The following is a 57,671-nucleotide window of genomic DNA, read 5'->3' as shown; positions in this document are numbered from 1 at the left end:
TGATGTTTATATAAGTGAAACCGCCGCCTGGGCCGACATCATACTGCCCGAGTGCACTTACCTGGAACGGGATGAAGAGGTGGCCGACAAGTCCGGCAAGAACCCGGCCTACTACCTGCGTCAGCAAGTGGTGGATGTGATTGGCGATGCCAAGCCTTCCTGGCAAATTTTCCGTGAACTGGGCATAGAGATGGGCCTGGAGCAGTACTATCCCTGGGAAAACATGGAAACCCTGCAATTCCTGCAGGTGAATAAAGACGCCAAGCTGCTGCAGCACATCAAGGACAAGGGCTTTGTCAGCTACGGCAAGCCGCTGATGCTGCGCGAACCCAAGATGGTGGCCGATTTTGTCGCCGCCTACCCCAACGCCAGAACCGTGGATGAAGACGGTACTTACGGCAGCGCGCTCAAGTTCAAGACCCCCAGCGGCAAGATTGAACTGACCTCCGCCAAGGTGGAAGACATGGCGCCTGGACGCGGCACTATCGCCTATCGCGAAGTGACCCTGAAACAGCCGGACGAGCTCTACTTTATTCAGGGCAAAGTGGCGGTGCATACCAATGGCGCGACCCACAATGTGCCTATGCTGGCCAACCTGATGTCCGACAACGCCGTCTGGATCCACCCGGACACCGCCGCCAAGCATGGCATTGAGAATGGGGATGCCATTCGCCTCACTTCCAGTGTCGGCAGTGAAGAGGGCCATGCGCTGGTGACCAAGGGCATACGTCCCGACACTGTTTTCGCCTACATGGGCTTTGGCTCCAAGAACAAGGAGCTGGCACGGGCGACCGGCAAGGGCGTGCACTGCGGCAACCTGCTGCCCAACGTGACTGCACCTGTGTGCGGTATGAACGTACACACCACAGGTGTGAAGCTGGAAAAGGCATAAGGGGAGGCGAAGATGACTAAAAGATATGTGATGGTGCACGACGAGAATAAGTGCATCGGCTGTCAGGCCTGTAACGTCGCCTGCCGCAGCGAAAACGGTGTACCTGAGAGCGTAACTCGCCTGCAGGTACGGGTAGAAGGTCCATTCGGGGATGCGCCGCATCTGCACTTCAAGTATCACAGGGTGTCCTGTCAGCAGTGTGAAGATGCCCCTTGCGTCAAGGTCTGCCCTACCGGAGCGGCCTATGTGGGCGAGGATGGCATAGTCTCCATCAAGGCGGAAAAGTGTGTCGGTTGTATGTACTGTGTGGCTGCTTGCCCCTACAAAGTGCGCTTTATGAACCCGGAAACCAAGGTGGCCGACAAGTGCAACTTCTGTAAGGACACCCGACTGGCGCGCGGCGAACAACCCGCTTGTGTGACTGTGTGTCCCACAGACGCCCTGGTGTTCGGTGATGCCAACGAGGCCGGCAGCGAGGTGGCGACTCTGCTCAACACCCGCGTGACTTATCAGGACAAGACCCATCTGGGAACCAAACCCAGAATCTACCGTATTCCTGTCAAGAGAGGGGGGATCCAATCATGAACAATACTTGGGGCGATATGACGCAATACGACCCTGTCACCTGGCACTGGGTCATAGCCGTTTACCTCTTCTTGGCGGGGTTGTCGGCAGGCAGTCTGCTGATTGGGATCGGGCTGCGTTGGGTGCAAAACAAGACAGAGGGTGACAGCGGCATTCTCAAGGCAGCAGCCTTGATAGCGCCAGTGGCTATCTGTCTGGGGATGTTGTGTCTGGTGTTTGACCTGACCAAGCCATTCCACTTCTGGCTGATTCTGATCAACTATAACCTGACCTCTGTCATGTCCATCGGGGTGTTGGCGCTGTTGGTTTACATTCCGCTGACCTTTGCCTATGCGCTGGTCGTGCTGAAAGATGATCTCGGCAACTGGGGCCTGGGTTTCCTCAAGGGGATTGCAGAATCACTGACTGGCCTGCGCAAGACCATGGAAGTGCTGCTGTTCGTGCTGGCGATTGTCGTGGGTGCCTATACCGGCTTCCTGATCTCTGCCATGAACGCCTACCCCATGCTGAACACTGCCGTCTTACCGGCACTGTTCCTGGTGTCCGGCTTGTCGGCCGGTGCGGCAGCCAACGCGGTAGTAGCACTGTTGCTGTTCAAGACAGACAAGCACTGCTCACAGCTGGGACGGATGCACGGTTTGGAATTGCCGGTAATGGCGGCAGAAATCCTGTTCCTGTTTATGCTGTTCTGCGCGCTCTACTTCAAGGGTGGCGCTGCTGCCGCCGCGCTGGCATCACTGACAAGCGGCGTCTGGGCCAGCGTGTTCTGGATTGGGGTTGTGGGTATAGGTTTTGGTATCCCGCTGCTTTCCATGCTGTTGCTGCCGGCGAGTACCCGTCACAGCAAGGGAGCCATGCTGGCGGTAGCCTGCTGCAGCCTGACCGGCGTGCTGGCACTTAGACACTTTATTCTCTATGCAGGTCAGAGCTATCTTGGTTAACAAGCACTTCTGAACCTGTTTGAGCCTCAGCCCGTATCATTTGGTACGGGCTTTTTTGTGTTTGATGCCATAGTTTCATCGAGATTTGGACTATCTTTAACCCATATAACTAACGTCTTGCGTCTGGTTACAGATAAAAGCAAGAGGGTGATGAGATGAAACTGAGTCTTTTGACACTGCTTACCACGGGACTTGCCAGCACATTGGCACTGGCTGGGCAGGATGTTTATGAGGCCCGCGCCGATGCCATGGGCGGCGTTGCCGTGGCGGCCGGTAATCGTGAGGCGGCGGCCTTTTCCAATCCGGCACTGCTGGCTTTGCCTTCGCGCCGCAGCAATGACTTCAGTTTACTCATTCCAACCATAGGCGCCGATGGCGCCGATAAAGATCAGATGATCGATAAGTTTGATGCCCTGCAGGATAACTATGACGCCCTGGTTAATGCCATAGACGCCGCCGACACAGCGGCTATCGATGACTACCGAAAGCGCCTCAGTGGTGACTTGAAATCGCTGCAGGGCAATAGCGCTTACGTCAGTGCCGGTATCAATATGGCTTTGGTCATGCCCTCGGATGGTTTTAATTATGCCTTTGTATTCAAGAGTTATCTCGATGCCTTGGGAATAGCCGAAATCGCCGCCGCGGATATTGATGCCCTGGACAATTTGGACCCCAATAATCCGCCGGAAATCCAAGATTTGACCTCCCAAGGGCGAGTCGTGGCCGGGGCGGTTTCCGAGCTCGGGGTTGCCGTGAGCTATTCGCTATCTATCGTCAATATGCCGGTGACAGTGGGAGTTACCCCCAAGCTGCAACGGTTGGACAGTTTTAACTATGCCGTCAGCGCCAACAACTTCGATGCCGATGACTTCAACGATGATGATTATCGAAGCGATGACACAGGCTTTAACCTGGATATCGGTCTGGCATTCCAGCCATTGGATGGTTTGGTTATCGGTGTCAGTGGTCGCAACCTCATCAAGCGGGACTTAAGCAGCATAGAGGCCGGCGGCGTGCAGCTTACCTATCAGGTGAAACCTATGGTTACCGCAGGGGTGGCCTATGACTGGGCGGCCTTTTCGCTCAGCAGCGACTTGGATCTTACCGACAACGACAAGTTTGCCGAGCTTGAGGGCAGCCGCTATTGGCGTTTAGGCGGTGAATACCGGCCTGCTGACTGGGTTGCTTTACGGCTCGGTTATCGCCAGGATCTCAATGATCACACCGCCGATCTTTATTCACTCGGGACAGGGTTCGCCATAGGCAACAGTTTCCGGCTGGATCTCACCGGCATGTTTGGCAGCGATGACGCCATAGGCGGCGTACTGCAAACCAGCTATCACTTCTAAAATTAACCGTTGATGAGCGCCAGGCTTGATTTGATGGTCAGCAACAGGGCGCTCAACGCGCACAGCGCCAGCGTCAGGACTCGGGTCTTCTCTTTATCCACCCGGCCCACCAAGCGGCCAGCCACCAGAAAACCGAGAAATACCGAAGGCAGCAGCAACAGCGAAAGCCATAGGTGCCTCAGGGTCAAGAGGCCAAAACAGCCGAGAATAATCAAGGCTATCAATGAGCTGAAGATGAAGAAGGCCGACAGCGCTGCGCGGAACTGACTGGCATCCTTACCCGCCAGCAGCAGGGCCATCGGCGGTCCGCCTATGGCGGCCACGGTACCGAAGATCCCGGAAAATATCCCGGCGATAAACAGGCTGAGGCGGTTGATCTTGATGCTGTACTTTCTAAGGCTGAGGAATACGGCTACGGCCACAATCAGGGCTATGGTCAAGCCCAGAATAGGCTGCGGCGCCAGCAACAGCAGGGTGGCGCCAATCAGGCCGCCGGGGAGCCTCCCCAACAAGGCATATTGCAGGCCGTTGAATTCCAGGTGGCCACGCTCGCGTACCAGTGTCAGCAGGGCGATGGAAAACCCCATGGCGATAACAGGGGCAGGAACCAGTTCCGGATCGACGATATACAGCAAAGGTGTGGCTACCACGGCCAAGCCAAAGCCTATCAACGACTGGGTCAGGGCGCCGGTAAATATGATCAGGGACGCCAGTAGCAGGGTGACGGGATCTATCAGTGACAACATTCGCAAGCCCCAAAAAAAGACAAGGATCGCACCGCGATCCTTGTTCAACTATAAGGTAATTCTGAGGGACAACACACTTACTCCATGTCTTCCCATTCTATGCCCATGGCATCCATCATGCGCTTGGCCTCTTCCGGGATGCTGTCGGGTTTGTCTTTGGACAAATCCCCATCGTTGGGCAGTGGCTGGCCGGTATAGGCATGCAGGAAGGCTTCGCACAGCAGTTCGCTGTTTGTGGCGTGCCGCAGGTTGTTTACCTGGCGTCGGGTGCGCTCATCGGTCAATACTTTCAGCACCTTCAACGGAATAGAGACAGTGATTTTTTTCACTTGCTCGTTCTTCTTGCCGTGTTCGGCATAAGGGCTGATGTATTCGCCATTCCATTCAGTCATTGATTCACCTGTGATCTCACTAATTCGCAGCAGATTTTAAACCCTTACAGGATACAGTCAAATGATTGCCTGCAAAATCTGTGCAATATGAACAGAAATCCATACATTTGGACGTCCAAACGTCTTGATGCCTATTGACGGCTGGATGGTCATTGGTTAGATTTAGACGTCCAGACATCTTTATGGTGTCGAACCTCAGCATTCAGGAGTCGATTATGACAGAGCGGCGATTAGCAACCACAGCGGTCCGGCAGGGCATCGAATCAGACAGCCAGCACGGGGCCGTGGTGCCACCCATCTATCTGTCGACCAACTATGCCTTTGATGGTCACACTCAGCCAAGAGCCTTTGATTACAGCCGCTCGGGTAATCCTACCCGCTCCATTCTGGGGGATGCCTTGGGGGAGCTGGAACAGGGCTGCAGTGCGGCAATCACAGCGACCGGTATGGCGGCCATTACTCTGGTGGTCAACCTGCTGGGGCCGGATGACCTCTTGTTGGTGCCCCATGACTGTTATGGCGGTAGCTATAGGCTGTTCACCAATCTGGCTGCCAAGGGCCAGTTTCGCTTGCAGGTTTTGGATCAAACCGACCCGCAAGCACTCGCCGCTGCCATGGCGCAAAAGCCGCGCATGGTGTGGCTCGAGACTCCGTCCAATCCGCTGCTGCGGGTAGTGGATATTGCCGCTATTGCCGAGGCGGCCCACCAGCAGGGCGCATTGGTGGTGGTCGACAACACTTTTTTATCGCCGGCGCTGCAACAGCCTTTACTGTTGGGGGCCGACATAGTGGTGCACTCGACCACTAAATACATCAATGGCCACAGCGATGTGGTGGGCGGCGCCGTGATTGCCAAAGATCCTGAACTGGCAGAGCAGCTGCACTGGTGGTCCAACACGCTTGGGCTGAGCGGTGGCGCCTTCGACAGCTACCTGACCCTGCGTGGCCTGCGTACTCTGGCGCTGAGGATCCGCGAGCATCAGGCCAATGCCGAGCGCATAGTGGCGCTACTGAGCCAGAGTCCCGTGGTAGACAAAGTTTACTATCCGGGGCTTAAGAGCCACCCAGGTCATGAAATTGCCGCCAGGCAGCAGAGTGGCTTTGGCGCTATGCTGAGTTTTGAACTCAAGGGTGATGAGGCGCAGGTGGTTGCCTTCCTTGGCGCGCTCAGGTTGTTTTCCGTGGCCGAGAGCCTGGGAGGGGTTGAGAGCCTGGTGGCCGTGCCCGCCACCATGACCCACAGAGCCATGGCGTGTGATGCTCGCGCCGAAGCCGGCATTAAAGACACGCTTATCCGCTTGTCTGTGGGCATAGAAGATGGCCGGGATCTGCTGGATGATATCGCCGCCGGATTGGCTGCAGCCGCAAACTGTTGAATTGAAGGAGCTTGAGATGGCACGTTGTCACCTACATAAGTTTGGCGGTTCCAGTCTCGCCGATGCCGATTGCTACCGACGGGTCGCCCATATTTTGCTGACCCATGGTCATGCAGATGATCTTGTAGTGGTTTCCGCCGCCGGCAAGAGTACCAATTTTCTCTATAAACTGCTGAACCTGAAGGAATCCGGCGCTCTGTGGCAGGAAGAGCTGCAGGTGCTTGTCGGTTATCAGCAGAATCTGATTGAACAGCTGCTGGGCAATGAACAGGCGCGTCAACTGCGGGAGCGTCTGTCTACAGATAAGGCGCAACTGGCCAGTTTGTTGTCCTTGCCTGAACTCAGCGAATACCAATGCAATCAGGTGGTGGGTTTCGGTGAACGCTGGTCGGCCAGACTGATGGCGGCGCTACTGCGGGAGTCCGGTGTCGCCGCTTCCCATGTGGATGCCCGCAGTTTGTTGATTGCCGATGAGGGCGCAGTCCCCAGGATTCGCCTCGATGAGTCCCGTGAAAGGGTGCAGCGGCTGCTGGCCGAGCATCCCGATGAGCGCCTGGTGATCACCGGCTTTATCTGCGCCAATAGCCAAGGCGAAACTCTGTTGCTCGGTCGCAACGGCTCCGACTTCAGTGCCACCCTGATAGCCAGCCTGGCCGATATCGACAGGGTGACTATCTGGACAGATGTTGAAGGGGTGTTCAATGCCGATCCCAACAAGATTGCCGATGCTAGGCTACTGAGCAGTATGTCGCTGGCTGAGGCCGACCGCCTGGCGCGGCTCGGCTCCCCGGTACTGCATTGCCGTACCCTGCAGCCGCTGTTTGATACCGAGGTTAGCCTGGCGGTGCGTTCGAGCTACGCCTCGCATACCGACTTTACCCTTATAGCCCCCAAGAGTGATGCTGCAAGCGCCCCTGTGGTGACCAATCTCAATCAGGTGTCCCTCTTGAGCCTGGAGTTCAATGGCACCCAGGCTCAGACGCTTGATGCGCTCAATGAGGCGGGTTTGACCCCGCTGGCCTGCTGGTCTCAGGGGCAACACAAACTTGAGCTGGCCTATACTCCCGAATTATCCCGCCAAGTCTGGCAGCTACTGGAAGCGCAGACATCCGAGCTCAAAATTCAAAGCATTACCGAGGACAGAGAGCTTGGGCTGGTGGCCCTGGTAAGCAGTGGCGCCGGCAGTTATCGCCGCAGCTTTGCCCGCTTGCTGAGCCGTGAAGCGCGGCCTCTGTATCAGGACCAACTCAGCCTGGTCACCCTGGTGCCCAAATCGCAGGTGAACCTGCTGACCCAGAAGGTGCACAGGCGCTGCGCCGGCCCCCGCAAACGCATAGGCGTTATTCTGCTGGGGGTGGGTAACATAGGCGAAGCCTGGGTGGAGTTGTTCGGCCGAGCCCGCGACGGCCTCAAACGTGAGCTGGAGGCCAGTGTTGAACTCCTGGGCTTGGCGAGTTCGAGCCGTGCCTGGATCTGCAATGAAGGGATCTTTGGAGATGACTGGCAGGCAAGGTTTGAAGCCGAAGCCACCCCTTGGCAGTATGAACATCTGTTCGAACAGCTTGCGTTGCTGCAAGCCGATGAACTGGTGGCGCTGGATATCAGTGCCAGCGCCGGACTGACACTACAGTATCCTGAGTTTTTTGCCCGTGGCATTCATATGGTCAGTGCCAACAAGTTGGCCGGCTCCGGGCCATTGCCTTTCTACCGCGAGCTGAAACAGCAGTTGGGTAACCGCCGACTGTTCTGGCGTTACAACGCCAGTTGCGGCGCCGGGCTGCCGGTGCAGCACGCGCTCAATGATTTGCACAACAGCGGCGACAGGGTAGAGGCTGTCGGCGGTATCTTCTCCGGCACGCTCTGCTGGCTGTTTGAGCATTTCGATGGCATCAAACCTTTCTCCGAGCTGGTGTTGCAGGCCAAAGAGCTGGGGATCACTGAGCCGGATCCCAGGGACGATCTTTCCGGGCGTGACATGCAGCGCAAGCTGTTGATTTTGGCCCGTGAAATAGGTCTGGAACTGGAGCTTGAAGATATTCGCTTAAGCTCTCTGGTGCCTGAGGCGCTGGCCGACATTCCGCTGGATGAGTTTTTGCAGCGGATCCCCGAATTGGATACCGCTCTCGCGCAGCAGTTTGCTGCCGCGGCCGAGCAAAACAAGGTGCTGCGCTATGTGGCTTCATTGGAGCAGCAAGATGGCCAGGTTAACGCCGAAGTCTCTCTGCAATGGGTAGAGCGTCAACATCCATACGCCAACCTGACCCCGGGAGATAATGTGTTTGTCATCCGCTCGGCCTTCTACCAGGGTAATCCGCTGATCATTCGCGGCCCAGGTGCCGGCAGGGAAGTGACTGCCGCGGCAGTACAGTCGGATCTGGTGCAGATCTGTCGCGATCTGCTGCAGGAGTAGGGTTGGCATTAGCGTCATATTTGAAGCCGGTTGCCTCTTGGCTAGGAAAAGCCTGTGTGAGAGGCCGTTCTCGGACGTGCTGTCCTTCATGGTATTCGGGCTTCCAGCCTATCCGTACCGCGGGTGACGGGCTTGCGGTTTAGCAGGAAGCTGAGATCAAGTTTATTGGTGAGCTTTGGCTTAAAGCCATGCTAGCCGCTGTGCCAGCGGCCTAAAGTCGTGGAGCTTCGCCCCACACCCGAGGAAAGGGGGCTGTATCGACTCGCCCCCTTTCCAAACCCCCAGCGACCCGCGACGCAGCGGAAAACCCCTTGTGCTTATGATGCCAATTCGCTATCGCGCCAGACGCTCAGAGTCACATCCATGTGACTCTTACCCAGCTCAACATCCTGTCTCGCGCTCGTGAGCTCGTCGCTAAGCGACACTCGCCCCTGATTCGACTGAGCTGCGTCAGCATCTGCCGGACAGGAGTCCCAATGCCGTGAAGGGCAGGACGCCCGTGAACGGCCATGCCTCGCTACGCGATGGTCATCAACGCCCTGCGGCCGCTTCGAGCGGGATTCGGTGTAATTCTGTGAAAATGGAGTAGCTTGAAATATTTGAGCGATTTGCAGACATACGCCTATTTTCCAGGCACTGGCGGAACTGTGACCGTCGAAAACAGGGACGTTTTCGTCGAGGCTACAAGGACGTATTCACGCCGTGTCACAGGATCGACTGTGCATAAGCCTGCGGCAGGCAATGAGTAACATCCGTCGCCGGAAGCTCGGCCAATACTAACTTAGATACTCTTAGCTGGAAGCTATGATAGCCGCTGTGCCAGCGGCCTAAAGTCGTGGAGCTTCGCCCCACACCCGACCAAGCGGGGATCAACAGCAATCCCCTCTTGGATCTCCCTTGCCGCCCCACACGGTGTCGAAAGCCCCTCGGCCTAATGGCGCAAATAACTAGCGCTTCAGACGCTCAGAGTCACATCCATGTGACTCTTATCCAGCTCAACATCCTGTCTCGCGCTCGTGAGCTCGTCGCTAGGCGACACTCGCCCCTGATTCGACTGTCGCTGCTTCGGCATCCATGCCTCAGCCACGTTATTTGCGCCAACGGCTTTCGGCGACACCGAGGGGGAATAGGTGCAACTCTGTTAGTCCTGAGCAGCTTGAAATATATGAGCGATTTGCAGACATACGCCTATTTTCCAGGCACAGGATCACTTGTGCGAGAGCTCTCCCCAGGTGTAAAGCCGAGGCTTTGCAGAAACACTCATTAGTGGCTTTCATACTGATTAAGATAAATACACCTTTGAAGCCATCTTTGGGCTTGACTTCAATGACAGTTTCTCTAGTATGTGGACATATAGACGTCCAAACGTCCAGATAGACAGTTGAGGGAATTTTCAATGGCTTTTCATCACGCACAACATGCGCACTCGCTGAACCAGAGCTTGTCCGAGCTCAACGGCGACATCAATGTTTCTTTCGAGTTCTTTCCGCCCTCAACGCCTGAGATGGAAACCTTGCTGTGGAACTCAATTCAGCGCCTGGAGCCACTGAATCCCAAGTTTGTTTCTGTCACCTATGGTGCCAACTCAGGAGTGCGGGATCGCACTCACAGCGTGATCGAGAGGATCCAGCAGGAAACCGAGCTGGTGGCGGCGCCGCACCTGACGCTGGTGGATGCCAGTGATGAAGAGTTACTGGAGTTGGCGCGTCATTACTGGAACAGCGGTATTCGTAACATAGTGGCGCTTCGAGGCGATCTGCCGGAAGGCAGCCCCAAGCCGACACGTTTTGCCTCAGATTTGGTGCGTTTGCTGCGCTCGGTCGCCGACTTTGATATTTCGGTGGCTGCCTATCCTGAGGTGCACCCGGATGCGGCCAATGCCCAGGCTGACCTTATCAACCTGAAGCGCAAGATTGAGGCCGGTGCCAGCCGTGCCATCACCCAGTTTTTCTTCGATGTGGAGTCTTATCTCAGGTTCCGCGACCGTTGTGTGGCCGCCGGCATTGATGTGGAAATTGTTCCCGGGATATTGCCTGTGGGCAACTTCAACCAGCTCAAGCGTTTCGCCGCCATGACCAATGTGTCTTTGCCGGGATGGCTGCACCGCCAGTTTGAAGGTTTGGATAACGATCCCGGCACCCGGGCGTTGGTGGGCGCCAACGTGGCCATCGACATGGTCAAGGTGCTTTCCCGTGAAGGGGTGAAAGATTTCCACTTCTATACCCTGAACCGCGCCGAGCTCACCTATGCCATCTGCCATACACTGGGAGTGCGTCCAGGCAAGTAATGGCCTCTCAGTGAACCTTTGATAAAAGGAAGCCCACCAATCGGTGGGCTTGTCTTTAGTGAGTTAAACCTTGAATTGGCTGACCAACTGCTTGAGGCGTACTGACAGCTGCGCCAGCTCTTCACCGGCGACGGCTATCTGGGCGGCGCTTTCACTGCCCTGAGCCACGCCATCATTGATATTGTTGAGATTGCGATTGATCTCTGCCGAGACGGCGCACTGCTCATTGGCGGCGCTGGCTATCTGGATATTCATCTGGGTGATGGCGGAAACCGCGGCGCGGATCTCATTGAGAGCCGCATCGGCGTTTTGCACTTCGGCAACACACTTATCCATGGTTTGATTACTGCTTTGCATCACACCGACGGCTGATTGCGCCCCTTGTTGCAGGGTTTCAATCATCTGCTGAATTTCGGTTGTCGATGCCTGAGTGCGGCTCGCCAGGGTGCGTACTTCATCGGCTACCACGGCAAAGCCCCGCCCCTGCTCGCCGGCCCTGGCTGCTTCAATGGCGGCATTGAGTGCCAGCAGATTGGTCTGATCGGCAATATTGCGGATCACTTCCAACACAGAGTCTATCGCCTGACTGTCCTGCTCGAGCTTGTCGATAGCAGCCGCAGCACCGCGGATCTCTGACTCCAGCCCGGCCATCAGCTCAACCACACTGTTGACCACCTGTTTACCCGAATCTGTGGCGGCATCGGCTTGCTCTGCCGAGTCGGCGGCAACAGTGGCATTTTGGGCGACCTCCTGAACCGTGGCAGCCATCTCGTTCATGGCGGTAGCCACTTGTTCGGTTTCCCTTTGCTGCTGCTCGGCGCTGTGGCGGCTGTCGCTGGTGATGCCGGACATCTCTTCGGCCGAGGTTGCCAGTGAGTCAGTGGCTTGAGTCACCTGCTGAATAGTTTGCTGGATTTTGGCGACAAACAGATTGAATGCCCGCGCCAGATCGGCAATTTCATCCTTGCTGCTCACTTCGATACGCTTGGTCAGGTCGCCTTCCCCTTGAGCGATATCTTCCATGGCGCTGGTAGTTTGCGCGATAGGGCGGGTGATGCTGCGGGCAATAAAGAAGGCGATAACGGCGCCCGCCAACAGCGCTATGGCACCAATGGCCACCAACTTGAGTTTGATATACCAGAGGCTGGCTTCCGAGTGGCTGCGATCCATGGCGATCGCCAGTACGCCAATGGGATTATCGGAAAAGTCAGTCACCTGATGCAGGTAGAGGACATGACTATTGTTATTCAGACTTATCAGAGACTTGTCAGCTTTTCCCTGTTGTACTTTCTGCAGCAGCGCCGTGTCTTTGAAAGCCGCGGTTTCAAAGGTTCCGCCAAAACGGCGGTAACCGCTGCTGTCAGGTGTCAGCAGGGCAATTTCGGCCTGGTAATTCTGTTTGAAGGCATCGAAGAAAGGCTGGCCAAATGACATGCCAAACTCAACCGAACCTGTGTGTTGTCCCTGATAAGTCATTGGCGCCAGGCCACGGATCCCGAGGCCGGCCACACCCTTCTCGAGCCCCATTATCGGCTGCTTGCTGTTATTGGTTTGCACTACGGTTTGGCGAAACCCAGAGAGATCGTCACCGAACTTTTCCGGCTTATGTACCCTGAGGAAGGAGATGGCCGGTGGCAGATGGAACTGAAACTGCTGCACGGCAAAATCCCGCTTCAACGGGACAAACAGTTGTTGGCTGCGGTTGTTGAGTGAATCCCTGTCGCCGAAGGCGAATTCCTGTTGCATTTCCGGGGTATTGGCCACCACTGTGGCCAACGCCTCGGCCAATTTGCCTGAAGAGTCAATTTCAGCAATCGCAGTTTGATACAGCTTATGCAGTTCACGCTGCTCGGCATTGTCAATTTGGCCGGAAAATTCCGACAGTACCAAGGGCATGATAAAGCTCATCATGGCGATAAGCACGGCGCAGATCCCCAGCACGATTCGAGTGCCGATTTTCAAATGTGAGAACAAGTTAGCCTCCAGGCATGGGAGTGATTAAAACGAGGGCGCAGGATCTCAATAGCCTTGTAATAGCCACCGACCTTGCGCTGGGCTCATTGTACCTTCACCGGGTCAAACAAGGTTGGAAAATTATAGTGGCCCTTGTGTTAACTGATTGCGACGTATGACAAATTTTTGTCCCGATCCGTTTACTTACTGAACAGATGTGCGAGGCAGATCGGGTTTATTTTCGATCGGCTATTTACTTAGCAGGCTAAATAAATAAAATACTTAGCCTGCTAATTAATCAGTTAATCAAGATGCACAGATATATAGAACAGCTGACCGAGACTTCTCTGGGAGAGCGCTTGGGGCGTTTACACAGGTTGTGGCGCATGGTCGCCGATAACGAGTTGGCGCCTCTGGGGCTGACCCATCCTCGCTGGACCGCGCTGTGGAAGCTGAGACGCATGGGCGACCACATCAGTCAGAAGCAGCTGGCCGAGTCTCTGGAGATAGAGCTGCCTTCTTTGATGCGTACTCTGGGGCAGTTGGAGCAGCAGGGGTTGATCACCCGCCACAGCTGCGAGCACGACAAAAGGGCTCGCATCGTTTCCATGACGGCCCAAGGAGAGGAAGTTATTCGCTCCATGGAAGCCAGAATCATCCAGGTGAGGGCCAAGCTGCTGGTGGGTATAGATCCGGATGAGCTGGCCCATTTTGAAGCCGTGATCACCAGGATTTGCGATAACGCCCAGCATCAGCTGCAGCAAGAACAAGATAAATGAGAGAGACTTTATGACGCCAGATCAACAATTTGCCAGACTCGTTAAAATTTCCATGGCAGGCTTTGTGCTGGTCTTTGCCTATTTCATGTTGGCGGATCTGGAGATGCCGCTGACGCCGCAGGCGATGGCGACCCGCACTGTGGTCAAGATAGCTCCTCAAGTGAGCGGCCCGGTGCAATCTGTGGCCGTGGCCAACAATCAACATATAGAGGCCGGTCAGTTGCTCTTCGCCATAGATCCGGCCCCCTTTGAGCTCGCGCTTGAGCAAGCCAAATTGGCGCTGGAGCAAGCGATGCAGGATAACGCCGAGCTGGATGCCGCCATAGAGGCTGCCAGAGCCGATGTCAGCGCCAATGAGGCCATGTTGCAACAGAAACAACGTGAGGCCAGGCGCCTGGATGCACTCTATGCCAGCAATGGTGTGTCACGCCAACTCAAGGATCAGGCGGATACTGATGCCAGTTCGGCGCTAGCCAAGTCGGCAGCCTCCAAGGCGCAGTTGGCCAAACTCAAGGTTTCCCGGGGAACAGCCGGGACAGAGAATCTCAAGTTGCGCCAGGCCCGCAGCCGTTTGGCTCAGGCGGAATTGGATCTGAGTTACACCAAGGTGCTGGCAGAGAACGAAGGCATAGTGACCAATCTGCAACTGGCCAGTGGCAGCATGGCCAACAAGGGCCAACCTGTATTGGCCCTGGTGTCGGAACAGCTGGATATCATTGCCGATTTTCGCGAGAAAACCCTCAGGGGAGTCGAACCTGGCACTGAAGCCTGGGTGGCGTTCGATGCCGAGCCAGGCAGACTCTACCCCGCCAGGGTCAGCAGCCGCGATGCCGGTGTCAGCGCCGGACAATTCGACGCCAACGGCATGTTGGCGACGCCGACCGAGTCGGATCGTTGGGTGCGGGATGCCCAGCGTCTGCGTTTGCACTTTGAACTCCTGGGTGAAGAACACCCCATGTTGGCGGCCGGCTCCCGTGCTACGGTACAACTACTGCCGGACAACAGTTTCTACCGTTTCATGGCCAAGCTGCAGATCAAGGCAATCAGCCTGCTGCACTATATCTATTGAGGTGGCCGATGATCCTGCGTCACCACCCCTTGACTCAGAATGAGCTGCGCCAGTGCCTGCGCATAGCCACCGGCGCCAGCCTGGGCTTTCTGATCTGTAAGCTGATGAATTGGAATTACGGGGTGTTTTACACTGTCACCCCCATGTTGTTGCTGGGACTGGTACCTGTGATGAACGGCCATGCGGCGCGTCAGTTGCTGGCTGCTGCGGCCATCTGTGGGATTGAGGTTGGCATCATAGGCGGTTTGCTTGGCAGCCATCCGGCACTGATGACCTTGATTGTCTTCGTACTGTTTCTGTATCGCTTTGCCTGTATGTCCCGTGGCGCTCTGTTTCTGTTTGGTGCCAACGGGGTGATCAGCCTCAGCATCATGCTGCATTTTGCCAGCTATCCGGATACCGATCTTAACGATCTCATCTTCGGTAACTTTTGGGCCAGTGTACTGTCTGTGCTGATAGCTTATTTGATGACAGTGCTGATCCCGGATGTTGAACCTCGCAGCGCTTATGTGCCCGGGCCCAAGCAGCCCCACAGAATGCGCCATGAAGCGCTGATGGGGGCCAGTGTTGCAACCCTGTCGTTTCTGATATTCCAGGCTTTTGATCTGCGCGACTCCATGTCGGCTCAGGCAACTACCTTGCTGTTGCTGTTCCCCATGCATTGGAATGGGGCTCTCGACTACGCCCGCAAACGGGCAATGGGCACTGTACTCGGGGTGGTATACGGGATGGCGGTGCAGCTGTTTCTGTATGATTGGTCCGGTGTGCTTTTGTTGGTCGTACCCATGCTCTGGTTCGGTACCCTGTTGTTTGCCCAAGCCCATGTCAAAGAGGCCAGCGGCTCGGCGGTGGGCTTTGGTGCCATGACCACTTTGGGAATACTGTTCGGCCAATACCTGACTCCGGGGAATGATCTGATCTTCAGTGCCCTGTATCGGGTGAGCAGCATTCTGGTGGCCATAGTCGGTACTTTACTGGCCTGTTACCTGTTACATCATTTTCTCAACAGTTTTGAGGCGACCCGCTTTGGAGAGTAATTGCCTCTAAACGAGAATCGTTATCCAATACATTGTTAGAAAAGGGTTTTTTATAAAACTCAAATCGTAAGCAAATATTTCAAAGGTTGGGATTTATTTGAGCTGCAAACCTTATGGCATCTGGATTGTGCCCGGTTGCCCTGGTTTTTTGATATTTATCGCAAACTTCTCATATATGTGATTTGGATCTATGCTATAGCCCTTACTCATAATGGGGGATAACAGATGAAATCAATCACGCTCGCCGCAGGTGGCCTGCTGCTGTTGGCTCAGTCCATAGGGACAGCCATGGCAGCACAACCGGCTATGCCACCACAGGCCGCGCTTTGTGGCAGTTGCCACGGCCCTCAGGGACAGGGCGTAGAGCCGCTGGGCCCAAGGCTCGCCGGACTTTCCAGCCAATATATTCAACAACAGATCAAGCTGTTCCAGGCGGGGACCCGCCAAAACGCCACTATGATGCCCATGGCAATGACTCTGCAGGGTGATGAGGTTATCGGCCAGGTGGCGGATTACTTCTCTGCCCAGAGCGTCGCCGAGGTCAAACCCAAGCTCAGAGGTGAGCAAGTGGTATTTGCCGATCCGACTGAAAAACTGGTGTATCAGGGCGACTGGACCCGGAACCTACCCGCCTGTGTAACATGCCATGGCCCGTCAGGTCTGGGTGGCGGCACTTTCCCAAGGCTTGCCGGTCAGCAAGCCAGCTACATCAAGACTCAACTGCACGCCTGGCAGGATGGCAGCCGTAAAGGTGATGTCGATGGCATGATGGAGCATGTTGCCAAACAGCTCAATAGCGCCGAAATCGACGCCATCGCCAGTTATTTTGCCAATCTCAAGTAAGGACGCAGCATGAAAAAATCTACTCTGTTTATCATGGGTGCTGTGGCCGCAATGACAGCTCAGGCCCAGGCCGAGAATCTTCCCGATCGCCAGGCGCAATTGCCTTCTTCTCCCAAGGTGGAGGGACAGGAATATCTTATCCCCAGACCGCTGGATACCATTCCGGCCGGTGCCTTTGGTGACAAGGTGCGCAAGGGCTATCAGCTGTTCGTCAATACTCAGCAACTGCGGGATAAATACGTCGGCAATGAGCTGAACTGTGTCAACTGCCACATGGATGCCGGCCGTAAGCCTAATGCTTCTCCTATCTGGGGTGCCTATTTCGCTTATCCTGCTTATCGGAAGAAGAATGATAAGGTCAACAGCTTCGAAGAGCGTATCCAGGGCTGTTTTACCTATTCAATGAACGGCAAGGCGCCAAAGAGCGGCAGCCCTGAGTTGGTGGCCTTGTCTGCCTATGCCTATTGGCTTGGGGTCGGTGGCTTGATGGATCAATACGGCGTCAACGGCGAAGTGCCTGAACTGGCCGATGCCGAGCTTATCAAGGGCGGCAAACGGGAAGACTTCCCTATTCCTGAAGCCATTAAGCAGCAATTGACGGTAGAGCAACGCGCCAATCTGCCGGGCCGGGGTTACCCTTCAATCCCCAAACCTGAGCAGGCCTATGACCCTGCCCGTGGTGAGCAGGTTTATCAGGCCCATTGTCAGGCATGTCATGGTGCCGATGGCCAAGGTCAGGCGATAGCCGGTGTATATGCCTTGCCACCTCTTTGGGGGCCTCAGAGCTTTAACTGGGGCGCCGGAATGCACAGGGTTAACACGGCTGCCTTCTTTATTCACGAGAATATGCCACTGGGCAAGAGTATGCAGCTAACCACTCAGCAAGCCTGGGATGTGGCTGCCTATATCAACTCCCATGAGCGTCCTCAGGATCCCCGCTTCAAAGGAAAGCTCGAGGAAACCCAAGGCAAGTATCACAAGCATGCCGGTTACTATGGTAAAGAAGTAAAGGGTATCTTGCTGGGCAAAGAGGCTTATCCAGTCTTCCCCAAGAAGCAGTAAGCTCAGAGCCTTAATCTATTCAGCGCGCCCATAGGCGCGCTTTTTTATACCTGGCTGCAAGGAGTAGGGATTGCAGCTCTGCTGGCTATAGACCGATGAGAGGACAGGCATTGAATAGCCGAGAGGGCATAGAAAGAAATAGAAAGGCCGGTCTCAGGGGGATGACCGGCCTTGGATACTGATGGGCTCAAACGGAGATGAGCCCAGGCATCATACTCTGCTTAGATGATCAGAGGTTATTTTCCAGGTACTGGCGGATAGCTGTGTCGTTAAAGACACAGGCGTGGTTGCCGCCGAAACCGACTTCGAGTGCGAAAACGCCATCGCCGATACGCATGTTCTTGGCGTCTTCGGCATTGTCGTTGATGTTCTTGATATGCAGGGTCTTGATCTGCGCAACAATCTCTTCCTTGGCGTCCTGGTCGTTGGCGAGTTCTCTGAACGCGGATTTGACACGATCCAGTGCATAGGTGGGCACGTACATGATCTCTTTGGCGCTGTCGAAGCTATCCCAGTCAAAGGTTACGTCCAGGTCGGCATCCAGAATGCTCTTTATGTCCTGCTTGAACTCAACCACATACTGCTCTTCGATAGAGCGCTTCCATTGCTTTTCTTGTAAACCCATTATTTCCTTCTCTATAAGTTGAGGAGAGCGCGTACTGGCCACTCAAGCAACCGATTTACGCCCCCAAATCATATCCCTTGGTTTGTTTCCAAGGAGGTAAACCGGGGCCAGTCTACCTACTTTGTGGCATGGGATCCATAGGGTTATGACCGAAAAATGCTTCCTTAAAAATAAATTAAAAACTCAGCTAATCAATGAGATTGGTTGTTTTGCTCCGATAGTATGCGATTTGTTCGCTATCAGAAACATTCGTTGGCAACACCTCGGCGGTGATGACAAATCCTCGGTGCCATAGGGGCGGTAAGCCGCCTGATAGCGCTATTATCAATAGAGCAACCATTATCAACATTATCGGTTCAGGCATGGATTTGAGAACTTCAGCTTCAGGAACTCGAAGCCGAATGTTCCATTATGGCATCTGGAATAGTGGCAATTTACTGTAACAATATCGGGTGAAATGCTTACCCATTGTCAGGAGGATAAGCATAGAATGAATGCCTGAACGGAGAATTATTTAGCTTGGCAGTTCAGCTTCTGTCTATTGGCAAGGGTTTTTCCCTGGGGCAAGATGAAATAAGCCGTATGCCGTTTTGCTTGAATTTTCAGCATAAGCTTGCCCGATAAAACAGGATTACAGGGATTGTCATGACTCAGACTCACTATATTGCCCGTTGCCATTGTGGCGGGATTCAGTTGGCGCTCACTTTTCCCAAGGGAGTCAACAATGTTCGCCGTTGTGATTGCTCCATGTGTCGCCGCCGCGGCGCGCCGGTAGCCTCTGTGTCCTTGGCCAATCTCAAGCTGGTGAGCGGCGCAGAGCTGCTCAGCTGTTATCAGTTCAATACCCATACCGCCAAACACTATTTCTGTAGTCGCTGCGGTATCTATACTCACCATCAAAGGCGCTCAAACCCACAAGAGTACGGCATTAATCTGGGGTGCATCGACGAGTTGGATCCCTTTGCCTTCAAGGATGCTCCCGTGATGGATGGCATCAATCATCCCGCTGACAGGGAGGCCTTATGACAGATAAGTCTGCCGCCCTGTGCCCCGTCTGCAGGCAAGCCAATCAATGCGCCATGGCGGCAGGTACAGATCCTGCGCTTTGCTGGTGCATGCAGGCTGACTTCAGCTACCTGGAGTTGGCGCTGCGGAATATCCCACGCCATAGCTGTATCTGTAGTCGTTGCCTGCAGGAGTTAAAGCAGGAAAAATCCACTGTTCCAAAAAGTTAGGCATGTTAACCTAGGTCAACTACAATGACCTCAGCGTAATGGGCAAGGAACTGCAAATCAGCGTGAATTCAGTGTATTTGGCGTATTTGGCCAACCTCCTCCTCTTCTCGATTCCTCCGCTGTATCTGGCAACTTTGCCGCCCATGGTGCGCAGGGTAGGTCTATATAGCTACTTGTCCATTATTCTGCTCATTGGTGGGGTATTGGGCGGCGTATACGCCTTTCCCCTGGCCGATGGCCTGACACTTTCCGGTGGCAGCATGGCTTACGGTGCCTTTATGATGACGGCCGTCATGCTATTAATCACCGAACGGCGCGAGTATGTTTTTCACTATCTGCTCAGGTTGCTGATATCGGTCAATCTATTTGTCTTTTGCGGTTTCGAGTTCCTGCTATGGGTGCTGGAAAGCCCGAGTATGGTCAATTTCAACAATCTGAACCCGGATCTGTTTCGGGTTTCGTTGTGGATGATGTTGCTGGGCGGTACCATGATAGCCCTGCAATTTCTGCTGATGATGCAGCTGTTTATCTGGCTCAAGAAATGGCTCAAGACCTTGGCCGCCGTGACCGGAGTCTACACCTTGGTGTTTATTCTGGTGCTTTGTCTCGATGGGGTAGTGTTTCCCTTGATCCTTGTCGGACTGGAGCCTGAGTTAATCGAAAAAATGATCAGTAATCTGCGCGGAAAGCTGGTGCTGGCCATCTCTTTCAGCTTGCCTTTACTGCTGTTTTATTGGCTGTTTCGCAATAATTTGCGCGCCTTTATCCGCACGCCACTCACTATGCGCAAACTCCTGTATGTGAGCCGGGATCAGCTTATCCGCGAGCTCAATGCCAGCCACTCAGAGGCCAGTCGCCTCAAGGAAGACAATGCCCAACTGGCGAAACAGTCGCAGCAGGATCATTTGACAGGCCTGTCCAATCGCCGCCATTTCGATGATAGATTCCAGTATTACTGGCTCCATAGTATGCAGGAAGGGGAGCCTTTCTCACTGGTGATCGGCGATATCGATTTTTTCAAGCGTTACAACGACAGATATGGCCATCAGCAGGGGGATCGTTGCCTGCAGCAGGTTGGTGCGCTGTGGCGGCGCTATCTCTTGTCTCATGGTGCTCTGGTCGCGGCCAGGATAGGCGGTGAGGAGCTGGCGGCGCTGTTTCCGGGTAAGAATGAAGCTCAGGTCAAACACTTGCTACAAGGGTTTATTGAGGCGCTGCTGGCGCTGGGGATAGAGCATAAAGACTCTGAGGCGGCAGCTGTGGTAAGTATGAGCCTGGGAGTTGCCTGCCACTTGCCAAACCAGAATCATGCCCCATCAGAGTTGTTTGCCCAAGCCGATGAGGCCCTTTATCGCGCCAAGACATTGGGGCGTAACCGGGTTGAAGCCGCATCCGGCTGATGTTTTGTTGTTAACCGTGAAGCCGATACAAAAAACCACCCTTGAGGGTGGTTTTTCATTGGCGGATATCAGCCGCGGTCGTCACGACGACGGGGCTTACGATCCGGACGGCGCTCTCCAGAGTGTTTGCGAGGGCGACGAGCCGGGCGCTGTTCACCTTCGAAGCTCTGGCTGCCGGCTTCACGGATATTGATAGGTTTGCCACATACCCGTACTTTCTTCAGGTGTGCCAGTACGTCTTTAGGCATGCCAGCGGGCAGATCGACTGTGGTCAGGGTATCGAACAACTGGATCTGGCCTATGTAACGGCTGTCTATGCTGGCTTCATTGGCGATGGCACCAACGATATTGCCTACACCTACACCGTGTTCACGACCCACATCCAGCACGTAACGGCACATCTGTAGATCCGGGTTGTCCTTCAGGGAATCGGCCTTGCCGAGATCGCCGGGAACCGGACGAGAGTCACGACGGCGCGAACCACGCTCTTCCCGTGAACCACGATCGTCGCGTGAGCCGCTGCGCTCATCACGGCTGTCACGCTGACGCTCTTGGATCGGAGGCAACTGCAGCGGACGCTCTTGCTGTACCTGGTGCAGCAGCGCAGCTGCCAGAATATCTGTGTCCACTTCCAACTGCTGACACAGCTGAGCCACGGCGCCTTTCATAAAGTCCAGCTCTTCGTTGGCTATGATGGCAGCAACCTGTTCGCCCAGGCGTGACAGACGGCGCTCGGCCACAGTCTCGGGGCTTGGAACCTTCATCGGGGAAATACGGCTGTTGGTGGCACGCTCAATGGTGCGCAGCATGCGCATCTCTCTGTGGGTCACAAACAGAATCGCCATCCCGGTACGACCGGCGCGGCCGGTACGACCAATACGGTGTACATAGGCTTCGGTATCGTAAGGGATGTCATAGTTGACCACGTGACCGATACGCTCAACGTCCAAACCACGGGCGGCAACGTCGGTGGCAATCAAAATGTCCAGCTTACCGGACTTGAGTTGATCCACGGCGCGCTCACGGGCCTGTTGATTCATATCACCGTGCAGTGGTGATGAGGCGTAACCGCGGGCTTCCAGCTTTTCGGCCAGTTCCACACAGGAGTTACGGGTACGCACAAAGATGATGATACCTTCGGTGTTTTCCACTTCGAGCACACGTACCAGGGCTTCCAGTTTGTTGTGCTGAGACACCTGTACAAAACGCTGCTCGATGGAGTCAACAGTGGTGTGGCTGGCGGCAATGCTGATGGTGGCAGGGTTGTTCAGGTGCTTGTTGGCAACCCGCTTGATCTGCTCAGGCATGGTGGCAGAGAACAGTGCCAGCTGACGCTCGGCCGGAGTATGATCCAAGATCCACTCGATATCGTCGATAAAGCCCATTTTCAGCATTTCATCGGCTTCATCCAGCACCAGAGCCTTGAGGCTGTCGAGCTTGAGGGTGCCACGGCGCATATGGTCCATGACCCGGCCTGGAGTACCAACAACTACCTGAGGGCCGCGACGCAGCGCCTGCAGCTGTTGGTGCATGCTTTGACCGCCATAGATAGGCAGTACATGGAAACCTTTCATGAATTTGGCATAGCTTGAGAAAGCTTCAGCTACCTGTACCGCCAGTTCGCGGGTTGGTGCCAGCACCAGAATTTGCGGTGCGTTGAGGTTATGATCTGTTGCATTAAGCAGAGGCAGAGCAAAGGCGCCGGTTTTACCCGTACCTGTCTGTGCCTGGCCGAGAATATCCTGGCCCGCCATCAGGGGGGCGATACTCGCAGCTTGAATTGGGGTCGGGTTCTCGTAGCCGAGCTCATCTAGAGCACGCAGCAACGCCTCGGAGAGGCCGAGTTCTCGGAAAGTTTTTTCACTGGATGACATGGGTTGTAGCCTTGTGGACGCGTCTGGATGACGCAGAAAGTTTCACAGACAGAAAATCAACCCCGTGTCGATTTCCCGCACCGAAAACGCCAGATTATAACAGCGAAATCTGCTTCTTTCCACGGCTAAAGGAATTTTTATGGCAAATTTAAAGCAAATAGTAGGCCAACTATCGGTTTTGTAACTGCTTAGTTGGCAGTCGCAGCAACTGTTCCGCCGCCTCGGCCACGGCGCCGATGAAAGGATAATCCAGTCTGTCTGCCGTGTCGTCACGGGTATGGTACTGGGCGTGGGCTGGAACGCCGAAATAGAGCCAGGGGATCCCAGCCTGGTGGAAGGGATAATGATCCGAGGCCCTGAGCCAATCGGTACGCTGCACGCTGCGACCAATAGGGCGCGGATGACTGGGACGAATGCACAGCCCTGTGCCCGCCATCAGTGCGGCGCTGAAGTCATCATAGTGGTGGAAATAGCGGCTGCCTTCGAGGTAGATGGCATAAGGAAGCCCGGGCCTGCCTATCATATCCAGATTGACCGCCAGCGAGATGTGCTCGGCAAAACCGCTCTGTTGCAATGCGCTCACCAAGGCCTTGCTGCCATAGAGTCCCGGCTCTTCGGCGTCACTGGCAATAAACAGCAGGTTGTAGCGACTGGGCGCTTGTTTGACTCTCTGGGCGATGGCCAACAAGGCCGCCACGCCAGAGGCGTTGTCGTCGGCTCCCGGATAAAAGCCCGGGCCGCGATCGCCCAGATGATCATAGTGGGCAATCAGCAGGCGCCACTCAGTGGTCGGCTGGGCAGCCGGCAGCCAGCCCAGCAGGTTGATGCCCCGAGCGTCGGCAAAGCCATCGACATAGTTGAATGAGTGTTGAAAGCCGCTCAGAGTCTCGGCCAGGGGCGGAAATACCGAAGTGGGTGGCTGCAGGCCGATTTGTTCAAAGCGTTCCGTGAGGTACTCACGGCTGAACGACGCCCCTTGGGTGCCGGTGCGCCGACCTTGCAGCCTGGGCGAGGCCAGCACTTCGACATCCTGTTGCAACTGCTTCGTCTCGGCCCAGCTCAGCAGAATCTCACCGCCGCAGCGTTCGGGCGAGCTGCTGCAACCGGCAGCAAGCGCCGGCAATATCAATAGGAGTGCCCACAGCGGGGGAGGGATAGAGAGTCCCCACATCTGCGGGCGGATAAAGAGTGTCATCGGCATCCTGCCTCCGGCAACGGCAATCAACTCAAGCTATGTTGCAGTTTATACCATTCCCCAAGACGGGTTTGCCTGCTTATTTGGCGAGTTGTGCCATGCCGCCCTGATAGCCGGGCGGTGGGGTGTTGCCACCGCGGCTGGCGGAAGGTGTCTCAGTTTCCGCTCGGCCCTTGAGCTTGAACACCTCAATACCCGACACCAAATGACGCTTGGCGCCTATGGTGACCAGAGTCGCCGGGGGCAAGGCACTGGGTTCAACCAGCGCCGTGCGGCCATCGGGCAGGGCAACTGTAGTGCCGTCCGGGCCGGAATGCACTACTTCACCCAAATAGCGTTTGCAGTTACCCACCAAGGGATCAAAAGCCGCCAGCAATAAACCCGCCATACAGATAACCAGGGCTAATAACAGCAGTCTGTTGCCTGTCACAGTCACCTCACAGCATAGGTTTAAGGAAGCGGGCGGTATGGGACTCTGGATGCTCGGCTACCTGCTCCGGGGTGCCGGCCACCAGAATGGTACCGCCACCCGAACCGCCTTCCGGCCCCAGATCCACTATCCAGTCAGCGGTTTTGATCACATCCAGATTGTGTTCAATCACCACTATGGTGTTGCCCTGGGACTTGAGCCTGTGCAGTACATCCAGCAGCAGCTGGATATCGGCAAAGTGCAGCCCTGTGGTGGGTTCATCCAGAATATAGAGGGTCTTGCCGGTATCCCGCTTCGACAGCTCTTTAGCCAGTTTGACCCGCTGAGCCTCGCCGCCGGAAAGGGTAGTGGCGCTCTGGCCCAAACGTATATAAGACAGACCAACATCCATCAGGGTTTGCAGTTTACGGGCAATGGCCGGCACCGCATCGAAGAACACACGGGCTTCCTCGACCGTCATCTGCAGCACTTCGTGAATGTTCTTGCCCTTGTACTTCACTTCCAGCGTTTCACGGTTGTAGCGCTTGCCCTTACAGACATCGCAAGGCACGTACACATCCGGCAGGAAGTGCATCTCTACTTTGATAAGGCCGTCACCCTGACAGGCCTCACAGCGGCCGCCCTTGACGTTGAAGGAGAAACGCCCCGGCTGATAGCCGCGGGTACGGGATTCCTGAGTCGCCGAAAATAGCTCGCGGATCGGGGTAAATATGCCGGTATAGGTGGCCGGGTTGGAGCGCGGCGTGCGGCCTATGGGGCTCTGATCTATATCCACCACCTTGTCGCACAGTTCCATGCCCTCGATACGCTCATAAGGCGCCGGCTCTTCGGCGGTGGCGCCGTTGAGCATGCGATGGGCAATCTTGAAGAAGGTGTCGTTGATCAGGGTGGACTTGCCTGAGCCGGATACCCCGGTGACACAGGTCAGCAGCCCGACAGGGATCTCCAGATCCACCTGCTTGAGGTTGTTGCCGCTGGCACCGAACAGCTTGATCATCTTGCCGGGATCGCAGGGCACCCGACCTCCGGCCACAGTGATCTTTTTCTTGCCGGACATATATTGACCGGTGACAGACTCTTCACAGGCCATGATGGCGTTGATGTCTCCGTCACAGATCACTTCACCGCCATGAACCCCGGCGCCTGGGCCGATATCGATAATATGATCCGCCATGCGGATGGCGTCTTCATCGTGTTCGACCACTATCACAGTGTTGCCCAAGTCCCGCAGGTGAGTGAGGGTGTTGAGCAGGCGCTCGTTGTCGCGCTGATGCAAACCAATCGAAGGCTCATCGAGTACATACATCACCCCGACCAGACCGGCGCCGATTTGGCTGGCCAGGCGGATCCGCTGCGCCTCGCCACCTGAGAGAGTTTCTGCCGAACGAGATAAACTCAGGTAGTTGAGGCCGACATTGACCAAAAAGCCCAGGCGATCGCCCACTTCCTTGAGGATCTTCTCGGCTATCTGTGCCTTTTGCCCTTCAAAGCCCAGGGTGGCGAAGTAGTCGCTGGCCTCGCCAATGGACCAAGTGGTCAACTCCGGCAGATTGATATTGCCGATAAACACGTTGCGGGCCTCTTCGCGCAGGCGTGAGCCGCCACAGCTGGAACAGGCCTGGTTGCTGATATATTTGGCCAGCTCTTCACGCACCGAGTTGGACTCTGTCTCCCGGTAGCGTCTGTCCATGTTGTTGAGGATCCCCTCGAATGGATGGTTGCGAACCACTACATCGCCGCGGTCGTTGATATAACGGAAGGCGACATTCTCTTTGCCTGAGCCATAGAGCACTATCTTCTTCACCTTGGCGGGGAGATCGCCAAAGGGGGTTTCCACATCGAAGCCGTAATGCTCGGCCAGTGAGGTGAGCATCTGGAAATAGTAGAAGTTGCGTCTGTCCCAGCCACGAATGGCGCCGCCGGCCAGCGACAGCTCGTCGTTGGTGATCACCCGATCGGGATCGAAAAACTGCTGTACCCCGAGGCCGTCACAGGTCGGGCAGGCACCCGCGGGGTTGTTGAAGGAAAACAGCCTGGGTTCCAACTCGGCCATGGAGTAACCACAGTGAGGGCAGGCGAAGTTGGCGGAGAACAGCAACTCTTCATTGCTGCCTTCCTCCATGCTGGCCACAGTGGCCACACCACCGGAAAGCTCCAGTGCGGTTTCGAAAGATTCCGCCAGCCGCTGCTGCAGATCTTCGCGTACCTTGAAGCGGTCAACCACCACATCGATATTGTGTTTGACGTGCAGATCCAGTGGCGGCGGGTCGGACAGATCGCACACCTCGCCATCGATCCGGGCGCGAATATAGCCCTGGGCCGCCAGGTTCTCCAGTAATTTGACATGCTCACCCTTGCGGCCCTGCACTACGGGAGCCAACAGCATCAGGCGCTCGCCTTCGGGGCGTTCCAGCACCTTGTCTACCATCTGGCTGACAGTTTGTGCCGCCAGCGGTTGGCCGTGAACCGGGCAACGAGGCTCGCCCACACGGGCAAACAGTAATCTGAGATAGTCGTAGATTTCGGTAATGGTTCCCACGGTAGAACGGGGGTTGTGGGAAGTGGACTTCTGTTCAATCGAGATCGCCGGGCTCAGACCTTCGATATGATCCACATCCGGTTTTTCCATCAGGCTCAAAAATTGGCGGGCATAGGCCGACAGGGATTCCACATAGCGCCGCTGACCTTCGGCGTAGAGGGTATCGAAGGCGAGAGAAGATTTACCCGAACCAGATAAGCCTGTAATAACAATGAGTTTGTCTCGGGGAATGGTCAGATTGATGTTCTTGAGATTGTGGGTTCTGGCACCGCGAATGTCTATCTTGTCCATCAGTCTCTACTTTGGCTAATCACTGGAGAAAAAGAGCACAAGTATCACATATTTTGCGCTGTGCCGATAGCGGCGACGCATTTGTCCTACTGACACCATACTGTCAGTAGCAAGCCCTCAGACGTGGGCAGAGGGCGACTTGGGTTTTTCTCTTTGAGCTGTTCAAAACCTTCGTGGTAACATGCGCTCCCTTAAAAAATTCTTAATCCAGGGCAAAAACTATGGCCAACGGTGGACTTTCCGGCACAGAAAGAAAAGTCGCGTTCTCATTAGCCAGTGTATTTGGGCTGCGCATGATGGGCTTGTTCATGATCATGCCTGTCTTCGCGCTCTATGGACAAGATCTCAAAGGCTTCTCACCTCTGTGGGTGGGTATTGCCATCGGCGCCTATGGTCTGACTCAAGCGATACTGCAGATCCCCATGGGGATACTGTCAGACAGAATTGGCCGCAAGCCGGTGATCCTCGGTGGCCTGTTGGTGTTTGCTCTCGGCAGTGTCCTGGCGGCCATGTCCGACAGTATTTACGGCGTTGTCGCCGGCCGCGCCTTGCAGGGTATGGGGGCCATCGCCGCCGCCGTGCTGGCATTGGCGGCAGATCTCACCCGGGATGAGCAACGCACCAAGGTGATGGCCATCATAGGCATGTGTATAGGTTTCTCCTTTGCCTTGTCGCTGCTGGTAGGGCCTGTGGTGGCGCAGCATCTTGGGCTATCGGGCTTGTTTGCCCTGACTGCTGGCTTGGCGCTGCTGGGTATGCTGATAGTGCAGTTGCTGGTGCCCAACCCTGTGGCTCATGCGCCCAAGGGCGATACCATGGCGGAACCGGGCAAGCTGAAAAATATGCTTAAAGATCCGCAGTTGTTTCGCCTTGATGCCGGTATTTTTATTCTGCATTTGGTGCTGACGGCGGTATTCGTGGCATTGCCGCTGGACTTGGTGGACGCCGGCCTTGCCAAAGAAAAGCACTGGATGTTGTACTTCCCGGCCTTTGTCGGCGCCTTCTTTTTGATGGTGCCGCTGATCATCATCGGCGTGAAGCGCAATAATACCAAGGGCATGTTCCAGTTGGCCCTGCTGATCATGTTGGCTGCCTTGCTGGCGATGGCGCTGTTTTCCCATAGTCTTTGGGTGCTGGCGGTAGCCATAGTGGCCTTCTTTACCGGCTTTAACTACTTGGAAGCCTCGCTGCCCAGCCTGATCGCCAAATTTTGTCCCGTGGGTGCCAAAGGTTCGGCCATGGGGGTGTATTCCACCAGTCAGTTTCTCGGTGCCTTCTGTGGCGGTTTGCTCGGTGGGGGCGCCTATCAAATCATGGGCGCCGCCGGAGTGTTTACCGTGGCGGTCGTGCTGTTAATTATCTGGCTGGCATTGACCCTGGGAATGAAAAATCCAGTGCTGCTCAAGAGTTACACTCTGGAGGCCCAGGTGAATGGCCGCGAGCATGCGCAGAAGATGGCCGCCGAGCTGTCTGCACTGCAAGGGGTTGCCGAAGCCATAGTGGTTTTGGAAGAAAAAGTCGCCTACCTCAAGGTGAACGATCAATTCGATTTAAGACAAGCCAGAGCTGTGTTAGGCTCTGTCAATTAAGCTAAGTATTACGTGAAAATCGCAGGAGATTTCGATGGCCAGTCGTGGTGTTAATAAGGTAATTCTGGTGGGCAATCTGGGACAGGACCCAGAGGTGCGCTACATGCCAAACGGCAACGCCGTAGCGAATATCACAGTGGCCACCAGTGAGTCATGGAAAGACCAGCAGGGCCAACAGCAAGAGCGTACCGAGTGGCACAGGGTTGTCATGTTCGGCAAGCTGGCTGAAATTGCCGGTGAATATCTGCGCAAAGGCTCGCAAGTGTATCTGGAAGGCAAGCTGCAGACCCGCAAGTGGAAAGATCAGAGCGGTCAGGACAAGTACACCACTGAAGTGGTTGTTGATATGGGCGGTACCATGCAGATGCTGGGTGGCCGTAACCAAAACCAAGGCGGTATGAGCCAAGGCGGCAATCAGGGTGGTATGAACCAAGGTGGTATGAACCAAAGCCAAGGTAGTTACGGTGGTGGTCAGGCACAGTCTCAATCTCAATACAATGCGCCACAGCAGTCCGGCGGCTATCAGCCCAAGCCTGCTCAGCAACCACAACAGCCACAACAGCCACAACAGCAGTACAACGCGCCGCAGCAGCAAAGCTATGGTCAGCAGCAGAACTCAGGTTATGCGCCCAAGCCACAGCAGCCCGCGCCGCAACAACAGGCTGCTCCGCAGCAGCGTCCGGCACCACAGCCTCAGCCACAACAGCAGAACTACACGCCGGATCTGGATGACGGCTGGGATGATGATATCCCGTTCTGAGGTATACCGGAGATAGGCTCTTGTGCTTGATACCGCAAAAAGCCACTGCAACCGCAGTGGCTTTTTGCTTGGTGCCTTTCGAGCTATAGTCGCGGCTCTTTTTGTGGTAATCGTTTGAGGCTCGAAAGCGGGCCATTGCTTGTTTGGCTCCGTCTCCTTGGAGGCCTTTAGCAATATTATCGGCGTCATGGACGGTTTACTGAGATGCTTTCCTGATAGGTACAGATGCGCTTTTGGTCTCAAGTCAGTGCCCGCTATGCCTGATTCGCCAATAGCAGCAGGATATTTTTGATAAAAATTGACAATCTTTACATTTGTGAGTGGCTTATCTGTCGTTTAGTGTTTGACGGTTTTTTAGACGGTGGGTCAATTTGACTTGATGACAGTTATTCTGTTTCCCCGGCTGTCCATTGCAGATAGTGTGAAAGTGTTACTGATGTAATACTTTGTTTTATCTGTTATATTCCTGCGTTCTGTTATTTCCCCTTGTGCTTGTTGTCGGCTTTTTTAGCGCAACCCTTTTCTATTTCCCGTCGATTGAGCCTCAGTTAATGGTGCTTTATCCTGCCTTTTTCGCTGTTGGGACAAAATTTACCTATATGTTTGGACAAAATGTCTTTCAGTGTATTTTTTGTTAATTTTGGTTTTATAAACTGATTTTAGTTTATTTATTGACTTTTTGTTCTGCTTGATTCTATTTTTGTGGTTCAATTTGTCATAGCTATTCCTTTGTGATCTCAGTCTCGTGTCATTATTTGTTATCCTGAGTTTCTTTAAGGATAATCTTACACAGAGTGTGGTCTTTGGTTCGACTGCACTTGGCAGGTCGCAGCCAAGGGCTGCGACCCCAATCAAAACTCATAACGACAAGAGTGTGAGGACGCTATGAACAGACGTCAGTTTTTCAAACTGTGCGCTGCCGGGGCGGCAACTTCAGCCATATCTGCGCTGGGGTTGTTGTCCGAGAAGGCTTATGCCGCAGTTCGGGAATTCAAACTACTCAGAGCTAAAGAGACCCGCAACAACTGCCCGTATTGCTCGGTGGGTTGTGGCTTGCTTATGTATAGCCAAGGCAGCGGTGGCAAAAACTCTGAACATGCCATTTTTCATATTGAAGGTGATGCCGATCATCCGGTAAACCGCGGGGCGCTCTGCCCTAAAGGCGCAGGCCTGGTGGACTATGTTAACAGTCCGCACCGTCTGCAGTACCCTGAGTATCGCGCTCCGGGCACCAATGAATGGAAGCGCATCAGCTGGGGCGAAGCTTACAAGCGTATCGCCCGTTTGATGAAAGACGACCGTGATGCCAACCTGATTGAGAAAAACGCCGATGGCGTTACAGTCAACCGTTGGTTGACCACAGGGATGATGACTTCATCCGGTATGGCGAACGAGAGTGGTCTTGCGACTCAGAAGTTTGCTCGTTCTCTCGGCCTAGTCGCCATCGATACCATTGCACGTAACTGACACTCCCCAACGGTAGCAAGTCTTGCTCCAACATTTGGGCGCGGTGCCATGACCAACCATTGGATCGACATCAAGAACTCTAATGTAGTGATAATTATGGGCGGTAATGCTGCAGAAGCGCACCCTGTCGGTTTCGGCTGGGTTACAGAAGCTATGCAACATAACAATGCCAAATTGATTGTGGTTGACCCTCGCTTCAACCGTAGTGCCGCTTTGGCCGATCACTATGCTCCTATCCGCTCAGGCACAGATATTGCCTTCTTGCTGGGTGTGATCCGCTATCTGATCTCCACCAACCAGATCAACTTCGACTATGTGAAGGCCTATACCAACGCCAGCTATCTGGTGCGGGAAGACTTTGAATTCCACGAAGGTCTGTTCTCCGGTTTCGATGAAGAGAAGGGCGACTACAACAAAGAATCCTGGTTCTATCAACTCGACGAAGACGGCTATGCCAAGGTGGATGAATCCCTTGAGCACCCACGTTGTGTATGGAACCTGCTGAAAGAGCACGTAGAACGTTACGACTTTGCCACTGTCAGCAACATCACAGGGACGCCGGTAGATGACTACCAGGTGGTCTGTGAGGCGATTGGCAGCACTTATACCAAAGACAGGGTTGCGACCTTTATGTATGCCCTGGGTTGGACTCACCATAGTAAGGGTGCGCAGAATATTCGTACCATGGCCATGGTGCAGTTGCTGCTGGGCAATATTGGTCAGTTGGGTGGTGGGGTTAACGCCTTGCGTGGTCACGCCAACGTTCAGGGCTCAACCGATATGGGTCTGCTGGCGCAGAGTCTGCCGGGCTACGTTAAACTGCCCAACGACAATGAACCCACTTTGGCCGCTCACCTGGCAGCGCATACGCCCAAGCCTTTGCGTCCGGGTCAAACCAACTACTGGCAAAACTATCCCAAGTTCTATGTCTCTTTGCTGAAAGCGTTCTGGGGCGATAACGCGACCCCTGAAAATGACTTCGGTTACGACTGGTTGCCGAAATGGGATCAGATGTATGACTTTGGCCGCTACCTCGACATGATGTATCGCGGTCAGATCAACGGTTGTATCGTGCAAGGGGTTAACGCAATTAACTCTATGCCCAACCGTAACAAGAACCTCAAGGCGCTGAGCAAGCTCAAGTACTTGGTCGTGCTGGACAACTTGTCATCTGAAACCGCAACCTTCTGGCAAAACGAACCCGGCTTCAACGAAGTCGATACCGCCAGTATCCAAACGGAAGTGTTCCGTCTGCCCACAACCTGTTTTGCCGAGGAAGAAGGTTCCATCGTCAACTCGGGTCGCTGGATGCAGTGGCACTATAAAGGCGCCAATGCTCCCGGCGAAGCCATGGCCGACTCGGAAATCGTTGCCGGCATCTTGCTGGAGCTGAAAAAGCTGTATCGCGAAGAGGGCGGTAAACTGCCTGAGCCTGTGGCTGCGGTTAACTGGGAATACACAGATGCCCATAACCCGAGCTCTGTTGAGCTGACCAAAGAGTTGAACGGATACGATGTTAACACCGGCCGTCAACTGAGCAGCTTTACTGAACTCAAGGCCGATGGCAGCACCGCCTGTGCCTGTTGGATCTATGCCGGTTCCTGGACCGAGCAAGGCAACCAGATGGCGCGTCGTGACAATCACGATCCATCCGGCAAGGGGATTACCCCGGGATGGGCATTTGCTTGGCCTGCCAACCGTCGGGTGCTCTACAACCGAGCCTCTTGTGATGTCAACGGTAAGCCATGGGATCCAAAGCGCACCATAGTCGAGTGGAAAGATGGCAAGTGGGAAGGCATAGACGTGCCTGACTTCAACGCCAAGCTCAATCCACAGGACAGTGCACACCCATTCATCATGCAGCCGGAAGGGGCGGGCCGTTTGTTCGCGCTGAAGCTGCTGAAAGAAGGGCCGTTCCCTGAACACTATGAACCGGTGGAATCACCAATCGGTACCAATCCATTGCATCCGAAAGTGGTGCACAGCCCAGTGCTGCGTTGGTTTGAGGGTGTGAAAGAAACCATAGGTACCAAAGACGAGTTCCCATACGCCTGTACCACTTACTCGCTCACAGAACACTTTAACTTCTGGACGACTCACTGCCGTTTGGCGGCGATCTCCATGCCAGAGACCTTTGTGGAAATGAACGAGCAGTTGGCGGCAGAAAAAGGCATCAAGAATGGCGACTGGGTGAAAGTGAGCTCCAAGCGTGGCCACATTCTTACCAAAGCCTTGGTGACCAAGCGTTTGCGGCCACTGCAGGTCAATGGTCAAACGGTACACACCTTGGGTATTCCACGTCACGGTAGCCATAACGCCCTCACCAAGAAGGCTTATAGCTGTAACGTGCTGACTACCGAAATGGGTGATGCCAACACGGGTGTTCCTGAGTACAAAGCGTTCCTGGTGAACGTTGAGAAGGCGGAGGTCTGATAATGGCAACACAAGATATTATTCGACGCTCCGGCACCTCAGCGGCAACGCCGGCATCGCAAACTCGGATTGGTGACGTCAAGCAGGTCGCAAAACTGTTTGATGCGACCAAGTGTAACGGCTGTAAGGCCTGTCAGGTGGCATGCTCTGAATGGAACGATCTGCGCGAGGAAGTGGGCAGTTTCGAGGGAAGTTATCAAAACCCGATGAAACTCTCAGGCCAGGTCTGGACCCTGATGGAGTACAACGAGGTGATGGACGAGCGCAATAAGCTGCGCTGGCAGTTCACTCACTCTGCCTGTATGCACTGTGCCGATCCCGCCTGTCTCAAGGCGTGTTCGACCGCAGGCGCCATTGTGCAGCATGTCAATGGGGTGGTGGACTTCGATTCAGACAAGTGTATCGGTTGCGGTTATTGCGCCAGCGCTTGTCCGTTCGATATCCCCAAAATCGATCCCAAGGACAACAAGGCCTACAAGTGCACCATGTGTTCCGACCGTCTGGCGGTCGGGCTGGAGCCTTCCTGTGTCAAGACCTGTACTACAGGCGCGCTGCGTTTCGGTACCCGTGAAGACATGTTGTTCTATGCCGATAAGCGGGTGGCCGAACTCAAGGAGCGTGGCTTTGCCAAGGCCGGGCTGTACAACCCTGAGGGTGTGGGTGGCACAGGGATGATGATGATATTGCACGATGTCACTCAGCCTGAAAGCTACAACATGCCGGAAGATCCGCAGATCCCACTGTCTGTCACTCTGTGGCAGGACTGGGTCAAGCCTCTGGGTACCGTGGGGATCCTGGCAACAGCCGCTGTAGCTTGTCTGCACAAGATCACCGTTGGCCGCAACATAGTCGAAGAGGATCAACCCGGTTATCAGCCGCCTGAAGACGATCAGCAAGCGGCTCAGAAAGAGGAGGACGGCAAATGAGCGAGCATCACAAGCAAGAGATGATAGTGCGTCATAAGCTGTTCGACCGTATCTGCCACTGGTTTATTGTGGCGGCAGGTTTAGTCACTTTCCTGACCGGTTTTTCGTTCTTTTATCCGTCCTTCCAGTGGTTGGGTGGTATTGCAGGCACGCCTCAATTGGCGCGCTTCATCCACCCCATTGCCGGGTTGTTTATGTGTCTGCCGCTGATGCTGATGTTGGTGCGTTACTACCATCACAACAAGTGGGAGAAGAACGACCTGAAATGGATGCTGGCCATCAAGGACGTGATGTTTGAGAACGAGGACAAGATCCCGCCTATCGGCCATTACAACCCTGGGCAAAAGGTGCTGTTCCGTGCGTTTGTGGTGACATCTATCGTACTGACTGTCACCGGCTTCATCATGTGGCAGCCCTATTTTGCACCTTACTTCTCAGCCACTACCGTGGGCTGGGCCATTCTGCTGCACGCCGTCTGTGCCCTCATCATGTTGATTTTCGTGATGGTGCACTTCTGGATGGCGACCTGGGTAGAAGGTTCGGTCGCGGGCATGCTCTACGGCAAGGTCTCCAAGGCCTGGTGCCGTAAGCACCACCCCAGAATGCTGGAAGAAGATTCGGAAGCGGAGAAACATTAAATGAGTCATACAGCCGAGATACCCCTGGCCCCCGGCAGCGAGTCGCCGCTGGAACTCAAACCACTGAAAGCCGCCGACCCTGCCAGCGTCTATCTGCGCAGAGCCAAGCGTTTGGAAGTGTTGGCCAAGGACTCGCCGCTGGCTGATTACCTGGAGCTGTGTCGCCGTTTGGTCGCTGTACAGGCCAAACTGGCGGCGAAGGAAGACTTCGGTCTTCCTCCAGCCTGGGACAAGTCCGAGGGCGAGCCCCTCACCGACTTGGGTCCCAGCGCCGACAGCTATTGGCAGAGCTTACTGCAGCAGTTGCTCAGTGAACTCCTGCCGCAGGTGGATGAGTCGGTCGCCCGGGTGCTGCGTCTTTTGATGCAACAGGCACCCGAGCAATTGAGTGCCTGGGGGCAGGCGCTGCGTCAGGGCAACCTGAGTACAGTGCCCGCCAGGTTCAGTCTGTTTCTGTGGGCCGCTATGGGGCTTTATTGGTCTCATTGGGCGCCGGCAGTTATTCAGCGCATGGATCAGCGCAGGGTCGAACAGCAGAGCCTGTGTCCGGTCTGTGGCAGCCATCCGGTTGCCAGCGTGATAGTCGATGAACCCAGAGCCGGTTTGCGTTATCTGCATTGCAGCCTGTGTGAGAGCGAGTGGCACTACATACGTGCCCACTGCACTTGCTGCGGGCATGACAAGGAGATGAACCTCTGGTCTCTGGACGACTATCAGGCCAATGTTCGCATCGAAAGCTGCGAGGCTTGTCATGGTTATACCAAGATGATGTTCCTCGAAAAGGCGCCGCTGATGGATGTGGCCGCCGATGATTTGGCGACCCTGATGCTCGACAGTCAGCTCAATGAGAAAGGCTATGGTGCTACCACAGTCAATCCCTTGTTGCTGGCCCACGAGACAGAAGACAGCGAGTAACCAAGCCAGTAAGAAAGCCGGGAGGGCTCAGGCCCTCCCTTTATTCAGTCAATGATGAAACAGATGATGACCCAAACTGCCGATACTCTCAAAGATCTCTATCGGGCCTTGCCTTCCATGGATAGCCTGCTGGCCGAGCCGGCGCTGGCCCCACTGCTGAGCCGCTTTGGCAAGGCCGCCGTCAAACAGGCGCTGGATGGACAACTTCGGCTGGCAAGAGCCGGGATAGGCAGCGAGCAACGCCTGCCTGAGTGGTGTCACTCACACCAAACCCTGTATGGCATTTTGGTTGATCAGCTGTCCAGCGATTATCGCCACAGTTTAAGGCCGGTATGGAACCTCACCGGCACCCTGCTGCACACCAACCTGGGACGGGCGCAGCAATCCGAGGCGGCCATCGAGGCCGTCACTTCTGTGATGCGTTACCCAACTCCGCTGGAGTTTGAGTTGCAGGCCGGCAAGCGCGGCCACAGAGACAATGCCGTCAGCTCGCTTATTCACCGCCTCACCGGCGCCGATGCCTGCTGTGTGGTCAACAACAATGCCGCCGCTGTGCTGTTGATGCTGTCGGCGGTGGCTGCCGGTAAAGAGGTGATAGTTTCCCGCGGTGAGCTGGTGGAGATAGGTGGTGCCTTCCGGATCCCCGACATCATGCGTCAGGCCGGGGTTACCCTGGTGGAAGTGGGCAGCACCAACCGTACCCACCTCAGGGATTACGAGCAGGCGATAACCGAAAACACCGCTGCCATCATGAAGGTACACACCAGTAACTACCATATTCAGGGCTTTACCGCCTCGGTGGAAGAGTCGCGGCTGGCGACACTGTGCCGCGAGCATGATATTTCGCTGATCTCGGATCTCGGCAGCGGTTCGCTCACCGACTTGCGCCGCTTCGGGCTCAAGCAGGAGCCCACTCCCCAGGCGATGCTGGCCGATGGGGTCGACTTGGTGAGCTTCTCCGGCGACAAGCTGCTCGGTGGCCCTCAGTCGGGGCTGATTGTTGGCAAACAGTCGCTTATCAACAAGTTGCAAAGCCATCCGCTCAAACGGGCGCTGCGCTGCGATAAGCTGATTCTGGCGGCGCTGGAAGCCACACTGATCCATTATCTCAACCCGGAAACCCTGGATACTGAACTGCCTATGATGGCCAAGTTCGGCCGCAGCCAGCAGCAACTCAAACTGCTAGGCAGCCGTTTGCACCAGGCGTTGCAGCCCCTGTTTGCCCCCGGCTATCAACTGGAGCTGGTGGAGTGCCGCACCCAGGTGGGCAGCGGCTCACAGCCGGATACCTTCCTGCCTTCGGTGGCACTGGCGTTCAGCGCCAATCCGGGCGCTAGCCTGATTGAGCTTGAGCAACACTTCAAGCAGGCGGAGCGGCCGGTGATCGGCCGGATCAGCAATGAGCAACTGCTGCTGGATCTGCGCGGGGTCGACGATGAAACCGAGTTACTGGCCGAGCTGAGCACTCTGGGAGTGTCGCTGTGATCCTGGTAACTGCCGGCCATGTAGACCATGGCAAGACCAGCCTGATTCGGGCCCTGACAGGGCAGAATACCGACAGATTGCCGGAAGAGAAACGCCGCGGCATGACCATAGATCTGGGTTATGCCTTTATGCCGTTTGCCGACGGCCAGCGACTGGCCTTTATCGATGTGCCTGGCCATGAAAAGTTTATCAACAACATGCTGGTGGGCGTCAGTCATGCCAGACACGCGCTCTTGGTACTGGCCTGTGACGACGGCGTGATGCCGCAGACCCGTGAACACCTGCAGATTTTAGCCATGTTGCCGCTTAAGAGCCTGACGCTGGTGCTCACCAAGAGTGACCTGGTGGAGCGGGCCCGCATTGATGAAGTGGCTGCAGAGAGTGAGGCGCTGCTCTGTGAGTTTGCCCTCAAGGCCTCCGGTGTGTTTAGCGTTTCGGCCAGCAATGGCCAGGGGATCGATTCACTCAGAGAGCATATTCTGGCGCTGGCATCGAGCGAGCTACAGCTTGAGAAGGCTGGCGTCGCCACAGACGCGCAGCAGGCCTTTCGCATGACCCTGGATCGCGCCTTCAGCGTCAAAGGCGCCGGTTGGGTGGTCACGGGCACAGTGATCAGTGGCAGTGCCAATGTCGGTGATAACCTCTACAGCTCGGGTCAGAAAGACAAGCTGAGGATCCGCGGCATTCACTGCCAGGGGCAGGAGTCGCAGACGGCGCTGCCGGGCACCCGGGTCGCCCTCAATCTCAGTGGCGTCGATAACCACAGAGCGCCGCAGCGTGGCGATTGGCTCAGCAACTTGCCGCAGCCGGACGCCTGTGGCCGCCCTGTGGTGCAGATCCGTGCCTTTGAGCCAGTGACTCACTGGCAGAGCGTACATTGCCACCACGGCGCCGATCATACTCTGGGACGCATATCCCAACTGACCGAGGCCGATGAGCGCGGCTACTGCCTGGCTGAACTGGTGCTGGATAAGCCACTGATGTTGTGCCAGGACGACCCCATAGTGCTGCGTCATGCCAGTGGCAAGCATACCCTGGGCGCCGGCAGAGTACTGGCACTCACAGTGCCCAATCGCAAGAAACGCACCGAAGAGCGGCTCGCTCTTCTTGGCCGTCTCGCCGACGCCGAAACTCCGGCCGCGGCTCTTACCCTTCTAGGCCGGCAGCAGGCCTTGGCCGTGCCTGACTTGGCCTGGCGCTGGCAGTTGACCGAAGCTGGTTTGAGTCGGGTCATCGAAGAATCCGGACTCAGCCGCCATGGCGGTTTCCTGTTGGCACCTGAACTGCTTGAGGCCGAGCAACAGCACTATCTGTCCTTGCTGGAGCAATACCATCAGCAGCACCCGGATCAATTGGGGCTGGGGCGCAACCGCCTGCTGCGCATGAGTCACAGCAAGTTGCCATCGCCGCTGGCCGGTTTGATCCTGGAGCGCCTCTGTCGCGATCGCCGCATGGTGCTGCGCGGCGCCTTGCTGCAGTTGCCGCAGCACAGAATGACCTTGGATCCCAAAGCCGAAGCCTGTTGGCAGCGTTTATCTCCTTGGCTGGAGCAGCAGGATACCCCTGTGTGGGTCACGGAAATGGCCGAATATCTTGAATTGGAGCCGGGGGAGCTGCGGCCGCTGTGTTTCCAGTTGGTGCAGCAGGGGTTTATCACCGCCGTGGTGAAAGACAGATATCTGCTCAGCAGTAAGCTGTGCCACTACGCCGATCTTATTCGCGGTCATTTAGAGCTAAAGGGACAACTGGAAACCGCCGAGTTCAAGGCGATGGTAGGTCTTGGCCGCAAGGTGAGTATTCAACTGTTGGAGTTCTTCGATCGCAGCGGTTTTACTCGCAGGAAGTATCGCAGTAACAGTCGGGAGATCCGGGACGCTGAACTTTTCTGGTCCCATGAAGATTGGCGGAAGAACATAGGAGTCGAACCTACCCGGGACTGCTGGCAGCCCCACCCGGATTTGAAGTCCGGACGCCTCACCGGAGACGACGTTCTTCCATCGAAAGACAGAAGGATAATAGAAAATGAATGCAGTTGAAGCAACCCTGTTTTTATTTACTTTATGAGTTTGTGATATAGCTCTTATTTTATTTTAAAGTCTGTAAATTTTTATTATTTAGATAGGTTCAGAGGGTACTTATGGATTATTATTCGCATGACGTTGTCACCGAGAAACAAGTCACCCTTATGGAACAAGGGCAGGCTTCGGAATTAACTGACTACTTAGCGAACGAAGTGAGAATCGCCCTGGTATATAACGGCATTGCCCACACGGTAATGTTGGCCAGTCCGCAGGATCTCGAAGCCTTTGCAATCGGCTTTACCTTGTCGGAGCGCATAGTCAAAAACATAAATGAAATCAAGGGTGTTGAACTTGAGTATACCGAAGAAGGTGTGCTGGTTCAGATTGAGATAACCCAAAGATGTTTCATGGAATTAAAGCAACAAAGACGCAATATGGCCGGTAGAACCGGTTGTGGACTTTGCGGTGTTGCCCAACTTGAAGAAGCGGTTAAACCTGTTATTCGAGTTGATGATGGTGCCAAGTTTAATATCAATAATTTAAAGGTTGCTTTGAATTTTGTTAAGGATAATCAACAGCATTTTAAATTAACTGGCGCCACCCATGCTGCCATGGGTTTAAATAAAGATGGGCATATTATTGATGCCTATGAAGATATTGGAAGACATATAGCACTGGATAAGTTAATCGGTGCCTTTTCACAGAAACATGCCGAGCGGCCAATCGCGGTTTTATTGACCAGCAGAGCCAGTTTCGAGATGGTGCAAAAGGCTGCCAGTGCCAATATTCAGATTCTTTTTGCCATGTCCGCCGTGACCTCACTGGCGTTGGAGTTGGCCGAGAAGAGCAACATCACGCTGGTGGGCTTTTGCCGCAACGGTCGTGCGACGCTCTACACCCATGGTCACAGACTGACGGGATTGAGCCGCGATCGCCTGGCCAAAGCCATTTAGGGAAGCTGCGAATAAGGCCTCGAAGTACTCGGGCCTCTTCCCTGGCACAGCGCTTACTGTCTGCTCATCATCGTTGTTAAACACTGTTTATGACCGGTCGGAACCCAGTTCCAGCCGGTCTTTAGTGCTTTGATGATGGCAGACAGCCGGTCGTTTGCTGCACTCCAGCGATTTTATCGCCGTAAAGGCATACATAAGATGCGACAGGTCAGTTTCTGCGGGCTGCCTGTTCGCACCTGTAATGGTTGACGGACACGCCTGTGTCCGTTTAGACAAGGTCTCGTTCATTAGGGTAATGACATGACATGGCAACAATTTAAACAACAATATCTGGTCCGTTTCTGGGCTCCCATGCCGGCTGTTATCGCTGCCGGTATTCTCTCCACCTACTATTTTGGTCTTACCGGAACCTTCTGGGCCGTGACCGGCGAATTCACCCGCTGGGGTGGGCATTTACTGCAAATGCTTGGTGCCGAACCGGAAAACTGGGGTTACTTCAAGGTGATAGGTCTGGCCGGTACGCCGCTGGATCGCATCGACGGCATGATGATTATCGGCATGTTCGGTGGCTGTATCGCCGCGGCGCTATGGGCCAACAACGTCAAGCTCAGAATGCCACAGAGCCGGGTGCGCATCATGCAGGCCCTGGTTGGTGGCATCATAGCCGGCTTCGGCGCTCGTTTGGCCATGGGGTGTAACCTGGCGGCCTTCTTTACCGGTATTCCGCAGTTCTCGCTGCATGCCTGGTTCTTCGCGCTGGCCACTGCTGCCGGTTCCTACTTTGGCGCCAAGTTCACCTTGCTGCCCATGTTCCGCATTCCGGTGGCGCTGAAGAAGGTCACCAAGGCCAGCTCGGTCAAGCAGGATGAAAACCAGGCCAGACGGCGTTTTCGTATCGGCATGCTGGTGTTTATCGGCATAGTCGGTTGGGGACTCCTGACCCTGTTCAACGCACCCAAGCTGGGTATTGCCATGCTCTGTGGCGTCGGTTTCGGTCTGCTGATTGAAAGGGCACAGATCTGCTTTACCTCGGCATTTCGCGACATGTGGATCACCGGCCGTACCCATATGGCCAAGGCGATCATCATAGGTATGGCGGTCAGTGCCATAGGGATTTACAGCTATGTGCAACTAGGGGTTTCACCCAAGATCATGTGGGCCGGTCCCAACGCGGTTATCGGTGGCTTGCTGTTCGGTTTCGGTATAGTGCTGGCCGGTGGCTGCGAAACCGGTTGGATGTACCGCGCCGTGGAAGGGCAGGTGCACTTCTGGTGGGTTGGCCTGGGTAATGTTATCGGCTCCACCATTTTGGCCTACTACTGGGACGACTTTGCCGAACCACTGGCCACCAGTTGGGACAAGGTCAACCTGCTTTCCAGCTTGGGGGACAAGGGCGGCTTGCTGGCCACCTACCTGATGCTGGGCCTGGCGTTTGCCGCCATGCTCGCCTGGGAAAAACAATTCTTTGCCCGTAAAGCCAAACGGGATGCACAACTGACTGCGGAGGCCGCGTAATGAGCCAATATACTCCTGATTATCAATTGGATATGGTTGGTGAACCCTGTCCTTATCCCGCCGTTGCCACCTTGGAGGCCATGCCCCAGCTCAAGCCCGGCGAAATTCTGGAAGTGATCAGCGACTGCCCACAGTCGATCAACAATATTCCATTGGATGCCAAGAACCACGGTTACAAGGTGCTGGAGATAGAACAGAACGGCCCGACTATCCGTTATCTGATCCAGCGCTGAGGAGCCGGTTATGCTGACAATTCTCAGTGGGTTGGGCATAGGTCTGGCCATGGGGTTTGTGATGCAGCGGGGGCGTTTCTGCATGGCGGGTGGCATACGTGACACCTTCCTGCAGAAAGACTTCACCATGGTGATTGCCATATTGATCGCCATCAGTATCCAGAGCCTGGGGCTGTTTGCCTTTTATGAGCTGGGCTGGGTCAAGTTGCCGACGGGGCATTTCCCCTGGTTGGCAACTCTGATTGGTGGCGTGCTGTTCGGCCTGGGTATGGCGGCGGCAGGCAGTTGCTCCACCGGAGCCTATTACAGGGCGGCCGAAGGCTTGGCTGCCAGTGTGATGGCAGTGCTGGGCTTTATTGTTGCCAGTAAACTGGTGCGTACGGCCGAGCTCAAGAGCATGCTGGCCCCCATCAAACAGCAACAGTTGGCCGATCAGACCCTGTATCAGAGCCTGGGGGTTTCGCCCTGGTTGGTGAGTATCGCTCTGGCGCTGCTGACCTCCGTACTGGCGATGCGCTATCTCAAGCGGCGCAAGCGCCCTGTGGCCCTGATGACCCCGAGGCGCAGCGGCCTGGCACACCTGTTGTTTGAAGCCCGTTGGCACCCCTTCGTGAGTGCGCTGATCATTGGCGTGCTGGCTCTGCTGGCCTGGCCTGCGAGCCTGGAAAGCGGTCGGGTCGGTGGCGTTGGCATCAGTGGCCCCAGCGCTCAGCTGTGGGATCTGCTGACCACTGGCAACACCAAGTTCTTCGGCTGGCCGGGATACTTCCTCGTCGGTTTGTTTGTCGGGGCCTTTATTGCCGCCCGTGGCAGTTCGGAGCAGCGTTGGCGCTATCCGGGCCACAAGACGGTATTGTTTGGGCTTATCGGCGGTTTGTTGATGGGCTTTGGCAGCGGTATTGCCGGTGGTTGCATGTTGGGCAATGCGCTGGTGGGTACCGCCTATCTGTCCTGGCAGGGCTGGCTGTTTATTCCGGCCATTCTGCTTGGCAGTTACTGCTTCAGTTACTTTACCCTGATCCGGCCCATGCGTCTGGCTCAGATCTGAGTTTTATCCAAGGAGTTGTATATGAAACATGTTCTCGATACTACCGGCAAACTCTGTCCTTTCCCTTTGATAGAGCTGCAGAAGCTGATAAAGGGCATAGAAAAAGGCGACGAAGTGGTACTGGACTATGACTGCGCCCAGGCGACAGAAAATATTCCTCGCTGGGCCGCCGAAGAGGGCCATGAGGTGACTCACTTTGCCCAGAAGGGTGATGCCGCCTGGACCATGACCATCAAGAAGGGCTAACGGTCGTAAAGGTAAAAAAGCGCTGCCGAGGCAGCGCTTTTTTCATCCAAACTGTAACGCTATCAGCGAGCCTGCATCTGGATGCTGACCCCTTCAGCATTGGCACCATCCAGCATCAGATAGTACCAACCTTCGCTTGGCGCCTGCAGCAGTAAACGTTCTGCGTTGCCTTGCTGGGTGGATGCCTGTTGATAACTGTTGGCTGTAGGCCAGCTAGTGCCACCATAGAGGCTGACATCGCCGCTGCCGTGGCCTGTGACAACTTCAATCTCCTGAGTACCTTCGGCAATATAGAAGTAGAAGTCTCCCCGGCCACTGGCGGTGCAGATGGCCGCGCCGGACTGTAACTCGCTGTAACTCTGTGGAGCCTTGGTGGCGCAGGCATTTTCGAGAACACCGGGCTGAGGTTCACCGGCCGTGGCCACTTTCAGGCTCAGGCTGACACCGGCATACTGGCTGTCACTCTCCACCGCCAGGTAACGCCAGCCGCGATTGGCCGTGACTGTTAGTGTCTCGCTGTTGCCTGCGGTCTTGGCGAACGCATCATAGTGAGCTGTGCCGGCCCAGGTATCGGCAGCATAGTAGAGATCGGCGTCACCACTGCCGCCGCCGAGGCTGAAGGTCAGGCGAGTGTTATCTTCCTCAACCCAGACATAAAAGCTGGAACGGCCACCACTGAGGCATTCATTCTTGCCGGCCTGCAACAGGCCATAGTCTGTGCTCGGAGCACCACAATCCACCGGCTCGCCGCCATCGCCATCACCGCCGCCTTGGGCCGGGTCCGGGTCGGCTTCGACTTCTGTGGTCGACAGCAATAGATCCACGCCGCCAAATTCACCGGCCAGAGTCAGGTAATGCCAGTAACTGTCGGGGTTGAGGCGCACCTTGATCACCTCGTGATTCCCATTGCCTATACCTAAGCCCTCATTGTTTTCGGCGCTGGCCCAGCCTTGGGAGCTGAAATAGATATCGGCATCACCCCAGCCGTCACCCACCTTGATCCACAGCTCTTGGTCGGAACGCTGCTCATTGGCAAACACCAGGCTGGCGCGGCCGTTTTTCGAGTCGATACACTCGATTGGCAAATCCAGCAGCGGCGTCATGCCTTCCTGATAACGATAGGATTCGTCGCTGACCGTGCAGGGGGCAAAGTCGCGGCTGATATTGCCGCCCGGGCCACTCCAGTTACCTTCACGGCCGCTGGGTGCGGCGTCTATGTCGCTGGGGCCCTTATCCACTATGCCATTGTCGGCCGTGCTCAGGCCGCTTGTCAGCCAGCTGTACCATTCATTGTCATAACGACTGCCTATGCCATCTATCAGGGCTTGATACTCGCTGTAGTTGTCGCTGCGCAGCAGACTGAGGATCTGGCGAACATCATCCATATGGCGCTCGAACATAAAGCGCACCGCCAGATAGCCCCAGCGATAGACTCTGTCCTGCCCCGAGTCATAGGTGTTTTTGAAGATTTGCGACAGGGCAAATGCCTTGGTTTCACCAAGTGCTATGGCTGCGGTGTTGGCATCCCGGTAGGAGATGTATTCCGCCAATCCTTCAACCCACCAGATAGTGTCGGCCGACATGCCGCGGGCAAAGTCGCCGTGGAGGTTGAAGCGGCCATCCAGGTAGTGCACATATTCATGCTGCAGGTTCCAGACATGGAAATCGGGGCGGCGCCACTCGGCTTCATAGGCGATAAAACGGGCCTGATTCTTGAGCCCGGCCGGCGAGCCTTCAAGATACATGCCGCCGTTGTCTGTATTGATGCCGAAGAAGCTGCCGGCGAATGACTGGTAGTCGCCGGAGGAGTTGAAGATCACCAGCTCAAGATCGTCGTTGTTATCTTCGCTCACCGGAGTATTGCCGGTTTCCAGCTTGCTGTGGAAGTAGGCTTCCTGGCCGCTGAGCACTTCGCAGATCCAGCTTGCCTGATCCTGATACAGATCCTGGGCGCGCATCTTCAGGGTATCCGAGCACTTCCAGTTGAAACTCAGGGTGTCCTGCTCCAGTTGGTATTTGAAGCCGCAAATGCCGTAGTAGTCGCACTGGCTGCGGTCATAGTAGTCAGCCATTTCTGCAGCGGCGAGCCAGATGGCGCGGCTGCTGTCCTCTTTACTGCTGCTGTCGATTACCGCCTTGACCAGAGTAGTGACCCTGGGCTTCATCGTCTCTATGTAGTAGAGGCGGGACATCTCACGTACCGCATTGACCAGCAGGTATTCGGCGTTGGTTCCCTGTAGTTGGCGCTGCTCAAGTTGAAACTGATTGAGGGCATCGAGAATGCTCTGATCCCGGGCGAACAGCGCTTGCATCTCGTCGTTCCACTGAGCCCGGAACAGGGTCGTAAACACAGCATTGGCGGCGGCATTCATGCCAAACAGCGCCTGCCAGTTGCTGTCGTATTCGTTGAGTACCTTGATGGTTACCCAGTTGAATTCGGCGCCCAGATTGGCCGAATCCACCAGGATCAACGCTTCTTTGAGAACCCCGGCATTGGCCTCGGAAACTGTCCAGCTCTTGGGATTGTTGAACAGACTATCCAGTGCGCCGCTTAACGCCGTGGTTACCGAGGCATCATAGGCGGGCACATCTTCAGGATGATAAAACTGCACGTAGAGGGCGGCGCGGACAAAGTTTATCAAGGACTCCAGCCCTTGGATGTCAGTTCCTGTGTAGCTTTCGGCGCGGCCGTCTATGGCATTGGTCACCGCCAGCACATTGGCCTGGCTGAAGCTGGCGGTGGCCTGACTGCCCACCAGGCTGTAAAAGGCACCGACACAAGCAGGCGTGGCGGCGCTTAATGCATCGACCAGTGCCTGACCATTGAGGCCTGTCAGCTCATCACAGCTGCTGTCGGCCTGCATCTGCCGATCGCCGGCCGCCGAGCGGCTCATCAGGTTGAGGCTTTCGACGGCTTGGCGTTTTTGGGGCGTTTTTTTGTCAACGGCATGTCCTTCAATTACCTGGTTCGCCACCGCCTGACTGCTAAAGGCCTGCGGCGGCGCCGGCAACGAAGCCTTTGTTTGCCTCTTAGCTTGAGAGTTGACCTCACGCTTAAGCCGCGTATGAGAGGCCAGTCTCGCCTGCTCGTTGGCTTGAGCGGGCAGTAAGGGATGACCGTGCAGCCTGGCGGCTGGATGAGGTGAGGAAGCTTGGGGGTAGGAGGGCTGTGCAAACATCTGTTGGCTGAATGCCATGCCGGAAAGCAGGCCGATACTGGCGACCAGTGGGCTGATCTTCATTGGTTTTCTCCATTTTATTTGAGTCTGCTGTTGCAGATCTTTAGTGGTTAAAGTGACCTCCTGCGCCGTTTGCCGATACTGCCTGACTGTGCACAACACTTTATTCAGGGTAAATCAGTGTTTCATCATAGAAGTAAAAGAATAAAATATACAATATAAAATTGTCTATTTTTTATTCCAAGGGAAAACAGCGAGGATTTCCTTGGTCACCGCGAGCTAGGATAGATTTATAACGCAATGAAATTAATAGAATTTACATTTAAATTCGCCAAGGCTGAATTTTGCCTGGCGGCTTTGTTGTGCTTCTGGCAAAAGACTGAAGCCATTTACTGTGAAGCACGCATTGCATCCAGGCCTGTAAGTCGATGCAGTGCATAGATGGGACTTGTTCGCATCTTCCTTGATGCGGGTATGAGCCTGAGACGGCTTCTGCTACTGTGTTGGCTACAGGTATCAGTCTCTGCCAGGCTTGACCTCTGGATTAACGTCAGAGGCAAATCTTTCGGCAGTGGCTCAGTTATCAAGGAGCAGTGTATGAGACAGGTGACTTTCGACACACCCGGGCAGCCCGAGGTGCTTTATCTGACAGATGTGGAGATCCCCAAACCCGGTCCGGGTCAGGTGTTGATTCGGGTGGCGGCGGCCGGGGTCAATGGCCCGGATCTGGCCCAGCGTAAAGGCAACTATCCGCCGCCGGCAGACGCTTCCCCCGTGCTGGGGTTGGAAGTAGCCGGCGAGATAGTGGCGCTGGGGCAGGGCGTAGTGCAATGGCAGACCGGGCAAGAGGTCTGTGCCCTGGTGCCGGGAGGCGGTTACAGTGAGTATGTGCTCACCTGGGCCGATCATTGTTTGCCTATTCCCAGGGGCTGGAGTCTGGAAGAAGCCGCGGCGATTCCCGAGACTTTCTTTACTGTGTGGGGCAATCTGTTTATGCGAGCCGGGTTGCAGCAAGGCGAGACAGTGCTCATCCACGGCGGCTCCGGGGGTATCGGCAGCAGCGCCATAGCACTGGCCAAGGCCTTTGGCGCCAGGGTACTGGTGACTTCCGGCAGTCCTGAGAAATGCGCCTGGTGTCAGCAATTGGGGGCCGAACTCGCGATTGACTACCGCCGACAGGACTTTGTCGAACCTGTGTTGGACTGGACCCAGGGCAAGGGTGTCGAGGTGGTGCTGGATATGGCAGGCGGAGACTTTGCCAACAAGAATCTCAAGGTGCTCGCCTGTGATGGCCGCATGGTGTCCATTGCCATGCAAAGAGGGGCCAAGGCTGAAGTGGATATCTTTCGCCTGATGGCCAAACGTATTGTTTGGACCGGCTCGACTCTGAGGCCTCAAAACGTAGCGGCCAAGGCGGCGATTGCTGCCGAGCTCAAGGCCAAGGTCTGGCCGTTATTGAATGAAGGTGCCCTGAAGCCACATATTTTTGCCAGTTTCCCGCTGCAAGAGTGCATTGCGGCACATCACTTGTTGGAATCCGGAAGTCACTCGGGCAAGGTCGTGCTGACACTGAAGTAAGTAGCTACTGACGCTCAACACCCTATGGCTGCTGAACACTCGCTCGGCAGCTTTTTCTCTGTCGCCGTTGTTTGGCTGTAACATGCTGCCTTAAGGCGTTTGCGTGCAAAATTCAACTTGCCCTGATGGAAATTTGGGCTAAAGTCCTTTGTGAGAGCACTCGAGGGTGCTGTCATGAAAAATTAATCGTTATTTAGTTGGAAAAATCACGGTTTGTAGCATTGATTCTCGGAAAGATTCTGTAAGAATACGCACTTGAAAACTCCACCTCCCAAAGGTGGAAACCTATTGTGGCAAAGTGAGCAGTAGTGCGCTTCTTTGGCCGAAAAACTTTAGGGAAGGCGCGAGCAAGTCCTGGCACTATGCGCAGCGACTTATTGGCAACTTCTCTGGTGTATGTGTTGATTTAAGGGTATTGGCATATATGTATAACACTGCAAAGAAACAAGTTTGGTATGGCGAGCTCAGAACCGCACGTGGCAATGCTATCGTCGTCCATGACAATCAGTTACCCGAGGCATCTCCTGGACGTATCTACCTGTTCAACTCTCAGCGTAATGCGATTATTGAATACGTGGAAGATATAGTTAAACCCAACCTGCATGATCTGGGTGAGGATGAAGCCAAGGCTGCCGAGCGTGAGTTCGGTAGTGCATTCAAAGCGGTCCGCAGCGAGTTTATGCAAAAGCAGCAGGCCAGAGTCAATCTGAACAACGTCAAAGACAGCGCTCCCGCGCGTAAGCCCAAGCCGGAACCTGAGGTCGAGGTCGAAGCCGACAACATGGGTGATGATTTCGATGACGATTGGGATGACAGCTTCGACGACTGATATCCCTATGCCCGGCCGTCCGACTTCAGTTCACTGAAGCGATGGTCCGGGTATACCGGAAAGTCGAACGCTGACATTTTAAGACGATGATTTATAAGTTGGAGAATAATGATACCAGATATTAACGAAGAATATTATGTACTGATATGTGGCTCTGGAAAGGTGCCTTCCCCTTATGTTTCCTGCAGTAAAAGTCATTATTTAACTTTTAGACAACCGACTTGCCTTAAAATGCCTATTCAGGTTGAATCTGGGGCAGATGATAATGAGGCTATTCCGCTGATCGAAGCAATGACTGCATTAAGTGATCCATTACTGTCAAACAGAATAAGTAAAGTGCTGGAATACTTTGATCTTTATCAGGTTCAGTTACTCCCAGCTTTATATACTCACAATGATGGAAATGTACATTCATATTCAATTTTAGTCGTAGATAATGATATTGATGCTTATGACTTTGATAATGGAAAATACACTGGGATTTTAGAGGATGGTGAAGTAATAAATCCAAGGAATTGCCGACTGGACTATAATAAGTTATCTAAAATACCTCTTGAAAAGAGATGTATTTTCCAAATTCCAGGGATGATGGATTATTTGGTGCATAAGTCAATCGCAGAGCCATTAATCGCCTTGAACGCCAGTGGTTTGCATTTGGTTCCAGTACTGGAATGGAATCTTAGCTTTGGTATGACAATTTGATAGCTGGGTTAAAGATGAATAATTGTCCGATTTTTCATCACAGCAAATACTGGCAGAAATTAAACTATACAACCCAAGCCAATATGGGGTGAATGATGTAGGTTTAACCCGATCTTCCTTTATTGATGATGAAATTTTAAATTGAATTTTGATGTCAATGAAATACGACAATCAATATCCGGCGATAGTCGATTATTCTTTATCGAAGCTATCGACTATGATGGCGCCCATAGAGGCCGGCATGGCGATCAGCAGGGTGCGCTTCAGCGCCAGTAAGGGATCGCTCAACAATGGCCATTTATCCAGGGCCAGTAAGACGACACTCACCACCAGCAAGGTCAGGGCATAAGCCAGCAGGATCCGCAGCCAGAACACCCACACCCTGGCCTTGATATTGGCCTGAAACACACTCTGATAAGCAAACAGGGCGATAAAGCTCAGGCTCAATACCACCACCAGCACCAGATTCACCATCGGCAGATTGGCCGCCAGCATCCAGGCCTCCTCGGAAAAAGAGATGGGCACGGACAAGGCAAAGGCGCCTATGCTGATCTGGCCGAGATCCTCGGCGTTGAAATAGAGTTTGGTCATGCCTGGGTATCGAACTCGTAGCGGCTCAAATGGTGATAGACTTGTCCGGGTGTTATCCAGGGATCGCCGTGCAGCTGTGGCTGATTGGCGCCGTCCGGCAGCATTTGTGGCTCAAGACAGACACCCTGCCAGGCCTTCATCGCCTGGGCCTTACGACCCTTGACGCCTTCGAGCCCGGCGCCGGTGTAAAGCTGCACTCCGGGTTGATTGGTATACAGTGTCAGCCCGCGACCCGATAGCGGCGCGCTCAAACGGCCCACACGCCAGAGCTCATCTTTCTGTTGCCGGCTGATAAAGCAGTGATCCAACCCTTGGCCGGCGGCTAGTTCCGGCTGCCCCAGCAGCGTCTTGAGTACCTTGCCCTGACTGAGATCCAACATGCTGCCTTGGGTATCGACTATGCCGCAGGGAATGCCTTCAGAGTCGGTTGCCAGGGCTTTGTTGCTATCGAGTTGCAACTGGTGCTCAGCGATATCCGCCCGGCCATCGAGGTTGAAATAGCTGTGCAGGGTCAGGCTCACCGGGCAGTCTTGGCTGCTTGAGGCCATAAACTCCACAAATAGGTTGTTGCCCGCCAAACGATAGTCCAGCTGTACCCTGCATTCACCGGGAAAGCCCATGTCGCCATCCGGGCTTATCAGGCTAAGGCGCACCCCGTCCGGCAGTGTGCCCAGTTGCCACAGGCGCCGATGAAAGCCTTCGCGGCCGCCATGCAGGCAGTGGCCGTTGAAGTTCTTATCCAGAGAAAAAGTCTTGCCGCGGCAGTTGATTTGACCTTGCTTGATGCGATTGGCGTAACGCCCCACAGCGGCGCCCAAACAGGCGTCCTGGGCCAGATAATCGGCTGCAGAGTCACAGCCAAGCACGATATTGGTTCGTTCACCGTGGCGATCCGGCGCCCACAGTGAGCGAATAATGCCACCGAGACTGAGCACTTCCAGCGCCAGAATGCCGTTGTCGATTCTGACTCTTTCTATCTGGCCGCCGCGGGGATCTTCCCAACTGTCGAGTGCGCTGAAACGTATCATCTGCTAGTTCCTTTTGGCTTAAGGGCTACAACTCAGTCCAGGCGGCTGGCTCCGTCGCTGGGGCTGCATAGGTACACACTGGCCTCCAGCTCGGTTTTGGCCGGATATTGCTGCTCGACGGCGGCTATCACCTTGTCGGTCAACTCATGTTCCACCAGGGCGATGACGCAGCCGCCAAAGCCCTTGCCTGTCATCCGTACTCCGCCGCGTTCGCCGACGACTTCGGCTATCAGCTCCACCAGGGTATCTATCGCCGGATGGCTGATTTCAAAGTCATCGCGCATCGATCGGTGTGATTCGGCCATCAGTTTGCTGAGCCTGGCGATATCTCCCTGCTCCAGGGCGCGGCAGGCGCTCTGGGTACGTTGGTTTTCACTGATCACATGGCGGGCGCGGCGAAAGGCAACCGGGTCCAGTTCATCTTCGGCGCTTTGCAACGCCCTGAGTGACAAGTGGCGCAGGGTATCCAATCCGAAATGACCGGCCACCTGCTCGCATTGCAAGCGGCGTTCGCCAAACTCTGTGCTGTGGGCGATGGAGGGCAAGCCGGAATTGATGATCAGCAGGCTGAGATCCTCGGGGAAGGGCACGCTCTCGCAGTCCAGATCCAGGCAATCGATCAACAGTGCCGCACCGGCCTCGGCCATGGCACAGGTGATCTGATCCATTATGCCGCAGCCATAGCCGACATAGTGGTTTTCGCCCCGCTGCGCCAGTTGTGCAATCGCCAGCGGCGACAAGTGCAGTTGACTGGTGTCATTGATGGCGGTGCCGAAGGCGATTTCCAGCGAGGCCGATGAGGCCAATCCGGCGTTGGTCGGCACATTGCCGATCACCGCCAGGTCCAGGCCGCGAGCCGGCAGGCCACTCTGGGCCATGGCCGAGGTAAAGCCCTTGAGATAACTGACCCAGCCCTCATCCTCGCTCATGCTGCCTTCATCGCCATAGTGCCATTCAAAAATGCCGGGAAAGGCAGCCGATACGGCGCGAAACTTGTCATCGTCACGGCGTTTGACCGCGATTATGGTGTGAAAGTTGATTGCCGCCGGCAGCACCAGACCTTCGTTATAGTCTGTGTGTTCCCCGATAAGGTTGACCCGCCCGGGGGCCTGATACAGGGCATCCGGCTTGGTGCCGAAGGTTTTGACAAAGAGTTTGGTAACGCTGGGGGCAGGATTCGACATGCTCTTATGGATTCCGCAAAAAAACGCTCGAACAGCAACATAAATGACTGCTTTTCTGTTGTTATATCATTTCTGTCACTGAGGTGTAAGTGAGATTTTTATTCGGATTGCGCCCAAGGGCAGATTAAGGAGATATCTATGGGAACAAGAGAAAAGCCTCACTCAGTCCGCTAACGGCGAGTGAGGCTAAATGATGCCGAAAAATATCAGGATGCGGCTTCCTTGGCGGGCGATTCATTGACGGTTTCGGCCGCCAGTAGTTCACAGACCACATGCTCAACGAAACCGGCACCGGCGGCCTCGTAGAGGTTATAAACGCTGTGAACGCCTGATTCGCGCAGGGCCACGGCATCATCACCATACTGCACTATGGCGCTGATCTTGCCTTGGTAATCCAGTTTCTTGAGCTGTTCAACCGCAAACATGTTACCCGCGTGGTATGGCATCGCCAGTAACACAAGTTCCAGCGCCGGAGCCCGGTCGAGTTTTTCCCAGAAGTCGGTATCCGAGGCATCGCCCTGTACCACATTACGCCCTTGCTCGCGGTGGAAGTCCACCAACTCCTGTTTGTGTTCTATGCCGAGGATCTCACCATCAAACCTGGCCTTGAGTTCATCGTAGGCGCCTGAGCCTATGCGCCCCATACCCAGAATAAGGAAGCGAGGGTTGCCCACGGGGATCTGCCTGTCTTCCGGATGCAGTGGGTGCTTCTCGAGCTTGACCAGCTTCTGCTGATACTTCTGGTAGATGCTGCCCACCATGGCGTTGAGCGGCGCCGCCAGCACGAAACTCAGGCTCAGGGCCACAGCAATGATCACCAGCCATTGGGCGGGCAGCCAGCCTTTGCTGGTGGCCACTGCAGCCACAATCAGACCGAACTCGCTGAAGTTACCCAGGTTGAATGAGCCCAGCATTGAGGTCCGAGAGCGCAGTTTGAAGCGGGTAAGGATATAGACAAACAGCAGAATTTTCAGCGGCACCAGAGTCACCAGCAGCACCGCCAGCATAATATCTGTCATGCTCGGCAGGCCGTTGAGGCCTATGGTGAGGAAGAAGGCCACCAGAAACAGTTCTTTAAAGTAGAACAGCGACTTGGCCAGCTCGGATGCCTTCTTGTGCCCGGCCAGCAGTATGCCGATGATCAGCGCGCCGAGATCCGGTTTCAGCCCCACAGACTCAAACAGCCAGGCACCGACGACCAAAGCCATTACCAGGCCGAAGAGCACCAGGAGTTCACCGTGGCCGACCTTGTCAAAGGCCCTGTATATCAGCGGCTTGGCCAGAGGCAGCAACAGCAGCGCCAAGGCCCATATCGACGGAAATTCGCCCTTGGAAATAGTCAGGAATAATACGGCAAAGATATCCTGCATGATCAGAATACCTATGGCAACCCGGCCGTAGAGAGATTGCATATCGCCTTTGTCTTCCAGCACCTTGACCGCAAACACAGTACTGGAAAAGCTCAGGGCAAAGGCCAGCAGGGTCAGTTGTTCGACCGTGAGATTGGTCAATTGCACCAGGCCAATCAAGCCCAGTAGCTTGAGAATGGGGACAAAGATTACCATGGACAACATCAGGTGCAGGCTGGAGCCTGCCCAGACTTCGGCCTTGAACAGGCTGCGGATATCCAGCTTGAGACCTATGGCAAACAGCAGCAGGGTCACACCCAGACTGGCCAATTGGTTGAGCAGCGGCAGGCTTTCATTTTCTATGCCCATGGTATAGAGCACAAAGCCGGCGGCCAGGTAGCCGATAAGCGGTGGTAAATTGATACGGTTGACCAGCATACCGCAGGCCAAGGTAATAACGAGAATTGCAGGTTCCATTTTGCTCTTTCAGGAAGGAGGCTAGCTGTTTAAAGAGTATTCTATAAGAAGAGCATTAAATTTAAATAAAAAAGCGAACTTATCTGCTGATAAATTCGCTTTTTCAGAAATGTCGGCGTGTTGAACGCTAGTTTTTGAGCAAAATATCCAGGTGGGCGGCAAACTCTTTCGGGCCCATGAAACCTGTCACTCTCAACTCATTCTTCAACTGGCCCTGTTCATCAATAAACAACAGTGTCGGCAGCCCCAGCACATCGTAGGCCTCCAGCAGAGCGACATCGGTTTCATCCATGGCGGTCACATCGGCTTGTAGCAGCAACATCTGTTCCATCCGCTGTTTAACCTCGGCATTCTTGAAGGTGATCTGCTCAAACTCCTTACAGGCCACACACCAATCGGCGTAGAGATCCAGCATCACCGGCTTGCCGGCCGCCTCGGCATCCGCCAGTTCGGCCTTGAAGTCCTCAAGCGACTTGATGCGCTTAAAGGCATGATGCTCGGCTTGCTGTTGCCCCATGAAGTGGTAACCCATGGTGCTCATTACCGCCTGGAGACCATAGGAGAAGCTCGACAGCAGCAGCAGGGTCAGGATCACGCTGCGCACCGTCTGTTTCCAGTTGAACTGGCTCAGCTTGTTCTGGTGCATCAGGTAGCCGACAAAGACGATGGCCCACACAGACCACATAAGATCCGACACCAATCCAGGCCAGATGCGGCCCAGCATTATGATGGACACGGCCACCAGCAGGAAACCGAATACATGCTTGATGATGTTCATCCAGGTGCCGGCGCGCGGCAGCAACTTACCGCCCGAGGTGCCTATCAGCAGCAGTGGTAGTCCCATCCCCATGCTGAGGATGTAGAGGGTCAAAAAGCCCTGCAGCAGATCGCCGGTTTGTGCCACGTACACGAGTACTGCCGATAAAGGCGCCGTGGTACAGGGCGAGGCCACCAGGCCCGAAAGCACACCCATGACGAACACGCCCAGCAGATTGCCACCCTTTTGCTTATTGGAGAGATTGTTCATCCTTTGCTGCCAACTGGCGGGCAGGCGCAGCTCATAGAGGCCAAACATAGACAGACTGAGTACCACGAACAGCACGGCTATGGTGATAAGCACGGCCGGATGTTGCAGCGCCGCCTGATACTTGAGGCCGGCCGAAGCCACTACCAGCCCCAGCAGCGAATAGGTAATAGCCATACCCTGCACATAAGCCATCGACAGGGTAAAGGCCTTACCGGTAGAGACTTTCTGCCCCTGGCCGACAATGATCCCCGATAGAATGGGATACATGGGGAATACACAGGGGGTCAGCGCCAGACCTATCCCCAACACGAAGAAGGTCAGATAGTTGAGCAGGGTGCTGTCACCGGAGAGCAGTTTATCCAACAGGTTATCCTGTTGGGTCACCGCCTGGCCCTTGGGAGCCGCCTGGGAATCGGCTGCCTTGTCTGCATCGGGCAGTATCCCATCATTGGCCGCCACAGGTTTAAGCAGGGCGTCACGGGTGGTGGGCGGGAAGCAGAGCTTGCCCTCGGCGCAGCCCATAAAGGTGACGGATAACTTGGCGGCTTCACCCGCCTCCTTAATGGCAACTGGAATTTCGATAAAGGAGTAGTACACCTGCTGCTCACCGAAATACTCATCCGTGTGACCCTTGCCCTGAGGCAGGGCTATCTCGCCCAGTTCACCGCCATCTATGCTGAACTTGAGTTTGTCGCGGTACATGTAGTAGCCGTCGGCTATTACCCAACTGAGCTTGACCTTGTTGCCTTGCTGACTGAAGTCGAAGGCGAAGGCCTGATCCACGGGCATCAGCTCAGGTTCACTCTTGAGAAAATCGAATTGCTTGTTGCCAAAGATCCCATCGGCCTGAACCAGCGGGCTGAGAAGCAACAGGCTGCCTAGCAGCAGGGTAAGTATTTTCTTCATAGCTTAGTGTTGTCTTTTATCCAATCCAGATAGGCGGGCAGCCCATGGCTGATGGGCACAGCAATAATTTCAGGTACTTCATAGGGATGCAGTTCGAGTATTTTCTGCTCCAGCCTGGGGTAGGCGCTGGCCAGACACTTGAGCTGCAGGCTGACTTCAGTCTCCTGACAGAGTTCGCCCTGCCAGACATAAAAGGAATCCACAGTCTGGCTCACCTGAGCACAGGCCACCAGCGACTCGCGCACCAAGGTTGCGGCCAGGCTCTTGGCACTGTCTGTATCCGGGCAACTGCAAAAAACCAGCAGCGCTTGTTGAGATTTTATGTCCATAATGAGCGGGTTAAATTAAACCTGACTTAAGCCAAGGGGATTAAAATCGAGCGTCTACTTTACGTGTTTTGCCGCAAGCTTGCATTAAGGCTTTGCTGAAACAGTGAGCTCAGGCGTCAAACCCGGGGCAGGCTGCGGACTTGAAATCAGACCGAGTTATCCCCATTTAGTTTTCAACTACTGCAAAAAATGAGGCCTACATGCCATTTCTGATAATGTTTATCATCTTTGTGCTGATCCCTGTCGTCGAACTCTCGGTGCTTATCCGGGTCGGCGAAGTTCTGGGCAGCTGGAACACAGTGGCATTGGTGATCCTCACCGCGGTGGTCGGTGTTTCTCTGGTTCGCAGCCAGGGCTTGAGTACCTTGATGTCGGTACAGAAAAAGTTGGCCGCCGGTGAAGCGCCGGGGCAAGAGATAGTCGAGGGCATGATGCTGGCCATGGCCGGTATTCTGCTGCTTATTCCAGGGTTTGTGACCGACCTTATCGGCCTTATCCTGCTGACTCCAATCACCCGGGCACCGCTGGCGCGTTATTTCTATCAGCGGATGCAGCTCAAGGTGGTTGCCGGTGCTCAGTTCAGAGCCGGTGCCAACCCCTTTGAGCCGCCACATCAAAGAGGCCAGGGCGGTGATGTATTCGAAGGTGAATTTGAGCGCAAGGCCGACCCTTCAGATAAGCGTCCTGAGAGCCATCAGCTGGGTGGGGAGAGCCATCAGCTGGAAGAAGATAGCCCTCAGCGAGGTGAAAATGGCCCACAGCGAGGTGAAAACGGCCCTCAGTCGCAGGATACGGAAAGCCAAGACGATGATCGGCCCGGTAGCCGGTGATCAGCATAAACACTGATAAAAAAGACCTTCCGCTCGGAAGGTCTTTTTATTGTCACCCCAAAACCACTTCCTATGGAGGTGGTGATCGTCAAGTCGGGGCTCAGCCCGAAGAGTGCCCATGCT

46 protein-coding genes, 1 tRNA gene and 1 pseudogene (1 of these 48 running past the window's edge) are annotated in these 57,671 nt (G+C 55.0%); 32 read left to right on the top strand and 16 right to left on the bottom strand.

All coding sequences use genetic code 11. The features are described 5' to 3' along the window. The 4 genes from phsA to ON072_RS12610 all read left to right on the top strand — a co-directional run. Positions 1 to 892: the 3' portion of a thiosulfate reductase PhsA gene (phsA, locus tag ON072_RS12625; protein WP_261752681.1), read on the top strand. 1,388 nt of this gene lie to the left of the window's left edge; only the last 892 of its 2,280 coding nucleotides appear in the window; its start codon lies off the left edge, out of view; its stop codon occupies positions 890 to 892. Positions 893 to 904: 12 nt separating this feature from the next. After that, positions 905 to 1,477: a 4Fe-4S dicluster domain-containing protein gene (locus ON072_RS12620; RefSeq protein ID WP_025010195.1), complete on the top strand. Its 573-nt coding sequence runs from the start codon at positions 905 to 907 to the stop codon at positions 1,475 to 1,477. Further along, entirely contained in the window at positions 1,474 to 2,418 is a 945-nt protein-coding gene (nrfD, locus tag ON072_RS12615; RefSeq protein ID WP_044735268.1) for an NrfD/PsrC family molybdoenzyme membrane anchor subunit, read from the top strand. The genes ON072_RS12620 and nrfD overlap by 4 nt, the downstream gene beginning before the upstream one ends. 155 nt (positions 2,419 to 2,573) lie before the next feature. After that, positions 2,574 to 3,767: a conjugal transfer protein TraF gene (locus tag ON072_RS12610; protein ID WP_107005170.1), complete on the top strand. Its 1,194-nt coding sequence runs from the start codon at positions 2,574 to 2,576 to the stop codon at positions 3,765 to 3,767. Between the two features lie 2 nt (positions 3,768 to 3,769). On the opposite strand, the gene ON072_RS12605 is transcribed toward ON072_RS12610, so the two are convergent. Both ON072_RS12605 and metJ read right to left on the bottom strand, forming a co-directional pair. Next, positions 3,770 to 4,513 (bottom strand): sulfite exporter TauE/SafE family protein, encoded by a 744-nt coding sequence (locus ON072_RS12605; RefSeq protein WP_025010192.1) that lies wholly within the window; start codon positions 4,511 to 4,513, stop codon positions 3,770 to 3,772. Positions 4,514 to 4,590: 77 nt separating this feature from the next. Beyond that, positions 4,591 to 4,905: a met regulon transcriptional regulator MetJ gene (gene metJ / locus ON072_RS12600; RefSeq protein WP_025889629.1), complete on the bottom strand. Its 315-nt coding sequence runs from the start codon at positions 4,903 to 4,905 to the stop codon at positions 4,591 to 4,593. A 215-nt stretch (positions 4,906 to 5,120) separates the two neighbouring features. Here metJ and metB point away from each other — a divergent pair, with 215 nt between their 5' ends. From metB to metF, 3 genes are all read left to right on the top strand, one after another. Beyond that, positions 5,121 to 6,281 (top strand): cystathionine gamma-synthase, encoded by a 1,161-nt coding sequence (metB, locus tag ON072_RS12595; RefSeq protein ID WP_071238695.1) that lies wholly within the window; start codon positions 5,121 to 5,123, stop codon positions 6,279 to 6,281. A 16-nt stretch (positions 6,282 to 6,297) separates the two neighbouring features. Next, on the top strand, positions 6,298 to 8,691 hold the full coding sequence (locus tag ON072_RS12590; protein WP_251101242.1) for a bifunctional aspartate kinase/homoserine dehydrogenase II: 2,394 nt from the start codon (positions 6,298 to 6,300) through the stop codon (positions 8,689 to 8,691). Positions 8,692 to 10,087: 1,396 nt separating this feature from the next. Then, the gene (metF, locus tag ON072_RS12585; protein WP_025887953.1) at positions 10,088 to 10,978 is read left to right on the top strand and encodes a methylenetetrahydrofolate reductase; all 891 of its coding nucleotides are present in this window, start codon (positions 10,088 to 10,090) and stop codon (positions 10,976 to 10,978) included. 63 nt (positions 10,979 to 11,041) lie between these two features. Here metF and ON072_RS12580 read toward each other — a convergent pair whose 3' ends face one another. Then, positions 11,042 to 12,889 (bottom strand): methyl-accepting chemotaxis protein, encoded by a 1,848-nt coding sequence (locus ON072_RS12580; RefSeq protein ID WP_144168589.1) that lies wholly within the window; start codon positions 12,887 to 12,889, stop codon positions 11,042 to 11,044. A 353-nt stretch (positions 12,890 to 13,242) separates the two neighbouring features. Between ON072_RS12580 and slyA the strand changes: the two genes are divergently transcribed. The 5 genes from slyA (at position 13,243) to ON072_RS12555 (ending at position 17,721) form a co-directional block, all read left to right on the top strand. Further along, on the top strand, positions 13,243 to 13,710 hold the full coding sequence (gene slyA, locus ON072_RS12575) for a transcriptional regulator SlyA (protein WP_025010189.1): 468 nt from the start codon (positions 13,243 to 13,245) through the stop codon (positions 13,708 to 13,710). 10 nt (positions 13,711 to 13,720) lie between these two features. After that, positions 13,721 to 14,779 (top strand): HlyD family secretion protein, encoded by a 1,059-nt coding sequence (locus ON072_RS12570; protein ID WP_221052371.1) that lies wholly within the window; start codon positions 13,721 to 13,723, stop codon positions 14,777 to 14,779. A gap of 8 nt (positions 14,780 to 14,787) precedes the next feature. Further along, on the top strand, positions 14,788 to 15,816 hold the full coding sequence (locus tag ON072_RS12565; RefSeq protein ID WP_025010188.1) for a DUF2955 domain-containing protein: 1,029 nt from the start codon (positions 14,788 to 14,790) through the stop codon (positions 15,814 to 15,816). A 288-nt stretch (positions 15,817 to 16,104) separates the two neighbouring features. Beyond that, a complete protein-coding gene (locus ON072_RS12560) occupies positions 16,105 to 16,659 on the top strand; it encodes a c-type cytochrome (RefSeq protein ID WP_240517154.1) in 555 nt (184 codons plus the stop codon). Positions 16,660 to 16,668: 9 nt separating this feature from the next. Continuing rightward, complete coding sequence (locus ON072_RS12555) at positions 16,669 to 17,721, top strand: c-type cytochrome (RefSeq protein WP_107110432.1); 1,053 nt, start codon at positions 16,669 to 16,671, stop codon at positions 17,719 to 17,721. 229 nt (positions 17,722 to 17,950) lie between these two features. On the opposite strand, the gene ON072_RS12550 is transcribed toward ON072_RS12555, so the two are convergent. Next, on the bottom strand, positions 17,951 to 18,346 hold the full coding sequence (locus ON072_RS12550) for a hypothetical protein (protein ID WP_101058420.1): 396 nt from the start codon (positions 18,344 to 18,346) through the stop codon (positions 17,951 to 17,953). A gap of 645 nt (positions 18,347 to 18,991) precedes the next feature. Here ON072_RS12550 and ON072_RS12545 point away from each other — a divergent pair. From ON072_RS12545 to ON072_RS12535, 3 genes are all read left to right on the top strand, one after another. Beyond that, positions 18,992 to 19,372 carry a GFA family protein gene (locus ON072_RS12545; RefSeq protein ID WP_025887959.1) on the top strand — a complete coding sequence of 127 codons (381 nt, stop codon included), beginning with the start codon at positions 18,992 to 18,994 and terminating at the stop codon, positions 19,370 to 19,372. Continuing rightward, positions 19,369 to 19,581 (top strand): cysteine-rich CWC family protein, encoded by a 213-nt coding sequence (locus tag ON072_RS12540; protein WP_081737167.1) that lies wholly within the window; start codon positions 19,369 to 19,371, stop codon positions 19,579 to 19,581. Before ON072_RS12545 ends, ON072_RS12540 begins: the two co-directional genes overlap by 4 nt. Positions 19,582 to 19,643: 62 nt before the next feature. Beyond that, positions 19,644 to 20,981: a GGDEF domain-containing protein gene (locus ON072_RS12535; protein ID WP_261752680.1), complete on the top strand. Its 1,338-nt coding sequence runs from the start codon at positions 19,644 to 19,646 to the stop codon at positions 20,979 to 20,981. Positions 20,982 to 21,049: 68 nt separating this feature from the next. Here the strand turns inward: ON072_RS12535 and ON072_RS12530 are convergent, their stop codons facing one another. The 4 genes from ON072_RS12530 to uvrA all read right to left on the bottom strand — a co-directional run bounded on the left by ON072_RS12530 (position 21,050) and on the right by uvrA (position 27,310). Beyond that, positions 21,050 to 22,855: a DEAD/DEAH box helicase gene (locus ON072_RS12530; RefSeq protein WP_037475015.1), complete on the bottom strand. Its 1,806-nt coding sequence runs from the start codon at positions 22,853 to 22,855 to the stop codon at positions 21,050 to 21,052. A gap of 169 nt (positions 22,856 to 23,024) precedes the next feature. After that, positions 23,025 to 24,056 carry a M28 family peptidase gene (locus ON072_RS12525; protein ID WP_261752679.1) on the bottom strand — a complete coding sequence of 344 codons (1,032 nt, stop codon included), beginning with the start codon at positions 24,054 to 24,056 and terminating at the stop codon, positions 23,025 to 23,027. A gap of 73 nt (positions 24,057 to 24,129) precedes the next feature. Next, the gene (locus ON072_RS12520; protein ID WP_129586019.1) at positions 24,130 to 24,480 is read right to left on the bottom strand and encodes a hypothetical protein; all 351 of its coding nucleotides are present in this window, start codon (positions 24,478 to 24,480) and stop codon (positions 24,130 to 24,132) included. 7 nt (positions 24,481 to 24,487) lie between these two features. Continuing rightward, positions 24,488 to 27,310: an excinuclease ABC subunit UvrA gene (gene uvrA / locus ON072_RS12515; protein ID WP_101058423.1), complete on the bottom strand. Its 2,823-nt coding sequence runs from the start codon at positions 27,308 to 27,310 to the stop codon at positions 24,488 to 24,490. A gap of 221 nt (positions 27,311 to 27,531) precedes the next feature. Here uvrA and ON072_RS12510 point away from each other — a divergent pair, with 221 nt between their 5' ends. From ON072_RS12510 to selB, 8 genes and pseudogenes are all read left to right on the top strand, one after another. Then, on the top strand, positions 27,532 to 28,899 hold the full coding sequence (locus ON072_RS12510; protein ID WP_025010184.1) for an MFS transporter: 1,368 nt from the start codon (positions 27,532 to 27,534) through the stop codon (positions 28,897 to 28,899). A 34-nt stretch (positions 28,900 to 28,933) separates the two neighbouring features. Continuing rightward, on the top strand, positions 28,934 to 29,659 hold the full coding sequence (gene ssb, locus ON072_RS12505; protein WP_025010183.1) for a single-stranded DNA-binding protein: 726 nt from the start codon (positions 28,934 to 28,936) through the stop codon (positions 29,657 to 29,659). A gap of 885 nt (positions 29,660 to 30,544) precedes the next feature. Beyond that, a complete protein-coding gene (gene fdnG / locus ON072_RS12500; protein ID WP_093983768.1) occupies positions 30,545 to 33,559 on the top strand; it encodes a formate dehydrogenase-N subunit alpha in 3,015 nt (1,004 codons plus the stop codon). Positions 33,560 to 33,561: 2 nt separating this feature from the next. Next, positions 33,562 to 34,485, top strand: coding sequence for a formate dehydrogenase subunit beta (gene fdxH, locus ON072_RS12495; RefSeq protein ID WP_025887978.1), 924 nt, complete (start codon positions 33,562 to 33,564; stop codon positions 34,483 to 34,485). Continuing rightward, a complete protein-coding gene (locus ON072_RS12490; RefSeq protein ID WP_025887980.1) occupies positions 34,482 to 35,123 on the top strand; it encodes a formate dehydrogenase subunit gamma in 642 nt (213 codons plus the stop codon). Before fdxH ends, ON072_RS12490 begins: the two co-directional genes overlap by 4 nt. Then, on the top strand, positions 35,124 to 36,038 hold the full coding sequence (fdhE, locus tag ON072_RS12485; RefSeq protein WP_107110436.1) for a formate dehydrogenase accessory protein FdhE: 915 nt from the start codon (positions 35,124 to 35,126) through the stop codon (positions 36,036 to 36,038). Positions 36,039 to 36,101: 63 nt separating this feature from the next. Further along, positions 36,102 to 37,523, top strand: a complete 1,422-nt coding sequence (selA, locus tag ON072_RS12480) for an L-seryl-tRNA(Sec) selenium transferase (protein WP_096141197.1) — start codon at positions 36,102 to 36,104, stop codon at positions 37,521 to 37,523. Then, positions 37,520 to 39,355, top strand: a pseudogene (gene selB / locus ON072_RS21120) (selenocysteine-specific translation elongation factor); the annotation flags it as partial. The gene selA and the pseudogene selB, both read left to right, overlap by 4 nt. 69 nt (positions 39,356 to 39,424) lie before the next feature. On the opposite strand, the gene ON072_RS12465 reads toward selB, so the two are convergent. Continuing rightward, positions 39,425 to 39,519, bottom strand: a tRNA-Sec gene (locus tag ON072_RS12465). 141 nt (positions 39,520 to 39,660) lie between these two features. Here ON072_RS12465 and fdhD point away from each other — a divergent pair. The 5 genes from fdhD (at position 39,661) to ON072_RS12440 (ending at position 43,539) form a co-directional block, all read left to right on the top strand. Further along, on the top strand, positions 39,661 to 40,497 hold the full coding sequence (gene fdhD, locus ON072_RS12460; protein WP_144160617.1) for a formate dehydrogenase accessory sulfurtransferase FdhD: 837 nt from the start codon (positions 39,661 to 39,663) through the stop codon (positions 40,495 to 40,497). Positions 40,498 to 40,797: 300 nt separating this feature from the next. After that, positions 40,798 to 42,012 carry a selenium metabolism membrane protein YedE/FdhT gene (yedE, locus tag ON072_RS12455; protein WP_028780618.1) on the top strand — a complete coding sequence of 405 codons (1,215 nt, stop codon included), beginning with the start codon at positions 40,798 to 40,800 and terminating at the stop codon, positions 42,010 to 42,012. Further along, positions 42,012 to 42,245 carry a sulfurtransferase-like selenium metabolism protein YedF gene (gene yedF / locus ON072_RS12450; RefSeq protein ID WP_025010175.1) on the top strand — a complete coding sequence of 78 codons (234 nt, stop codon included), beginning with the start codon at positions 42,012 to 42,014 and terminating at the stop codon, positions 42,243 to 42,245. The genes yedE and yedF overlap by 1 nt, the downstream gene beginning before the upstream one ends. 10 nt (positions 42,246 to 42,255) lie before the next feature. Further along, positions 42,256 to 43,293 (top strand): YeeE/YedE family protein, encoded by a 1,038-nt coding sequence (locus tag ON072_RS12445; protein WP_208164283.1) that lies wholly within the window; start codon positions 42,256 to 42,258, stop codon positions 43,291 to 43,293. Between the two features lie 21 nt (positions 43,294 to 43,314). Next, the gene (locus ON072_RS12440) at positions 43,315 to 43,539 is read left to right on the top strand and encodes a sulfurtransferase TusA family protein (RefSeq protein ID WP_025010173.1); all 225 of its coding nucleotides are present in this window, start codon (positions 43,315 to 43,317) and stop codon (positions 43,537 to 43,539) included. A gap of 62 nt (positions 43,540 to 43,601) precedes the next feature. Here ON072_RS12440 and ON072_RS12435 read toward each other — a convergent pair whose 3' ends face one another. Continuing rightward, positions 43,602 to 46,736: a M9 family metallopeptidase gene (locus tag ON072_RS12435; RefSeq protein WP_391564769.1), complete on the bottom strand. Its 3,135-nt coding sequence runs from the start codon at positions 46,734 to 46,736 to the stop codon at positions 43,602 to 43,604. Between the two features lie 579 nt (positions 46,737 to 47,315). On the opposite strand from ON072_RS12435, the gene ON072_RS12430 reads away from it, so the two are divergent. From ON072_RS12430 to ON072_RS12420, 3 genes are all read left to right on the top strand, one after another. Then, on the top strand, positions 47,316 to 48,296 hold the full coding sequence (locus tag ON072_RS12430) for an NAD(P)H-quinone oxidoreductase (protein ID WP_261752677.1): 981 nt from the start codon (positions 47,316 to 47,318) through the stop codon (positions 48,294 to 48,296). 424 nt (positions 48,297 to 48,720) lie between these two features. Continuing rightward, the gene (locus ON072_RS12425) at positions 48,721 to 49,125 is read left to right on the top strand and encodes a hypothetical protein (RefSeq protein ID WP_025010165.1); all 405 of its coding nucleotides are present in this window, start codon (positions 48,721 to 48,723) and stop codon (positions 49,123 to 49,125) included. A gap of 108 nt (positions 49,126 to 49,233) precedes the next feature. Then, complete coding sequence (locus ON072_RS12420; protein ID WP_208159361.1) at positions 49,234 to 49,827, top strand: hypothetical protein; 594 nt, start codon at positions 49,234 to 49,236, stop codon at positions 49,825 to 49,827. 192 nt (positions 49,828 to 50,019) lie between these two features. Here the strand turns inward: ON072_RS12420 and ON072_RS12415 are convergent, their stop codons facing one another. The 6 genes from ON072_RS12415 to cutA all read right to left on the bottom strand — a co-directional run bounded on the left by ON072_RS12415 (position 50,020) and on the right by cutA (position 56,718). Further along, positions 50,020 to 50,418 (bottom strand): DUF2391 family protein, encoded by a 399-nt coding sequence (locus tag ON072_RS12415; RefSeq protein ID WP_025010163.1) that lies wholly within the window; start codon positions 50,416 to 50,418, stop codon positions 50,020 to 50,022. Next, a complete protein-coding gene (locus tag ON072_RS12410) occupies positions 50,415 to 51,446 on the bottom strand; it encodes an aldose epimerase family protein (protein WP_146509655.1) in 1,032 nt (343 codons plus the stop codon). The genes ON072_RS12415 and ON072_RS12410 overlap by 4 nt, the downstream gene beginning before the upstream one ends. A 32-nt stretch (positions 51,447 to 51,478) precedes the next feature. Further along, positions 51,479 to 52,630, bottom strand: coding sequence for a galactokinase (gene galK, locus ON072_RS12405; protein WP_146509653.1), 1,152 nt, complete (start codon positions 52,628 to 52,630; stop codon positions 51,479 to 51,481). Positions 52,631 to 52,836: 206 nt separating this feature from the next. Continuing rightward, positions 52,837 to 54,456 carry a cation:proton antiporter family protein gene (locus tag ON072_RS12400; RefSeq protein WP_025887992.1) on the bottom strand — a complete coding sequence of 540 codons (1,620 nt, stop codon included), beginning with the start codon at positions 54,454 to 54,456 and terminating at the stop codon, positions 52,837 to 52,839. Positions 54,457 to 54,583: 127 nt separating this feature from the next. Beyond that, positions 54,584 to 56,389 carry a protein-disulfide reductase DsbD gene (locus tag ON072_RS12395; RefSeq protein WP_261752676.1) on the bottom strand — a complete coding sequence of 602 codons (1,806 nt, stop codon included), beginning with the start codon at positions 56,387 to 56,389 and terminating at the stop codon, positions 54,584 to 54,586. Beyond that, entirely contained in the window at positions 56,386 to 56,718 is a 333-nt protein-coding gene (cutA, locus tag ON072_RS12390; RefSeq protein ID WP_054743757.1) for a divalent-cation tolerance protein CutA, read from the bottom strand. Before cutA ends, ON072_RS12395 begins: the two co-directional genes overlap by 4 nt. A 200-nt stretch (positions 56,719 to 56,918) precedes the next feature. On the opposite strand from cutA, the gene ON072_RS12385 reads away from it, so the two are divergent. Continuing rightward, the gene (locus ON072_RS12385; protein WP_144220968.1) at positions 56,919 to 57,548 is read left to right on the top strand and encodes an FxsA family protein; all 630 of its coding nucleotides are present in this window, start codon (positions 56,919 to 56,921) and stop codon (positions 57,546 to 57,548) included. The last annotated feature ends 123 nt before the right edge of the window (positions 57,549 to 57,671 follow it).

This window comes from Shewanella sp. K8 (assembly GCF_028823715.1).
In the GTDB taxonomy this organism is placed as follows: domain Bacteria; phylum Pseudomonadota; class Gammaproteobacteria; order Enterobacterales; family Shewanellaceae; genus Shewanella; species Shewanella algae.
Note: the sequence above shows the minus strand (reverse complement) of the source record. Positions and strands in the feature narration are given on the sequence as shown.

What these genes read in the sequence shown, in the direction of transcription:
- ON072_RS12435 (WP_391564769.1), bottom strand. Translation starts at nt 46,736, where the DNA reads ATGGCATTCAGCCAACAGATGTTTGCACAGCCCTCCTACCCCCAAGCT.
- ON072_RS12420 (WP_208159361.1), top strand. Translation starts at nt 49,234, where the DNA reads ATGATACCAGATATTAACGAAGAATATTATGTACTGATATGTGGCTCT.
- yedE (WP_028780618.1), top strand. Translation starts at nt 40,798, where the DNA reads ATGACATGGCAACAATTTAAACAACAATATCTGGTCCGTTTCTGGGCT.
- ON072_RS12570 (WP_221052371.1), top strand. Translation starts at nt 13,721, where the DNA reads ATGACGCCAGATCAACAATTTGCCAGACTCGTTAAAATTTCCATGGCA.
- cutA (WP_054743757.1), bottom strand. Translation starts at nt 56,718, where the DNA reads ATGGACATAAAATCTCAACAAGCGCTGCTGGTTTTTTGCAGTTGCCCG.
- ON072_RS12510 (WP_025010184.1), top strand. Translation starts at nt 27,532, where the DNA reads ATGGCCAACGGTGGACTTTCCGGCACAGAAAGAAAAGTCGCGTTCTCA.
- ON072_RS12395 (WP_261752676.1), bottom strand. Translation starts at nt 56,389, where the DNA reads ATGAAGAAAATACTTACCCTGCTGCTAGGCAGCCTGTTGCTTCTCAGC.
- ON072_RS12415 (WP_025010163.1), bottom strand. Translation starts at nt 50,418, where the DNA reads ATGACCAAACTCTATTTCAACGCCGAGGATCTCGGCCAGATCAGCATA.
- ssb (WP_025010183.1), top strand. Translation starts at nt 28,934, where the DNA reads ATGGCCAGTCGTGGTGTTAATAAGGTAATTCTGGTGGGCAATCTGGGA.
- ON072_RS12490 (WP_025887980.1), top strand. Translation starts at nt 34,482, where the DNA reads ATGAGCGAGCATCACAAGCAAGAGATGATAGTGCGTCATAAGCTGTTC.
- ON072_RS12445 (WP_208164283.1), top strand. Translation starts at nt 42,256, where the DNA reads ATGCTGACAATTCTCAGTGGGTTGGGCATAGGTCTGGCCATGGGGTTT.
- ON072_RS12605 (WP_025010192.1), bottom strand. Translation starts at nt 4,513, where the DNA reads ATGTTGTCACTGATAGATCCCGTCACCCTGCTACTGGCGTCCCTGATC.
- ON072_RS12590 (WP_251101242.1), top strand. Translation starts at nt 6,298, where the DNA reads ATGGCACGTTGTCACCTACATAAGTTTGGCGGTTCCAGTCTCGCCGAT.
- ON072_RS12530 (WP_037475015.1), bottom strand. Translation starts at nt 22,855, where the DNA reads ATGTCATCCAGTGAAAAAACTTTCCGAGAACTCGGCCTCTCCGAGGCG.
- uvrA (WP_101058423.1), bottom strand. Translation starts at nt 27,310, where the DNA reads ATGGACAAGATAGACATTCGCGGTGCCAGAACCCACAATCTCAAGAAC.
- ON072_RS12525 (WP_261752679.1), bottom strand. Translation starts at nt 24,056, where the DNA reads ATGCCGATGACACTCTTTATCCGCCCGCAGATGTGGGGACTCTCTATC.
- ON072_RS12410 (WP_146509655.1), bottom strand. Translation starts at nt 51,446, where the DNA reads ATGATACGTTTCAGCGCACTCGACAGTTGGGAAGATCCCCGCGGCGGC.
- fdxH (WP_025887978.1), top strand. Translation starts at nt 33,562, where the DNA reads ATGGCAACACAAGATATTATTCGACGCTCCGGCACCTCAGCGGCAACG.
- ON072_RS12555 (WP_107110432.1), top strand. Translation starts at nt 16,669, where the DNA reads ATGAAAAAATCTACTCTGTTTATCATGGGTGCTGTGGCCGCAATGACA.
- ON072_RS12425 (WP_025010165.1), top strand. Translation starts at nt 48,721, where the DNA reads ATGTATAACACTGCAAAGAAACAAGTTTGGTATGGCGAGCTCAGAACC.
- ON072_RS12545 (WP_025887959.1), top strand. Translation starts at nt 18,992, where the DNA reads ATGACTCAGACTCACTATATTGCCCGTTGCCATTGTGGCGGGATTCAG.
- metF (WP_025887953.1), top strand. Translation starts at nt 10,088, where the DNA reads ATGGCTTTTCATCACGCACAACATGCGCACTCGCTGAACCAGAGCTTG.
- metJ (WP_025889629.1), bottom strand. Translation starts at nt 4,905, where the DNA reads ATGACTGAATGGAATGGCGAATACATCAGCCCTTATGCCGAACACGGC.
- ON072_RS12550 (WP_101058420.1), bottom strand. Translation starts at nt 18,346, where the DNA reads ATGGGTTTACAAGAAAAGCAATGGAAGCGCTCTATCGAAGAGCAGTAT.
- galK (WP_146509653.1), bottom strand. Translation starts at nt 52,630, where the DNA reads ATGTCGAATCCTGCCCCCAGCGTTACCAAACTCTTTGTCAAAACCTTC.
- fdhE (WP_107110436.1), top strand. Translation starts at nt 35,124, where the DNA reads ATGAGTCATACAGCCGAGATACCCCTGGCCCCCGGCAGCGAGTCGCCG.
- ON072_RS12400 (WP_025887992.1), bottom strand. Translation starts at nt 54,456, where the DNA reads ATGGAACCTGCAATTCTCGTTATTACCTTGGCCTGCGGTATGCTGGTC.
- nrfD (WP_044735268.1), top strand. Translation starts at nt 1,474, where the DNA reads ATGAACAATACTTGGGGCGATATGACGCAATACGACCCTGTCACCTGG.
- ON072_RS12620 (WP_025010195.1), top strand. Translation starts at nt 905, where the DNA reads ATGACTAAAAGATATGTGATGGTGCACGACGAGAATAAGTGCATCGGC.
- fdhD (WP_144160617.1), top strand. Translation starts at nt 39,661, where the DNA reads ATGGATTATTATTCGCATGACGTTGTCACCGAGAAACAAGTCACCCTT.
- metB (WP_071238695.1), top strand. Translation starts at nt 5,121, where the DNA reads ATGACAGAGCGGCGATTAGCAACCACAGCGGTCCGGCAGGGCATCGAA.
- ON072_RS12385 (WP_144220968.1), top strand. Translation starts at nt 56,919, where the DNA reads ATGCCATTTCTGATAATGTTTATCATCTTTGTGCTGATCCCTGTCGTC.
- ON072_RS12610 (WP_107005170.1), top strand. Translation starts at nt 2,574, where the DNA reads ATGAAACTGAGTCTTTTGACACTGCTTACCACGGGACTTGCCAGCACA.
- ON072_RS12560 (WP_240517154.1), top strand. Translation starts at nt 16,105, where the DNA reads ATGGCAGCACAACCGGCTATGCCACCACAGGCCGCGCTTTGTGGCAGT.
- selA (WP_096141197.1), top strand. Translation starts at nt 36,102, where the DNA reads ATGATGACCCAAACTGCCGATACTCTCAAAGATCTCTATCGGGCCTTG.
- ON072_RS12580 (WP_144168589.1), bottom strand. Translation starts at nt 12,889, where the DNA reads ATGATGAGCTTTATCATGCCCTTGGTACTGTCGGAATTTTCCGGCCAA.
- yedF (WP_025010175.1), top strand. Translation starts at nt 42,012, where the DNA reads ATGAGCCAATATACTCCTGATTATCAATTGGATATGGTTGGTGAACCC.
- ON072_RS12540 (WP_081737167.1), top strand. Translation starts at nt 19,369, where the DNA reads ATGACAGATAAGTCTGCCGCCCTGTGCCCCGTCTGCAGGCAAGCCAAT.
- ON072_RS12440 (WP_025010173.1), top strand. Translation starts at nt 43,315, where the DNA reads ATGAAACATGTTCTCGATACTACCGGCAAACTCTGTCCTTTCCCTTTG.
- ON072_RS12565 (WP_025010188.1), top strand. Translation starts at nt 14,788, where the DNA reads ATGATCCTGCGTCACCACCCCTTGACTCAGAATGAGCTGCGCCAGTGC.
- slyA (WP_025010189.1), top strand. Translation starts at nt 13,243, where the DNA reads ATGCACAGATATATAGAACAGCTGACCGAGACTTCTCTGGGAGAGCGC.
- ON072_RS12430 (WP_261752677.1), top strand. Translation starts at nt 47,316, where the DNA reads ATGAGACAGGTGACTTTCGACACACCCGGGCAGCCCGAGGTGCTTTAT.